The organism is Neochlamydia sp. AcF65, from assembly GCF_018342435.1.
Taxonomy (GTDB): domain Bacteria; phylum Chlamydiota; class Chlamydiia; order Chlamydiales; family Parachlamydiaceae; genus Neochlamydia.
The window spans coordinates 57,672-99,487 of sequence record NZ_JAEMUE010000044.1; the positions used below are offsets into that span (position 1 = coordinate 57,672).

Here is a 41,816-nt window from a genome sequence, read left to right on the forward strand (position 1 = left end):
TCTTTTAAATAGTTAATTATATTTTTTGGCCTTTAAATTGTTAAGCTGCTGCTTCATTAACGCTAGCAGCTCTGTATCATCCATTTTAAAAAAGTCTTTTAGTTTATCCATCAAAGCATTCTTATCCACTTGATCTGCCGTCTTTTTAAGGGCTTGATAATCTATTCCCATTTTTTCTTTTAGTATCTTTTGAGTTTCTTCGTCAAACTCGAAAGAAGAGTGGGGATCTAAAAATTTTTCCATAATAATTAAAGGCAGATTCATCGCTTTCTTTTCAGCTTGGGTAATTAAGCCATTGGCTATAGCAAAATCTGCACTACCAGCTTCCTTCAAACGATTCTGCAATTGCGTGATTTTTCCTTTTTTTCCTATCCAAGATTCCACCTTCTGGCTTAATCGTTCTTGTTTTTGGCTTTCTTTTTCTAGCATTTTAAGGTGCCTTTCATGCTTTCTATCCAATTCCTCCATCATTTTTTCCAGTTGTGTTTGCTCCCCATGGCTTTCTAGCTCATCGATTTTCTTTTTCGTTTCTTTGTGTAGTTTTTCAAGAGTTTTTCTTAACTCAATAGGATAAGCAGTAGCCTCCAATGTCTTTTGCTGCTCCAATAAACCTGCCAATTGCTCATATCTAGCACTTGTAATCTTTAGCGTACCTATCCGTTCTTCTTGCTTATTTAATTGCCAAGCACGGATTTTAGCAGGAAGCTGAAATAAGCTAAGACGCACCTCAACTCCCTGGAGCACACATTTCAAAAGATGAGGTTTATATCTATAAAAGAAATAGAGCCCTATCCCCATTACTGCTATTCCTAAAACAAAAAAGCCTAAGCCAGGCAGAGCCATACTCGAGGAAGCTAAAGCAATCACGCCGGTAAGGGCTAAAACTTGTAAAGTAATCGCTAGAGTAGTGGAAAGACAGGCAAGGATAAGTTCTATATTTGCGGATACAAGCCTAAAATTAAAAAACTTCTTTTCATTTCTGGCTTTTAATTCTGCTAGCGTTTGCAAGCTATTTCTTGTCATCACGTTGAGAGTATCCTCAGTTTGATCAATATCTTCTATAAAATTTTGGAGTAAGAAAGTTCTAAACGCAGGTTCGGTAATCTTTTTTTCAAAAGTTTCTTTATCTATAATCCCTTGCGCTTCGCACTCCATGCCCTTCTCTTCCAAATTATCTTTAATTTCTTCAAAAGAAAAAGCTTGAAATTTACGTAAAAGTAAACGCTCTTCACGTTTGGCTAAAAGATCTTGCGCTTGTTGAAAACTCCTAGGATCTTTGGTAAGCTCTAGCATCCAAATCTCATGAGTGGATCTAGCTTTTTGAGCTTGCCATACGCCAATCGTTTTCATTATTATATCTAAGAAAGATAGGGTCCAACCCAGGGCCGTTTTTCCAGCAGGGACTGCCAGCTTTAAGGCACTTAAAACCAAGCTAGTACTTTTAGCAGCTATGAAACTCGCTGAAATAGTAAAGTTAATGATTTTATTTTTTAATTCCAGTTTTTGGGCACTAATAAACTCGCGGAGAATCCTAATAGAGTCTTTAAGGTTTTCATCCTGCGGATGATGTTTAAATTCTTTCACTTTCTGTTTTAAGAGTTTTTTTGCCTGCTGATACTGAACGCCTTGTACAATCAAAACAGCGCCTTTTCCAATAATCTCCACGCCCCGCAAAACCGTTCGTATAATTGACACGGGCAAGATAACGTTTCCTACTATTTCTCCTAATTTTGGAGGAATGCTTATAACGGGTGCTATATAGCCATAGGGTTCAAGGGCTAATTTATGCAGTTTATCAGGTGCCCATTGAGTTGCTTTATATGCATTTCCTAAATGCCTTTCTATTTTTTTTCGCTTTTCAGTTTTCTTAATAAAATTATCTAAAGCATAAACATTTTTCTGCTCGGCAAGCGTTGTTATAGGCTCTGCTTCAAGCAATAAGAGGGTTTCTATATTCTCTAATTCTTGTTCGACTTTGGCTATTATTACTGCGGATTCTGCCTTAAAAGGCTCCTCTTCATTTAAAACCTCTACTCGATTGATCACTAGGGCACGGTCAGAAGGTTCTATTCTCTCGATAGAGTTAGAAGATATGATAGAATTATGCTTAGCTGTTCTAGAAACTTGAGGCTCATCTGCCAAAGGAACGGGAGGGGCTGGCAGGGAAGAAGATTTTAAAGCTTGCTGGGAACGTATAAGAGGAGGCTGCATGGTTAATCCTTATGCATAAAAGATTTTCTTACTAGGATGGAAAGTAGGCCGAAACTCTACCGCTGCTTTTTTATCCATATCTTGTGAAATAAAAGCTTTTAGTTTAGTTATCCAATAAAATAAATATTTTATAAATTTATTAAGCCTTTGAATAAATTGAAGATAATTCAACTCATTTTTATCAAAATATTCAAATAAAACTAGAGAGCGTGTTTGTTCTACATACCCTAAGCTTGCTCGTCCTGTTTCTCTGCCAAAAAGATTGCCTTTTAAAGCCATTAAGCTTATCCCCTCTTCTTTTTCTAAGGGAAGGCTGCCTACGCTAGAATAAAGATAAAACCCTTCCTGATCGAGAGATTTTTCAAAGGTGATAAGATAATGACCATTCATTAAAAGCGTGCAAAGTCCTGAGCTATCAAGCTGAAGTCTACCTAATTGTTTAGATCTCCCATATTCAAGCAGCAGATCTTCTAACTCCATACACTTCCTTAATAAAAAGGTTATTAATTTAAACTTTATTATAACAAATAATAATTATTAAATTCAATTAATTAAAATATTAATTAAAAAGCTGTTTACTTATTAAATCTTACATATATATAAGCAATATTGTTTTTTTAATAATTTCTAAGAAATAAAATATTTTTAATTACTCAAATCGTCGTTTGGTAGGCAAATAGAGCTTTGAGCAAATTATAGATTTGCTAAAGGTAATGATAGATGTAGAAATACAGGTGGCAAGCCTCGGAAGAATCCTGAATGCTACTTGCAGAATTTGCCAGCCTTGTTCTCTTGCTAAAGAGATATAGCCCAGATTCCGCAAGTTGTAACGATCCCAAAATATTATTTTTAAGTAATTTTGATAAATTGATTTTAGCCTATCTTACTCACTATTTTTTATGGTTTTCTGAAAACAAGAAAGCAGTAGAGTTTAAATTAAAAAATTAATTTTTCTTAAGGAGTGCACAATCAAGGGATCAAAATTAAAGAGAGGAACGTGAGCCTCCAGCTTTTTTTAGAAAAAACTATTCTTGTTTTTCCATAAGCAAAGAAAGCGAAAGCATGAAAGATGAAAAAGTATTGTAGCAAGGACTTTAATCCCTTTAGGATTGATTCTACACTATGCAATGAAATTGAAATAAAGGAATATGATAAATTAATTAATCCATCATAATCCAAAAGTTATTATGACTACAGGAGGATTAATTAACTATTTAATGAGTAGAAACTTATGTGTTGACTCCACCCTCATTTCAGAAATTATAGGCCAATGGAAATTAACCTGCGGAATGTGGGATATAGCACAAGTATTCGACAAGTAATAAACTCTCATTCAAAGTGAACTTAAGAGCATTTAGAGATTTTCCTGTTTGGCTTTTTCGCCCTCTTTAGATCTTATCTGACCTAGCTATGAACAAAAGGCACTTGCAAGTCGTACATCACAGCTAATACTGTATTCAGCTTATGGAGTCCTCTTCTCAAAAGACTGCAACCTGCTTTGCCAATTTTTTCTTTAAAGGTCCGCAGCTTGATTTCATGCTCATCGGCATTTCAAAAGTCTCAATAATAAACTTTTGAACAACTATTTATGTAATCATATACTTAATAAAAAGCTTGTTTTTATGGTGGAAGCCAGCTTGGAAAAAAGGTTAATTCCTTTTTTGGCTATGCAGATGTAGTTTCTTTAAAGGTATGATCTAAATCCTACTGTAGTGCTTATGCATTAGCTCTGCTGCTCATTTAGTTTTATCAGGAAGCATGGGGGCTGAAATGAAACCAGAAACAAGCAGTGCTCTTGCTTTCTTTGCATAGAAGCTATTTTTCCCTTTCAAAGCAGCATGCGCATTCAATAAGCTTCCTTTGCCTCCTACTTCCTGGCTTGGATTGTAAACACAATCCATAGGGGCTATAGGCTTAAGGCTAAAATTGGAGAGAAAAAACCACCAGATCTTCCACTCATGCAACTGTTTAGCACTGTAGTAATTGACTTGCCGCCTTTTGAAGGTTTTATCCACTTTTACCACCTCGCCAGCTTGTAGATGGATATGCCTTAAAGAAGACTCCTCAAAAAAAGCATCCTTATTGGGGATCAAAAACTCTAAAGTATATTCTCCTGGAGTAACGTCTTCTAGAACCACTATCCGCGATCTATTCTTACGATCTTCTACAAAAGCATTGCCTTTAGGATACATTTTTTGAGAATGGTTGCCATCTTTTAACCAAAACCGAATGCGGTCCAGTCGATCCCCTTCCAGATCGGTTTTATAATCAACAATTAATGTCCCTTTTTTAACGGCTATCGGTTCTGTCCCATGCAAATTAAATAAGCTTGTCCATCCTAGATAAAAGCATAAGAGGGATAACACTGCTCTTAACTTCTTTCGGTAAATTTTTTTTATAATAAAGAATTTATCTATCTTAAAATCCATGCCTTTATCGCTTTGATTAAAGTTTTTTAAAGCTTTACGCCACCCTAAAAAGAAAGAATTTCTCACGCCTCTACCTTTGTATATTAATCGTGCTTTTATGAGGACATTCGTCAATTGAAGCAGGTTTTATTCTTGATTTTGATAGGCCGCAACTCTAATAAATTTTCTCCTTTTCCTACACTTTCATAAATATTTTTACAGTTTTTTTAATAAGAAAATTTACATCGGGGCAGTACTTATGTAAACTATAAGGTGAATTTAAAGATATAGAGGCCGTTTAATCTCTAAAAACCCTTTGCAATTGAAAATCTTGGGTTCTTTTCTTTTTCCAATTGCGCTTATTTTCGTAAAAAGCGAACGAAAAAAAGCAAACTATTTATTAACGCCTTCTTGCACAACATCATCCACTATCATGCCAGCTGGTGTGAAAGCTTGTATACGACGATGGCTACCATCTATTGTCACCAGAATAAAAAACTGGGTAGCAGATGATTTAGCAATATACCAGGCTTGCCGCGGTGTTTTGGGGGTTCTTATATTGGCTACCGACCAGGCACCATCTCCTATATATAAAACTCCTTGCTTTTGAGGTCGTCCTTTGCAGATAGGATGGGTGCGCTTATAGGCATGATCATTATTTTCAAAAGCTACATGAAGGCCATACTGCTCGAATAAAGGGACCCACTGCCGGCGAACTGCTCGGCTAGTTTTATTATAGTAAGATCGATAAGAGGGATAGGCAGGAATATGATAAACTGCAAATTTATGGGGAACCTGCCGGCGTTGCCTTAGAACTTGCTTGAGCCATAGAGTCTGAGCTCCACGAACTGGATACGCATGGCCAGAATCAAGGATGATCAAGCTCATGTAAGAGCTGAAATCCAAAACTTTATAGCTTTTAAGGTTGAGAGTAGGAAAAAGAGCAAAAAAGAATTCTGCCTCCTGCGGTGTCTTACCGTTGCCTCCTCGCACTTCATGGTTACCAATGCAGGGAACAATAGGAATAAGATAGCCTTCAGAAGTTACCATGGTTTGCTTCCAAATGCGTAACCAATCTATCCATTTTTGCGGATCTTCAGGAATAGAACGATCACCCACAGCACTATAGGCTATATCTCCTCCAATCACTACAAACAGTGGATTGGTAGCGGCGGCTGCTCGATTGGTTTTCTCCATCATCTCCATAGAGCCATTATACATATCTCCACCTACTACAAAGCGGATAGGAAGGTTGGATTCTGCTGGCATCGTACGAAACTTGTAAATGTGTTTATCTGCACCTAGGCGAAAATGATAGCTAGTAGATGGCATTAGATCTACTAGCTCCACACGATGAATCAAATAAGGCAGCTGAGCGGGCATAGGTCTATGTTGGCTCTTCTCCCTATGCCATACCTCTTCTCCTTCCCTCTGGTATTCAATGAAATCCTGAGTCTGCGCTTGAGGAGTTATCCAGCAAACATTCATGGTCGACTGGGGATGATGTTGCCAAGTTAAATAAATACTCAAAATCTCCTCATCTGCCCACATTGAACATGGAAATAGAAAAATAAAGCAACAGCTCAAGACCAATAGGAACGTTTGCATATAGCTATTCCTGACCCACTTCCTGAGTCACTTCCTGCGCTAATTTTTCTAAAATATGTACTGTCCTTGAAATAAAGTCCTCTAGTAAAGAAGGATCCATCTCGCGCTGAGACAAAAGCGCCAACTCATAAGCTTCTTTAACTAATGCAGACGCAAGCTCAGAATTTTTAGGTTCTAGCTTGTAAATGGCATTTATTAAAACATTGTTGGTGTTTACTACGAAGGTTTTCTTACCTAAATGCGCGAACTGGGAGGCTCCTTCTTTAGGATTCATAGCTACCATATAATCACGCATACGACGTTGATTTTCATCCTGCAGAATAAAACCTGGTAAGGCATCGCTAGCTAAGCTTTTAGCTTCTACTTCGATTTTGTCATCCTTTAATTTGGCACGAATAAAATCGGCAAGCTTAGCGGCCTCAGTTTTTCCGCTAGCATCTAGAATGGTTTTTTCACGCTCTTTATCAACAATATGCTCAGCCAAAGCAGCATCTACCCGTTGGAAAACAACGGGAGTTAGCTGCCTTTCTAAATGTTGCATTACATAAACATCCACCGGATGATTGGCACATAGAATTCCTATTCCCTGATTTTTATACAAAGCCTGTAGGGAGCTCATATGCTGTTCATCTTTTGTATAATAGATCTTTTCTGCTGTTTTTTCGCGATAGCGATCTAAATATTCCTGGGCGGTAATCCACTCGCCCTCAACAGTTTTCCAGATAAGAAAATCTTTTACGCGCTCATATAGCTTATCGTCTTCTAATATCCCTAGCTTGACTACAATAGAGATATCTTCCCAGCTTGCTACAAAGCGCTCTCTTTCATTGCGATAAAGCGTGGCCAGGCTATCAAATACTTTTTTGGCAATATGTCCTGAGAGCTGGCGGACTGTACGATCAACCTGCAAGTAGCTACGTGAAACGTTTAAAGGAATGTCAGGGCTATCAATGATTCCTCGCAAGGCCATCAGATAGTTAGGAATTACATCTTTGCAATTGTCTGATACAAAAACCCGGCTACAGTATAATTTGACCGTATTTTTTTCATTGTCGTAATCTCTACGCACTTTGGGAAAGTAAAGGATTCCTTTAAGGTGAAAGGGATAATCGGCATTAAGATGCACCCAAAAAAGAGGATCTTCTTCCATAGGGTAAAGATGATGATAAAAATCTAGGTAATCTTTCTGCGTGCAATCAGCGGGATTTTTGATCCATAAAGGTTCTTGGGTATTAATATGGGTGGTGCCTAAATAGACGGGATAAGGTAAAAATGAACAGTAGTGAAGCATCACTTGCTTAAGGCGATAGTCGTCCAAATACTCTTCATTATCTTTATCCACAAAAAGCGTAATCTCTGTACCTCGGGTGGCGCGATTGCCTTTTTCTATCGTATACTCAGAAGAGCCATCACATGACCAAAAAACGGGCTCTGCGCCTTCTTTATAAGAAAGAGTATTGATCTCTACTTTACTTGCTACCATATAAGCTGAGTAAAATCCTAATCCAAAATGACCAATAAATTGATCTTTTTCTTCATTGGTTTTATATTTATGGACAAATTCTTCTGCTCCTGAAAAAGCAATCTGTGCGATATACTTTTGCACCTCTTCGGCATCCATTCCAATGCCATTATCGATAAATTTTATAGTCTTACTATCCTTATCAATTTGAATTTCTACTTTAAAGTCTTCGTCGTTAGCTTGTATCTGTTCTTGTTCACGTAAAACTTTAACTTTTCGAATAGCATCGCAAGCATTAGAAACAAGCTCGCGAACAAAAATATCTTTATCAGAGTAGAGCCATTTTTTGATGATAGGTAAAATATTTTCGCTATGAATTTCAAGATTCTTTTTGATCATGTCTAAATCCCTATGAAATTGTATGATTTAAAAAAGAAAAGCATAAAGAATTTCCTTTTTTAGGGGAAGAGTAGTTCTTTATTCTGCTTGAAGAGAGATGTTTTATTAGTTGCTGTTAAATGAGTATGCAAGCTATACCTAAAAATAGCCAAGCGAGTAAGCCTTATGGATTCATTATTTAACTTCACAATAGCTTCCCTAGGAGGCATCGACATTTTTCTTGTAACCTATGCCATTCTAGCTTTTGTCATAATCGGCACCGGTCTTGCGGGGATCATTTTATTTACCCGTGCTAAATTTGTTAGCAGTGAAGCTTGCACCATTAAAGTTAACGAAGATCCTTCTCTCACTAAAACAGTAGCCGGAGGAAGTACACTTTTATTAGCTTTAAGCTCCAATGGTATTCCGATTCCCTCTCCTTGCGGAGGCAAAGCAACCTGCAAGCAATGCCGGGTGCAAATTTTAGAAGGCGCTAATGAACCTTTAGAGACTGACAAAGGCACTTTTACTAAGAAGCAATTGAAAGAGGGTTGGCGCTTATCATGCCAAGCTAAAGTCAAAAACGATCTGCATCTGCATGTTGAGGCTGATGCACTTGGCGTCAAAGAATGGTCTGCCACGGTGATAAGCAATCAAAATGTGGCCACTTTTATTAAAGAATTAATCGTAGAGCTTCCTGAAGGAGAAGAAGTACCTTATCGCTCAGGAGGATATTTGCAATTTCATGTGCCTCCTTTCAAAGCGAACACAGAGAGCTGGAAAAACACCATGCATCCTCAATACCATGAAGACTGGGAAAAATTTGGGTTATTAGGACATTCTCTTGACTTTAGCTATCTACCTACAGGTTCTGAAGAGGTTATTCGCGCCTATTCTATGGCCTCCTACCCGGCAGAAGGCCGAACTTTACGATTTAATATTCGCATTGCCACTCCCCCTTTTATCGCTGGAAAGCTAGCAGAAAAAACTCCTTGGGGAATCTGCTCTAGCTATACGTTTAATTTAAAAGCAGGGGATAAAATCAAGCTTTCAGGACCTTATGGCGAATCCTTTATGATCCAAGATAACCGTGAACTTATATTTCTTATCGGGGGTGCTGGCTCATCATTTGGACGTAGTCACCTCATGCATTTATTCAAGACAGAACAGACGCACCGTAAGGTAACCCTATGGTATGGAGCGCGCTCTTTAAAAGAAAATATTTATCAAGCTGCCTATGAACAGCTAGAAAAAGAATTTTCCAACTTTCACTATCATTTAGTTCTTTCTGAACCTCTTCCTAGTGATCTTGAAGCTGGTTGGCCCGCTAATGATCCTGTAAAAACAAATTACCTCTTTAAGGCTTTTGAAATAGGCCAGTTAAAGTTTATGGAAGCGCCCGAAGAATGTTTGTTCTATATCTGTGGCCCTCCTTTGCATAATAAAAGTGTTCTTAAGCTTTTAGAGGATTATGGCGTTCCTCGTGAAAGCATTGTTCTCGATGATTTTGGAAGCTAACACCCTATTCTATTAAAATGAAAATACTTGCTGCGCAAATCAATCCTACCATCGGTGCTTTAAAAGAAAATACTGACAAAATTTTGCAGGCTATAGCCCATGGTAAAAGGATAGCGGCAGATCTTATCTTATTCCCTGAATTGACGCTAACTGGTTATCCACCTCAAGATTTGCTTTTACTCCCACATTTCATGGAACAAGTTTTGTTGCAGCTGGACAAAATCCGTAAAGCTTGTATAGACATTATCGCCATCGTAGGTCTTCCCCGACCTAATCCTGATCGTAGAGAAAAGCGCTTGTTTAATAGCGCAGCAATTATTCAAAATCAGGAAATTGTCGGATTTCAAGATAAATTTCTTCTACCCACCTACGATGTTTTTGATGAAAGACGCTATTTTGAACCTGCAACAAGCATAAAAATATGGAATTTAAAGGGTAAAAGGGTTGGCATTACTGTATGCGAAGATATTTGGCAGCATAGCGCTCTTGTTGCAGAAACTTCTTATCATAGGAATCCTATTGAAGAGCTCCTTCCTTTAAAGCCGGAACTTTTGCTCAATCTCTCTGCCTCCCCTTTTAGCCTCTCCAAATTTGCTAATCGCATGAAAGTCTGTTCTGAAGCGGCTAAAGCATTACGTTGCCCCCTTATTTTCTGTAATCAAGTAGGAGCCAATGATAGCTTAATTTTTGATGGCTACAGCCAACACCTAAATGCTAAGGGAGAACTCGTACATCTCGCCAAAGGGTTTGAAGAAGATTGGCTGCTAATAGATCTAAACGCTTCATCTCCCCCTGTTTATCCTAACAAAATAGCTACTGAAGAGCTTTATAGAGCTCTTATCCTAGGAGTAAAAGATTATTTTCACAAATCAGGCTTTCAGAAAGCATGCCTAGGACTATCCGGTGGTATTGATTCGGCTGTAGTGGCTTGTATTGCTGCAAAGGCATTGGGCGCTAAAAATGTGATGGGAGTCAGCATGCCCTCCCGTTATTCCTCTCCTGGCAGCAAAGATGATGCCCAAGCATTAGCACAGAACTTAGGCATCACTTATCGGCAAATCTGCATTGAAAAACCTTTTCAAAGCTATTTGGAATTATTAGAGCCCCAATTTAGAGCACTACCGATCGATCATACGGAAGAAAATTTACAAGCACGGATACGGGGGATGCTTCTCATGGCTCTTTCCAATAAACTTGGGTTTATGGTTTTGAACACAGGAAATAAAAGTGAACTGGCAATGGGCTATTCCACTCTTTATGGGGATATGTGTGGAGCTTTAGCAGTCCTTGGCGATGTCTTAAAAAGGGATGTGTATGCTCTAGCTCACTGGATTAATCGCCACCAGATTATCATTCCGCAAAGCACGCTTGATAAGCCCCCTTCTGCGGAGCTAAAGCCTAACCAGACCGATCAAGACTCCCTTCCTCCTTATGAAACAATCGATCATATTTTACAAGCTTACGTAGAAGAGGGCCAGTCCTCTGAAAGTATTGCTAAAAATTTTGATTATCCTTTGAAATTAATAGAAGAGCTTATCCGAAAAATTCACCAAAACGAATACAAGCGTCGTCAGTCACCTCCTGCCTTACGTGTTTCTGAGAAGGCCTTCTTAACAGGCCGCTGTTTTCCTATTGTAGAGCGTTGGATAAGCTAAGCTTTTGCTGCCTTAAAAAGCTCAATGTACCTGTTGCTTCTTAATTAAGAATATCTTCTATTCTCATTTTCTTAATGGTTCTATTTAAACATAAAGGGCATAAACGCTCTTCCTGATACTGTTGCAATATATCAACAGCTTTTTTGCAAATCGTGCAAACCTCTGTAGGTGATAAGCTGCTTACAGGGACTAGTTTTTTCTTACGAATTGCAATGCGAGCTTTTAAACGATCGATTAATTCAACATTTCTTGTAGATGGAGAGCTAACTTCTTTGCTATAAGCTTTTGTTTCTAAGGGAGGGGGATTTTTCCTTAAATGAGATAACGCTGTGGATAAAAAAAACATACTATCTTGAGATTCAAGAATATGCTTGATTAGGGGTGCATTGTGGTAGATATAATTCATAAGTTTTTCATAAAAAAATTATATCTTAGATTATGTCTAAACTTTTTTTTCCCGCAACATAAATTCCCTGCATAAAAAATGCAGCGTTTCATAAACAATATTTAATTAGTAAAATATTTTAACGCCAGAGCAAAATTAATGAGAAACATAAATCTTGGCGTAAATCTTCCCAGCTTTGCATAAACAGCTACCATGCTGGTTATAAATACATTAAATTCAGCTTAACTCTACAGGGGTGGCTGCCTGCATATGCTTAGGGGTATTTGTATTTGATAATAATAGTAACGGCCTTTCGCTTGAGGCTTTTACCGCCAGTAAGGTCTATTTTTGCCAACATTTCTAAAATGGCTTAATGGAGATATTCGTGCATCTATTATTAGAGGTCTAGCTTCTTGCAAAGCATACCTCCTTAAATAAATCCTCTCTTTAAAAATTCTGCCTCATCGATAGTTTAGTATACCATCTTCTTTATCTTTCGATGTTTCCATTTGTAAGCTGTTTCTTAGTGCATCGGCTTGCCTAAAAAGCTATAAGCCTATTAAATGCTGAAAAATGTAGAAGGGTGTTAAGTGCTGCGCTGATATAACCAAACATCCCACTTTTTTGCTGAAAAGTGACACGAAGTAATTCCTTAGCGCTTTTAAGCCTGTTGATAAAGCCTATAAGTACCCAGCCATTTTCGATTATCAGCGGCAAGCACGACTTCCCTAGCGTTGCGGAGCTGTTTGCTAGCATACTTAAGCGCCAAGTGACTACGCTGGACAGCGGCAAGCACGACTTCCTTGTCGTTTCGAAGCTGTTTGCTAGCATACTTAAGCGCCGAACCGTTTTCCTGAATAGCGGCAAGCACGGTTTCATTGTCGTTTCGAAGCTGTTTGCTAGCATACTTAAGCGCCGTACCGTTTTCCTGAATAGCGGCAAGCACGACTTTCTTATCGTTTTGAAGCTGTTTGCTAGCATACTTAAGTGCTAAACCGTTTTCCTGAACAGCAGCAAGAACGACATCTCTATCGCTTTTAAGCGTGTCACTACCATCCTTAAGAGCTAAGCCATTCTTTTGAACATTAGCTAACAAAGCTTTCTTTTCCTTATTGCGTACTACATCATAAATGCCTACAAGTATATTTCCTAGCACAGGAACTAACAAAATTAAGCACCGTCTAAAGCTTTTTTGATCAAGGTGAGTGTAATAGACGTTTTTGGATATATTCTCTTTTTGCTTAAAAGGTAAAACAACAACTTTTTGAAAGATATCGACTAAATTAGTCACCGTGCTGACGATAGGTATGTAGTCAGCGCCTCGATCAATAGATAAGCAAGCTCTAGATAAAGAATTTATTAGCATGAACCCTCTATTGTTGGTTAATTTTTTAATACCTCTATCATACAAAAATCTTCTTAAAAAGAAAACAATAACACCTTTTTGTAGAGATATCATCAAGTAGTTCTATAAATTAATATAATTTAATAGTTACTCAAGGGGGGCAATAGCATACATACCCTTTACTGTCTTAGCATACATACCCTTTACTGTCTTTAGGAATAAAGGTAAAAGACACTGACTTAATGCTTTAGCAACCACTAAGATCACTTGGGGCACTAGTTCTAACAAAGCTTACTAGACGTTTGTACATAAATTTATCTTCTTGTAAAGGCTATGCAATTAAATTAAATGCCGTGCTGGTAGAAATTTCTCTCCGTTAATTTCTTGTCAAAGCTCTTTAGCATTCCTTAACAGATCGGGGTATCACAAGCAACAGGCAGCCTTGAAAGCTAGCAGAGCAATCAGCAACAAAAAAATTCTTAGAAAAGCCCTTAAAGGCAAATGATAAATAGCTTTGATCATCAACACGCCTAGGATGGATTCAGCGGAGAAAATTCTTGAGCCCCCCTTCTTGCCCATGTTTTCCTTCATCCTTTGATGGCTTTATCCTTAGAATCATAAAGCTAGGCTTTCTCTCAACACCAAAGCTTGGTTATAAGCGGGCTAATTACGTAGGCGGTAAGTGAATTTTTTTCCCTAGCTTGCCCATATTTTTGTTTAAGTAGATTAAATTTTATAGTTTTTAAATGTGAAAGAACCCTCTTATCGCCTACTCTCCTATTACTTACAACACAACCCGGGTCAGATTGAGCAGAGCATTTTATTTTTTGATTGCATAATCATTAATGATAAACATAAGAACCTTTCTGAAAAAAGAAAAAGCTAAAAGCTTTATACACCACTATTCTAAAGTTAGAGCTGTTTACAAATTTTTTTATTTCAAAGGTTTGTAAACAGCTTTAGAAAACTTTAAAATTCAGCTTTACCAGGGTAACGAGGAAAAGGAATAACATCCCGTATATTATCCATGCCAGAGACAAACTGAATGAGACGCTCAAATCCTACGCCATACCCGGCATGGGGGACAGTACCATATTTACGTAGCTCAAGATACCACCAATAATCATCGGGCGATAAGCCACCTGCTTTAAGCTTGTGTTCTAGCACATCTAAACGCTCTTCTCTTTGGCTACCACCTATGATTTCCCCTATTTTAGGTACAAGAACATCCATAGCTGCCACTGTCTTATTATCGCTATTATCACGCATATAGAAAGCTTTAATCTGCTTAGGATAATCCGTGAGTATAACAGGCTTGGCGAAAAATTCTTCTGCCAAATAACGCTCATGCTCGGATTGCAAATCTAGACCCCATTTCACAGGATACTCAAAATTTTTGCCTGATTTCTCAAGGATGCGTACTGCATAGGAATAGGTGGCCCGTTCAAAAGGGGTATTAATGACATGCTGCATACGTTCAATTAATCCCGTAGAAACATGCTTGTCAAAAAACTCCATATCCTCTGCGCAATTATCTAAAGCATACTTAAGAACGAATTTAAGATACTCTTCTGCATTATCCATGTTGTCATTAATGTCGGCAAAAGCCATTTCTGGCTCAATCATCCAAAACTCTGCTAAATGACGGGAGGTATTAGAATTTTCAGCGCGAAAAGTGGGTCCAAAGGTATAAACATCCGATAAAGCGCAGGCGTAAATTTCGCCATTGAGCTGGCCAGAAACAGTGAGATAAGCAGGCTTACCAAAAAAGTCTTGGGAGTAGTCGATCTGCCCATTAGGAAGACGCGGATGAGCACTAGGCTCCATTGTTGTAACCCGAAACATTTTTCCCGCCCCCTCGCAATCAGAGGCGGTAATGATGGGTGTATGTAAATATAAAAAGCCTTTTTGCTGATAAAAAAGGTGGGTAGCAAAGGCTAAGCTATTTCTTAAGCGAGTGATAGCACCTAAAGTATTCGTGCGAGGACGAAGATGGGCAATCGATCGCAAAAATTCAAACGAATGGCGTTTTTTTTGTAAAGGGTAGGTTTCTGGATCGCATGCACCAATGATAGTTAAAGACTTAGCTTGCATTTCCCAGGCTTGATCTTTACCAGGATTTTCTACAATCTTGCCAGTTACAGCCACCGATACACCGGTAGATAGATGACCAAGAATCTTCTCATAGTCAGGTAAATCTGGATTCAAAATAACTTGAAAGTTTGAGAAGGTGGATCCATCGTTAACTTCAACGAAGGAAAAAGTTTTTTGATTGCGAACCGTTCGCACCCAACCTTTAATCGTCACCTCTTGTCCTAATAATGAAGGAACTCCAGAAGCCGGGTATTTGAGTTGTCTAATTTTTATGCGCATAATAATAGCCTCATGATTTTACAAAGTCTCGTAGCATTTGAATTTCAGTCTTCCATATAAGGGGGTCTTTGGGAGTTTCAAGGTATTTAGGCATCGCTTGAGTTGGAGGATGATTCATTAAAAATTTAAAGCAATCTATGCCAATCAGTCCCTTACCCAGATATTGATGCCGATCTACACGGGAGCCTAAACCTTTAAGTGAATCGTTAAGGTGAAAGGCATATAGATGTTTAAAACCCACCAATTGATCAAATTTTTTAAACGTTTCCTCACAAGCTAAAGCCGAACTCAAATCATAACCGGCAGCAAAAAGGTGGCAAGTATCTAGGCAGACACCTATAGGCAGGCGATTTTCTACTTTGTCTATAATATAGGCTAGCTCCTCAAAACGCCAGCCAACTGCCGACCCTTGCCCTGCAGTATTTTCTAAAAGTAAGCGAGTATCCCCCCCTTGGAGAAGAGGCTCATAAGTTAACAAGCTTTCCACAATTCTGTCTAAGCATTCTTGAGGGTCTCTATCAATCGCGGCACCGGGATGAAAATTTAAAAAAGAAATACTTAGCTTTAAACAACGCTCGATCTCAAGGCCAAAAGCTTCACGACTTTTTCTCAAATTTTCTGGATCCGGTGCCCCCAGGTTAATCATATAGCTAGCATGGCTCATAATTTTTTGCAAATGAGTTTCTTTAAGTGCCGCATACCAAGCATCGATCACCTCTGGCATTAAAGGTTTTGCATTCCATTGTCTTTGATTACTGGTAAAGAGCTGAATAGTAGTCGCTCCTATCTCTTGTCCCTCATATAAAGCATTCTGTACTCCCCCAGCTGCCGAAGTATGAGCTCCTATGAGAAGATTTTCAGCTTTTGTTGTCATCGACTCTCCCCTTCTTTCCAATTTTATAAGCACGCCATCATAGCAGCCCAGCTGGTTGTTGACAAGAAAAGTAGCAGCAACTGTAGGTTCTAAATTTAAAGAAAAGCTAGCTTGCTGTTTAAAATAGCTTGAGCTATTTTAACCCTATGAAAAAGAGCTCTAATTAAGAAACGCGCTTCTTTATGCATGCGTAACCCTCAATCTACCCTTGCTTTCTTTTGTTTATTTATCAATGATATTTTTCTTTAACCCAAACGAATAGGGCCATGACAGATTCTACCCATAGCATTATCCGTTCAGCAAAGCGTTTTTTTAGCGGAACGATGCTAAGCCGTATGACGGGTATGGTAAGAGATATAACTATGGCTTCTGCTTTTGGCACGCAACCATCCATAGCAGCTTTTTTAGTCGCTTTCCGCTTATCTCATCTGCTGCGTCGGCTTTTAGGCGAAGGAGCTTTGCAAAGTGCTTTTATTCCCCAATTTGAAAAACTACGCCATCAAGACCCTCAAAGAGCGGCTGCTTTTTTTCGCAGTTTAACGTTAGCTTTAAGTATCCTTCTCTCTATCCTTGTGATTCTAACCATGGTCCTGCTTTGGGGCGTTCTTATGTGGGCCAACCTGGAGGAAGGAAATGCTGAAATTGCTCAGCTAACCCTATTAATGATGCCAAGTCTCATTTTCATTTGCCTGTATGGTATGAATGCTTCCTTGTTACAGTGTGAGAAAAGCTTTTTTACGGCAAGTGTAGCGCCTGCAGCTTTTAATCTTTTATGGATTGTAGGGATTTTATGTCTAAAAAACCTACCTTCTAAAGAAGCTATGCGTTGGTTAACTCTCTTTGTGAATCTAGCCTGTCTAGCTCAATGGGCTGTTACGCTGCATCAGACTAAGCACTGCTTAAAAGCTCTAGGAAGAAATTTTGCAAGTCCCTTTAAAAATATTTTTTCCCAGGATATACTTTCCTTATTAAGTCCTTTAAGTCTGGGAATCATTGGTGTAGGCGCTGCGCAAATCAATAATGCTTTAGATGCTGTTTTTGCACGCTATGCAGATGCTGCAGGACCTGCTTACCTATGGTATGCTATGCGCCTTCAACAGCTTCCTCTAGCTCTATTTAGCCTAGCTATCGCGGCAGCTACCCTACCTCCTCTTGCTCGAGCCATTAAAAATGGCGATAAACAGCTGTTTAACAAATTTTTAGACTTTTCCCTACGCAAAAGTGTAGCGTTAATGCTACCCATTAGCACAGCTATTTTTGCCTTAGGCACGAGCAGCATTACCCTCATCTATGGACATGGAGGCTTTAATCAGCTAGCCGTTGCTAATACGGCTCTATGCTTAGGGGCTTATGGATTAGGCTTATTTCCTATGTCGCTCGTGCTTATTTTAGTCCCTGCTTTCTATGCGCAGGATAACTATAAAATCCCTACGCAAATCTCTATAGCTTCTATTTTGTTAAATTTGATACTCAATCTTTTGCTTGTTTTTGTTTTTGAAAGGGGTGCTGCTAGCGTAGCTTTAGCAACAAGCATTAGTGCATGGATGAATATGTTTCTGCTGCTATACAAGCTAGAAGAAAAAAGTGGTTATGTTTTCTCCCCTAAGCTAAAAACAAGTATTTGGAAAATCAGCTGCGTAAGCTTACTTGCCATGCTTGCAAGTTTGACTTTTTCTCATTATTGGTTAGCTGAAAGTTCATGGATGCTAGGAAAAGTAAGTGTATTCTTACAAACTAGAAGCTCGCTACAGCAGCTTAGTCTATTCGCTCTACAAGCGCTCACTTTCTTGTTCAGTCTGGTGGGAGCAAGCTACCTTTTGCAAGTTGACGATATTTTAAAGATCCATCGAAGCGAAAGTCCTCTTAATTCTTGATTACATTTTATGCAAAAATAAGACAGCTATAAGATAAAAAGGATGTCTTTAAAGGATAATCAACTAACAACCCTTCCTACTAAGATAGCTTTAAATGATCCAAAATATAGGCTGTGGAAGTTTTCCAGACTGCCCCTTAAATTTCTGTTCTTCGCCTCTCTTGTAGGCAATAGGCAGATGAAGCACATGCCTCATAAAAATTTTGACAAGTTATAATTGTTTTAATCACGGCTCTCCTTTATTATCCTAGGCATTCTCATTTATAATAATTACTTGGCAAATTTATATTTAAAAAAAGCATGAATTGCAACTGATTGAAAGATAAACAATAAATAAAGAATATTGCTTTTTTATCAATTTAATAATGCACCTACCATGTTTGTAAGAAAGCAATTATTACCTTCCCATTAGCTTAGGCTATCTAAAAATTGGGAGGGATTAAATGGAAGGCGTGTTACATGTTTTTGCTGAAAAGAGCATCAAAAAGTTTAGCTTAAGAATAAAGAATAGATCCCGAAGCTTGGAAGCAAAAAGGTTTGCTAGAACAAAAAGAAATAATAAAAAAGCCCTAGCCTAAGACAACTTAAACCAGGGCTTATTACTCTATATTCCAACTCTTTTAGGTAGAATGCGCTAAAAAGTCACAGATTTCATGCAATTTGATTTCAATGGGCCAAGGCATCTGCTCGGGTGTAGGCATCGCTAGCAGCTGTCCACCAAAGTTTTCTTTATCAAAAGAAAGATAATCAGGGACAGAGCGAGAAGGATTATCTAAAGACTGTTGAATCGCTTTCATGGACCGAGACTTTTCTCTTACAGTAATCACCATACCAGGTCGTACTTGGAAAGAGCGACGGTCAACTTTTTTGCCATCCACGAGAATATGACCATGAGAGACAAGCTGATGGGCAGCGAAAATAGTGGAAGCAAGTTTAAGGCGATAAACAATCGTATCCAAGCGACACTCTAGCAGTTCTGCAAAGTGCTGGGCAGTGTTACCAGCCATGTTAAAAGCATGCTTGTAATAAGCAACGAGCTGCTTTTCACTAAGCATACCGTAGATAGCTTTAAGTTTTTGCTTCTCTTCGAGTTGTAAGCCATAATCTGATTTTTTACGGCGGCGCGCTCCGTGCATACCAGGGGGATTGGGTTTATGCAGCAAAGGGTTGCGTGTGCGGCCGAAAATATTTGCACCGAAACGTCGGGCAACGCGGTTTTTATTACCTGTGTAACGAGCCATTGGTTCTCCTAAAACGATTTGCAGGTACGATTATCCTTATGATAAATCGCAAGTCGAAATTATTACACATTCCTTGACTTTTCTGCAAACATTCTCTGATTTTAAGCTTCTTTGAATGCTTTTTTCTTTTGCTATTTATAGCATAATTTATAAAGATAGCCCTAGGGGAGGAGATTTTAAATAAAAAAAATTAAAGAGCATCATCTTGGATAAATTGGATAGCTAATTTATAGGCAGTCTCACATTCTTCGATGTTAGGATGGTAACGCTCGAATTTGACTCTATCAGCCTGCTGAAGAAAGAGTGCCAGCTGCTGACGAAAGGAGCTGGAAAAAGACCGACTTTGGGCCATCTCTGCTAAAAATTCGGGAGTTGTGCGCGTGGCTGCGGGAATATGATATTTTTTTTGAATATAAGCTCTTAAAGTATCAGTTAAATGCACATAAAAATTGTCAAAAAGCCCTTTAGCGGGTAATTGTCTACTTCGCAGCTGCCTAAGTTCTGCTAAAGCTAATTTCTTTGCAATCTTTGCTAATTGTTTAGATGTTAAAGGCTTTTTAATAGAAAAAGATTCTAGGAAAAAGCAAAGATAGAAGCTGATGAGGACAAAGCATCCTATTTGTATCCATGGTAGCTGCTTCTCATGCATTTGCTTTACATTCCTTTCGACCTCTTGCTTTTGCAAGGAAGGATTATTCCATAAAAGCTTTTGATTTTCCTCACTTAGTTCCATAGGAAGTTTCTTTTCAAAAGTCAGCAAAGATGCAAAATCTTCGGGGTTTTGGGAAGCTATTTCTGGGGCGGTGACCTTAATAAGATAAAGCTCGCTTACAATCTTTTTTAAAGGAGCCTTCTTTTTTTCTGCTATAAAATCGATAGCGTAAAAAGTAAGGAATAGCTCTCCCAAGCGTAGCGGCTGTAATACAAACACAATTCCTTGAGAAAATATTCCTTTAGCATGTTCTTGAGGATTTTCTGTTTTCATCTCCACGAGAGCAAAAGGATGCTCATAAAAGCTGCTGCTTCTAAGAAGATTCTGCTGCAGTTTTTTTAAATCGAGCTGATATCCAGCCGGAAAAGTTAATTCTAGATTGACTGTAAGAAAATCATTAATAGAAAGGGTTGAAGCCGAAGGCGTGATCACTACCTTAAATCCGCTTTCGTCAGCTCTGCCTTGAACAAAGGGAGAGAAAAGGCTTAGCAGCACCCACAAAAAAAACCAGCCGTTCATCGCCTTTTCCTCGCGCGCATTCTAAAAAATTTACGTAAAAGAGATGCATAAGGTTGATCGGTATATAGTTCTACTAAACCTACACCGTTTTTTATTAACAGAGCACGATAAGATTCTACTCGAGCCTTAGCCTGATAAGCAAATTGTTTCTGGAAAAGTTTACTAGAGCTATCTACTGTAAAGCTAGTGCCTGTTTCTAAATCAGTTAAGTGGATTAATCCAAAAGAAGGGAAAGAAATTTCATAAGCATCTATTAGAGCTAGAGCAATTAAGTCGTGCCGCCTAGCTGCTAGAGCCAACTCATGGGCATAAGGCTTAGGACATATAAAGTCGGTGAGCAAAAAGCAGACAGCTGGCCGCCTTTGAATCTTCCCTAAATAGGCCAGGGCAGCAGCCAAATCAGTTCCATGTTCTTTAGGTTTGAAAGCTAAAATTTCACGGATTAGGCGTAAAACATGCCGCGTTCCCTTAGCGGGAGGCAGATATCTCTCTACTCCATTGGAGAAAAGAATAAGCCCTATTTTATCATTATTTTTAATAGCTGAGAAGGCTAGCAAAGCACTAATTTCTGCGATTAAATCATTTTTAAAAGAAGAAGTGCTACCATAGCGCGTAGAAGCCGATATATCCACCAAGAGCATGACAGTCAGCTCTCGCTCTTCGCGAAAGCTTTTAACAAAAGGACAATTCATGCGGGCGGTAACATTCCAATCGATCGAACGAACATCATCCTCTGCCTGATACTCGCGCACTTCTTCAAATTCCATACCTTGCCCTTTGAAAGCCGAGCGATAGGCTCCTGCCAGCAGATCATTAGCTAGCTGAGTCGTTTGGATTTGAAGACGATGAATTTTCTTATAAAGAGCTACGTTAAACTTAACCATGGGCTACTAACAAGCTTAAGGTACAGGAACAGTTTTTAGAATGCGCTCAATCATTTCATCAGTGGACACATCCTCGGCTTCTGCCTCATAAGAACGGCGTAAACGGTGTCGTAAGACTGCAGGGGCAATTTTTTTAATATCCTGAGGCACCACATAAGCGCGGCCTTCAAGGAAAGCATTAGCCTTGCAAGCAATGCAAAGAGCAATACTTGCCCGTGGCGAAGCGCCGTTGAGCAATAAAGATTGAAGATCAAGACCATATTGGCTAGGGTAGCGGGTAGCAAAAATTAGATCTAAGATATAGTTGGTAATCTTATCATCCATATAAACTTCATTAATTATTTTACGAGCGTTAAGAATTTCTTCTATCGTTAATATGGGCTTAACTTTTATGGAAGAACCTAAATTCGCCATGCGTTTTAAAATTTCTTTTTCCTCTTCTTTGGAGGGATAATCCATGGTAACTTTTAACATAAATCTATCCGTTTGCGCTTCAGGTAAAGGATAAGTCCCTTCTTGTTCAATAGGATTTTCTGTAGCCAGCACCAGATAAGGCTCTGGCAAATGAAAAGTTTGACCGTTAAGAGTGATTTGACGCTCTTGCATCACCTCTAAAAGAGCCGATTGCACTTTTGCTGGCGCACGGTTAATCTCATCTGCCAATAAGATATGCGTAAAGGCTGGGCCTTTGCTAACGGAGAAAGATTCTTCCTTAAAGTTGTAGATTGAAGTACCCACTAAATCGGCAGGTAAAAGGTCTGGGGTAAATTGTATGCGTTTATATTCACAATTAACTACTTTCGCTAAAGTAGTGACAGCTAAAGTCTTTGCTAAGCCAGGCAGGCCTTCTAAGAGCACGTGGCCATTAGCTAAAAGAGCTATCAGCAAGTAGTTAACCATTTCGTGTTGCCCCACGATAGCTTTGCCCATCTCTTGGCGGGCAAGCATAAACTTTTCATTAGCTTTACCTATAGTAGCGGCTAAAGCTGAAATATCTGTCAACAGCATTGTTTGTCTTTTGTTAAAAGTGTTGTTAATACATATAAGGGATTGTAAAAAAAGGGTAAAGAGAGAAGGTCGTTAACAGATATAAATTCGCTTTAATAAAATACCAAAACAGGTTTGTTTTAACTACCCATGCTTTAAAGAGGATAGTAGGTGCCGATTAATAGGCAACTTAACGGTAAAAACCGTTCCTACGCCGATTTCTGACTGAACAGCAATATGGCCAAAATGCTTTTCTACAATGGTTTCTACGATAGATAACCCTAAGCCAGAGCCTCCCATTTTTCTAGAATGAGCCTTATCCACTGTATAAAAACGTTGAAAGATATGTTCCAGATCGGTAGCAGGAATCCCGATGCCCTTATCGGCAACTTTTACTATAATTTTGTCTTCCTCGGCTTGAAGATAAATGGTGATTTGGGGAGGGGCAACCGAATATTTAGCAGCATTATCGATAAGATTAATAAAGGCATGTTCTAATAGATGAGGATCTGCTTCAAGAGTCATCTCTTGATCACTAGGCCTTTCAATCATAATTTGAGCATGGCGATGCACCTCTTTAACCGATTCGCAGCAATTTTTAATAATTTCATGCACATCACACTGAATGAGACGCGATTCGGGTAAATTTTCCACATCTGTCAAGGTTAAAAGATCTTTAATAAGATTATTCATTCTTAAACAGTTGCTTACAATCTTGGAGGTGACTTCTTTAAAAGTTTCGGGTGGCAAACCGGGATTATCATGTAAAGTTTCAGCAAAACCCCGAATAATGGTAATAGGGGTCTTTAACTCATGAGAAGCGTTAGCAATAAAGTCTTTACGCATATCTAAAAGTTTGTAGTGGGCAGTCATATCCTGAAGTACGACAATAGCGCCACTATTCTCCTTTTTAGGAGCAGCTACTAGATCTAAATATAATCGTTGGGAAGCATGCTTAATTTGCACAGCATCTGTGAGCACTTTATTTTGAGCTTGGCAATTGAGCAAAAGAGCTTGGAATGTTTGAGCATGTTGAATTTCATCAGAAAGATCGCTAAAAGACCTACCTACTAGGCGATTATTTTCTAACAATTTACAAGCCATATTATTTGCATAAGTGATCACCCTATGGACATCGACTGCTATCACCCCCTCTCCTAACGATTCAAGAATAGCCTCTTTTTCATTTCGCTCCTGTATAAGATTAGCGATATGGCTTTGAACCCTTATGGAAAGAGAGTTTAAAGTGCCGGCCAACTTGATAAACTCATCTGTTTTGCTAAGGCTATTTAATTCAATTAAAGGCACCACATGGGTTTCTCCCTGCTGGTAAGGATTGATTGCTTTGATAATTTGGTGAATAGGACTGGTTAAATGATTAATAATAAACCAGGTCATCAAGCTAAAAAGCATAAGAATGGCTGCAGCCAAAGCAATTACGCCTCTTTCAAAATCATGCGTTAGCTCCGTCACATACTTATAAGGAAAAGCTGTACGTAAGACATATGGCTTACCATGGAAATCAAAAGTAATCGCTAGATAGGCAAATTTTTGCCCTAATAGCTCCGAATAATCCTCATGATATCCACGCCCGATTCTAAAAGCCTCTAAAACTTCAGGATGTTCCACAATATATTCTTGGTTAAAGCGCAGGCCTAAAATTCTTTTGGTATGAGAATCATACAAGACCTTGCGCTCATTATTGACGACACTAATACGAAAAAAAAATAAAGCTTTTTGCTCTTTTAAACGGCGTATTAAAGCTTCATCATTAGGAGCTGTCTGAATTTTTTCAATTAAAGCTTGAGAGCTATCATACATAGCCTGGGTAGCAATCTTCTGAACTGTACGGGTAGCAAAAGGATATAAACCCGCAAGAAAAGTTAGAAATACAACGAGATAGGAAAAAAATATCTTTTGTCTAAAGCTTAGCATGAAAATTTGAAATTTAAAATCCCTGTTGTTAAGGGGATAAGATTAATATAAGGGCAGCTTTTTATTGATAATATATTTTATCGTAAAATTTTTGAAGGGACCTTTGGATGCTAACTTGTTCAGTTTAGGCCTACTCCGGTTTAAAATTCGCCCCTTTTTTTCCCTTTTAACAAGCTTAAGCTGCTCATCAAACATATTTACCCTTTTAAAGATTTAGATAAAATGTAAATTTTTAATTTTTTAAGAGAATAAAAAAATAAGCTTAAGGTTAAGAACTTGCAGCTTGCCATCGTTAATTAACACCTTGCTTTACAAGAGGTAGTTACATTTATAATTAAATAATAATTAATAATTATATTATAATAACTATTAGTAGGATTTTAATTATGAGGTATGCAAATGTCTTCTATAGCTAACAAGCCTTTCTCTCCTTCCGATTTCACAACAGCTCCCTCAGCGACTAGGCCCTTACCTCCTAATAAGCCCTTGCCAGCTATTCCTGGCCAGCCAAAAGTTTCTCCTACTGGACATATATATAGCCAAAAGAATTCCTTAGAGTCTATTTCGTTAGGAAAAACTTTTTCTCAATCAACAGAAGCAACTCCTCCCGAACTTAAATCCCATCGAATTACTTCTTTTACTTTAGATAAAGCTAGCTCCCTTGTTCAAGCCGCAACCTCCAAAGTAAGTTCTATAGCTAAGAAAACCTTTGAAGAAAGTAAGAGATTAACAAACAAAGAACAAAGACAAGAAGCTTTTTTTAATGGGCGAGAAGGTATTCAAAAAGCTAAAGAAAAAGCTAGAGACTATAAAGATAGATCAGCAGAAAAATTAGGCGAAATTAAATCGCTGCTAAACCACAAAGTGACAACGTTTAAAGAAACTTCTGCTCGCTCTATAAAAACGACAGCCCTTAAGGTCAAACATTCTACTCTCTCCTCGTTTAGAGAGGTAACCTCCTCAGAAAGAAGAGAAGAATTTTCTAAAAATTTCAAGGTAGCTTCTGAGCGTTTAAAAGATAAAAATGTGCAATATTTTAAAAAAGCGCAAAGTAAGGCAAGCGAAGTAAAAAGTAGCCTGCAAGCCAAGATTGATAATAGTGCTACCTTAAAGAACATCCGCCATACAATCTCTGCCCCCTTTAAAAGCACTGAAGCCAACCGCATGATGGTGGAGGAAAGGGCTGCACAAACTAAAGAGTTGTTTGCAGATATTTTTAAAAATATAACAAAAGAAGAACTTTTAAAAAATGAGAGTGCAAGAGAAAAATCAGAATATGCCGAGATTTGCCCTCATATAGATCAGTGGGTTAAGTTGTCAAATATGATCAGCAATTCTACCACCTCAAAAATTGTTAACACAGACAATTTAGGGGAGCGTGTTAAAGCGGTTGATTTGTATGTTCGCATTGCCGATCAAGCTTTTAAAAATGGCGATTTTGCCACCGCCCAGGCAATTTTTTTAGGATTAAATCAAGGAAGTGTGCAGCGGCTGCATAAAACTTTTGCCGCCCTTCCACGGCAAACAAAGAATATATATGCAAATTTGGAAAAAAGCTTCTCCAATCCTAATTACTTTTCTTTAAATAAAATTATGGAATTTGCTGAGGAAAACCCTAGTTTATCCATCGTTCCCATGATACATACGGTCTTATCAAGAATTGTTTTAGATGGAGAGAAATATATGAAGTCTAAAGCAGATTTAAATGAAACACGCCAAATTGATAAATACATTTCTTCATTTAAAGAAGCCCCAGAAGGATTAACCGCCGAAATTAATAGTTTAAACAAACAGATAGAAAGCATTAGCAAAGAAATTAATGAGGCTAAATTGAATAACGTTTCTTCTTTAAAGCTTTCTTATAAAAAGAGTGACGCAAGTTTAGAACTTTCCTATGCATTAAAAGTAGAAAAATTTGGTGATTACATTCAGTTGCAAAAAGCAGGCATTTCTTATGAAACTCATAAAGCTTATTTAAACCAACAACTACAAGATATAAACGAAAGAATCCAGCAAGCTGAAAAAGCAGGCCAAGCTATTGCTTCTGAAGAACAATTTGGTAAAGAAAACTTAGAAAAAGAAATTGAGATTGCAGAGTGGCTTTATCATGTGGCCAAAGAAATTTACTCGAAAAATTCCTCCCTGGATTTAGAGGGAATGCTGGAGAAATTCAAGCTAAAAAATGATAGAAACAGCAAAGTTGCTGAAGAGAATGTAAAAACGGACGAAAAAAAGTTAGATTCTTTAATCAATGATCTTACGAAATTACAGACTTCTCATCCCTCAAGCAAAGATAAATCAGCAGGGGTAAAGGAAAGCGATTGGTACTTCCAACCCCCAACAGATAAAAACCAATTCGAGAAGGATATATATGCCCAATCTTTAAGAATCGAACCCCGTGCCTCCTCACGAGCCTAGGACTTGATAGCCGGTAGAAGTAATTAGGAGGGTGTCTTCAATACGCACACCTCCTACACCAGGAAGATAGATGCCAGGTTCAATGGTGATGACCATCCCTTCTTGCAGCGGTAGCTGCTGATAAGGTTCTTTATCACGGATCGAAGGCCACTCATGGATTTCTAATCCTACCCCGTGGCCTAAGCTATGTAAAAAATGCTCTCCATAACCGCACGCTGAGATGTAATCCCTAGCTGCCCGATCTAATTCTCCTAAAGTTATTCCAGGCTTACAAAGCGCCATAGCTCGTTGCTGAGCTTTTTCTACAATTGCATAAACTTTCCGCATGATAGCAGGCGGCTCACCCCAAAAAAGTGTACGAGATAAATCCGAGTGGTAACCTTTCCATTTCACGCCTACATCAAACAGCACCGTCATGCCTTCCCTTAACTCGGTCTCTGCTGGGCGATAATGAGGTAAAGCACTATTAGCTCCGAAAGCGATAATAGGATCAAAAGCTACTCCCTGAGCTCTCTTTTTTTTCCAAAAAATCTCTAATTCGGCAGCCAATTGGTCTTCTCTTACCCCCTCTTTTAGAAGGCTTTTAATATATTCATATCCTTGCATTCCCAGTTGGGCGGCCTCTTGAAGAATAGCTATTTCCTGCGCATCTTTTAGAGCACGAATTTTTTGAAGGGAGTGACTTAAAGAAACCAATTTAAGATTTTTAAACTTCTCTTGCATGCTTACATAGGTTTGATAGGAGATCGTCTCGCCATCAAAGGCTAGCGTACTAATTCCTTCTAGCACGCTTTCTAAAGAAGTTTTATCATTTAAATAAACAGGCACAGGTGCTTGATTTTTACAATATTCATAGTAACGATTATCCACAAAAAGAGCAGAATGGCTTTTAGTTTTAATAAGCAGCTTTCCCGCAGATAAGACTAACCCTGTCAAATAGTAAAGGTTGGTAGGATCCTCGACAAGAAAAGCTTCAAGGTTAGAATCATGAAGAATTTTTTTAACTTTTGCTAGACGATTTTGGAAATTCATAGACTACCCTTTAAAATTTCTAAATATCTCTTCGGTGCTTATAAAAGCAAGAGTAGACTTTCCTTGAGGGCAAAAAAAAGGCATAGAGGTTGCAAACAATTGATTGACTAGCGATTGAGCTTCTTCTGTTTGCAAGCGCTTGCGGTAATGGACGGCAGCATGGCTTGCTGCTACGGATAAGCGTTTTTCCATTTCTTTATCCCTCATTTTACCTTCCGGAAAGTTGTGCATCATATCTAACAGGTCTACTACCCATTTGGAAAGATCTATATTTCCGAATGTAGCTGGGATAGCATCTATCATAAAGCTATGAGGCCCACTTTCATGGATATGCACTCCCATCCGCGCAAAATCATCTAGGTTCGTAGATAGCGCAGCTGCTTCCGAGGAAGGCAAATTGATATGATGAGGAATTAATAAAGATTGAACAGCTGCACTTCCAGTGCGTGCCTGCAGCAAATTTTCAAAAATCACTCGAGCATGTGCTGTCTTCTGATCCACTAAGCAAAGTGTATCAGAGGATACCTGTTTCCATGCTTCTAATGAGTAAGCATCCAAAATAATATAACCTGGTATCGTTGCCAAAACACGAGGAAAAGAACGTTTTTCTTGGGTAAGAGGAACATGGAAAGAAGGCTGAGGTTCCTCTTTAAAGGGAACCTTAGCCATAGGGGGCAGCGGCTGATACTCTTTAGCTAAATCTCTCTCTTGTACAGGATGCAAGGAAAAAGCCGGTTTAACGGCAGGCATTATAAAGGTGGAGGTAGATGGCGGAGAACTAAAATCTTCATGAATAGGCTGATGATCTCGGCAAAAATTTGCATTACCTTTATGAATAGCTTGCTGGATTCCTTTAAGGACTAATTCTCTTAATATATTTTCTTGACGAAGTCGGACCTCTTTTTTTTGCGGGTGGACATTTACATCCACGGTCTCACCGGGCACATTCAAATGTAACACAAAAATAGGATGCCGATTAGTCGGCAAACTTGTGCCATAGGCATCCCGCACAACTGCAGATATCAAGGGAGAAAAAACAGCGCGCTTGTTAATAAAAAGATATTGACCGGTACGATTTTGACGAGAATAATGAGGAGCTCCTACATATCCATGCAAGCTATAATCACCATTTGTAATCTCTACCTCACAACAGCTCGTCACAAACTCGGCTCCCATTAATGCAGCAATTCTCTCCTTCAATTGATGGGAAAAAGCTTTGCCCGGAGAGCCTCCCGTTTGGATTTCATTAATCTGATTGTTGATCAATTGAAATTTAACATGGGGATGTCCAAGAGCAAGTAGGGTAATGATTTTGTGAATTTCCTGAGCTTCATAGGCAGGAGATTTTTGAAATTTTCTTCTTACAGGGACATTAAAAAAAAGAGACTTCACTTCAATCGTCGTCCCAGGAGCACGGGCAGCGGTGCCACAGTGCATGAGCTTTCCTCCTTCCACAATCACAAGGGTGCCTTCCCCTCCCTCTTGTGGAGCAGTCAAGAGAGTGAATTTGGAAATAGAAGCAATTGAAGGAATAGCTTCTCCTCGAAATCCCATAGAGAAAATTGACTGGATATCTTCTACTTCTTTAATTTTAGAAGTAGCATGGCGTTCCAGGCAAAGTACGGCATCATCCTGCTGCATTCCTGCACCATTGTCAGTCACGCGGATAAGCTGGCGTCCCCCTCCTTTAATCTCTACGCAAATCTCTGTAGCGCCTGCATCTAAAGAATTTTCCATTAATTCTTTTACTACAGAAGCTGGGCTTTCAATGACTTCGCCTGCTGCGATCTTATTAATAGTATGTTCATCAAGAACACGAATTTTTGAAGGCATAATACTTATTACTCGCTTAAATTTCTCAAGTATAAAGGATGACTCATAAGCAAGCAAGGAGAAGGATATCAAAAGATAAAAGCATTCTTGAAGTAGCTTGAAGAAAGAAAACAAAATAAAGATGATCGTTAGTTTTATAGATTGCAAGAATGCCTTGCTATCTCTTGCCTCCTTATAGCTTTTTTTAGTAACATGATTCTATGCAGATTAAAAAATTAGCTACAGATATTGTAAAAAAGTTAAACCAAGCGGGGTACAAAGCTTATTTTGCCGGCGGTTGGGTACGCGACTATTTGATGAACCAACCTTCAGCTGATATAGATATTGCTACAGATGCACCCCCTGAGGTGATTTTAAAACTTTTCCCTCATACCTTTTTAGTAGGCTTAGCTTTTGGAGTGGTCATCGTCATATTAGAGGGATATCAATTTGAAGTGTCTACTTTCAGAAAAGACTTAGAATATGTCGACGGTAGAAAGCCAAAAAGCATTGAGCTATCCAATGAAGAAGAAGATGTAAAACGTCGAGACTTTACTATCAATAGCATGTTCTATGACCCTTTGGAAGAAAAGATTTATGATTACGTGGAAGGAAGAAAAGATTTAGAATTAGGTCTTATCCGCACAGTAGGAAACCCTTTTGAGCGTTTTTCCGAAGATCGTTTACGTATGCTAAGAGCTATACGTTTTTCTGCCCGCTTTAATTTTCGGTTAGATGAAGCCATCCAACAGGCTATTCAAGAAAAGGCTAGCACTCTTTTTCCAGCTGTTGCTATAGAAAGAGTATGGAAAGAATTTGTAAAAATGGCTGGTTACCCTCATTTTGCAAATGCTTTGATGGAAATGCACCGCTTGGGTCTATTAGGAGTTATTTTTCCTTCACTTGCTCTCTTAAATCTAAAAGATTTAAGTCAATATCTTAGTCCTTTTTCAAGGTTTCCTACCTATACTCCTACTATTTTATATATCCTTGAGCTATTCCCCTCTTTTGATACCCAACAGCTGCAAAACCTTTGCAGTTACTTGCGCCTCAGCAAGGAAGAGACTAAGCTTGCTATTTTTGTGCAGACTGGAAAGCAACTTTTATCCGTAGCTCAAAGGCTTCCTGATCCTGAATGGGTCCACTTTTACGCTCATTCATACTCTCAAGTATGTCTAGAGATCTTCGCAGCCCGCCTATCTGAAGATAGTGAAGAAGCTTTTTATCAAGAGCATGAACAGAAGAAGGAACGCTTGAAACCTCATATTGAACGCGCGAGAAAAAAACAGCCTTTAGTGACTTCCAGTATGCTTAAATCTTTAGGAGTTTTGCCTGGTAAAAGCATGGGCCTTTTATTGCAAGAAGCAGAAAAGAACGCTATTTTGCATAATCTGCAAGCCCCTGAGGAAAGCATAAAAATGCTTCAGCAGTCCAAACATTGGCCGAATTTGAACTAAAGGCTTTTGCAAGGGTCTTTTAAAGCTAGAAAAAAACTATACAAAATATAGGAGTCAGCTATAATAACTTTACAGCTTGAAATAGTAGAATGGATTACGCAAAAAGCTTTTTTATCAGTCATACAAAATTAGCTAATTTTTAAATTATTTACCTCAGGAGAATTTATGCGTATATTAGGTTTGGTTAGCTTAGCAGTTGGAATTGCTCTTCTATTATTTGGCATCAATTCTTCTCAAGCTTTCACAGAGAAGGTCGTAGAAGATGTTACGGGCCGCTATACAGACAATACAATGTGGTATATTATTGGCGGGATAGCCATGATTGTAGGAGGAGGAGCCCTCACTCTTTTTGGCAGAGCTAAATAAAGAAAATTAAAGGGTAGAGGAGTCGATTCACCGGGGTTTTATACCAGATATAGCAACTTTTAGAGCTCAAAGGAGCATTTTTATTTTGATCATAGCCCCCTTGACAGCAAGCAGAAATTTGTTTGATTGTTAGTATCGGTAATATAAACATTTCAAGCCACCGGCATTCAGTATAAAGGGGGCTTTTTCTTTTGCTTTATTTGGTGAAACACCCAAGGTAGAGTCGTATTCCTCTTTGATTTTTTAAAACCATCCATTGGCTTTGCTAAAATATTTCAACCTAGATCGCCTATCTGTAGTTTAAGCTTATAATGATTCAATTTTCACGCTTTATCTCCGTGCTGCCTACCTTTTTCTAAAGCCTGCTTGTGCAGAAGGCATGAAATGGCTTAAACCATTAAGCCCTCAGCAGTAGGGCTAGAAAAATTAAATCATAAATTTCTCAAGTATAGAGTCCATCAATTAAGAGTTGTGATAGTTATTTAGCAACATAACAAGCTGGCCTTGTCGAAGTAATATAAGGTTAGATGCCTTGGAAGGATGCCCAGTTAGAGCTTGAAGTAAAGCTAGTTCTGTTGAGCGTATGGCTATAACTTTCTGGAGTTGTCAAGCGCTATGTATGTTAACTTGGGTTAATAATTTTTCTTCATGAGCTTATCTAAAAATTCTATAAAGGTGGTTTTATTCAAGAGATAAAACTGAGCATCTAAAAATATTTTTTACCTCAAATCTCAGTAATAAAAGACAGCCTCCAATTAAGCAGAACAAAAAAAATTACTTTTTTTGTTGGATTTAAATCAAACTGAAATTAAATTTGGTTCACATCTAAATGAGATCAAGGAGATACAAAATGGGAATAAGCAATTTATCTCAGGCATGCAGTAGGATAGATAATATCAGTGACTATATCCCTGTTGTCAGCACGGTCACTAATTTAGTCGATCTCTTCCAGAAATGTATTATTGCGACCTTCATATCAAAAGAAAGCTTAATAAAGAGCCATTACTATAGCCACCTTAGCCGTAAAAGCTTTGGAAGGTGCATAACCTTGCTGATTCCTGTTTTGGGTAATCTCACCATTGGTATCATCGACTTCCTGCATCGAAATGATGCTAATAAAAAGCAACAAGATAAGAATTTTTCTCCTAATCATACAGCTCTTCAAAAAGATAAAGAAGCTTTATTTGCTCTTGTTAAGAAAGATGGCCTTGCTCTTAAGAGCGCTCGCTTAGAACTCCAAAAAGATAAAGATATCGTGCTGGCAGCCGTTAAGCAAAATGGCGAAGCACTTCAATATGCTAGCCGCGAACTTAAGGACGATAAAAACATTGTACTTGCTGCAGCCGAGCAAAATGGCTGGGCCCTTGAGTTTGCTAGCCCTAGGCTGCAGAATGATAGGGATGTCGTACTTACGGCTCTTCGCCAAAATGGCGGAGCCCTTCAATACGCCAGCTCCAGGCTTAAAGATGATCCCAAGATTGTGCTTGCTGCTATTGAAGAAAACGGCTGGACCCTTCAATACGCCAGCTCCAGGCTAAAGAAAAATAAAAAGATGATCATTGCTGCCATTCAAAACGAGGGCTGGACCCTTGAAGAGGCTAGCGAAGAGCTTAGGAACGATAAAGACATTGTGCTGGCTGCTGTTAAAAAAAGGCCCCTAAGGCTTCGCTATGCGAGCGAAAAGCTTAAAAACGATAAGGATGTGGTGCTTGCCGCAGTTAAGCAAGATGGCTACGCTCTTGAATTTGCTAGCCCACAACTGCAAAATGATAAGGATGTCGTGCTTGCTGCCATCCAACAAAATGGCTGGGCCCTTCAATATGCTAGTCCCGCACTTAAAGACAATCTAGATATTGTGCAGGCTGCTGTCCAACAGAATGGTTGGGCCCTTCAATATGCTAGCCCAAAGTTGCGCAATAGCGAGGAGCTTATTAAAGTAGCCAAGCTGACTAGGAAATAAACACCTTTAGTACTTATTTAAAAAGGCATATTTATCAAAGTTCGGCCGCCTAAAATCTCTTAAAACCATGGGGACAAGCAGGCCTACTTTCCCTTGCTTCACAAGCTTTCCTTAAAGGGAAATAAAATAAATTCTATAGGTTTTAAATAATTTTTTATTTAAAATTAATTTCTTTGTTAGACAACCAATTGATATGGAAGCTCCCATGAAAATCTATGATTTATCTCAAGCTTACCGTTCGATTGATAATGTTGCAGACTATATTCCTCTAGTTAGCACAGTGACTAATTTAGTTGATATTTTCCAAAAATGTATCCTTTTATCTTTTAAGCAAGAGCAAAAGTTTCCTAAGAACCCTTATCATGCTCACCTCAGACTTAAAAGTTTTAAACGATGTATAATTTTATTGATCCCTATCCTAGGGAATATAAGCGTAGGAATTTGGGATTTTACTTGCTCTAGAAGCAGTAACAAAAAGTCTATAACAACGAATGTTGAACGAAAGAGTTCAGCTCCCCAAAGCAGCAATAAAAAGGCGAAGAACAATAAAAAGCTTCTCCTTGCTATTGTCAAGCAAAATGGTTGGGCGCTCGAATATGTCAACAAACAGTTTAAAGATGATAAAGATATTGTACTCGCAGCTGTCAAGCAAAAAGGCATGGCCCTTCAATATGCTAGTGAAAACCTCAAAAACAATAAAAGCGTGGTGCTTGCCGCCGTTCAGCAAGATGGCTGGGCACTTGAGCATGCTAGCAAAGAGCTTCAACATGATAAGCAAGTGGTCTTGGCTGCCGTCCGGCAACATGGCTCGACGCTCCAAGAAGTTAGCGAGGAGTTTAAAAATAATAAGGAGATCGTGATTGCCGCCGTTCAGCAGAACGGCTGGGCCCTGCAGTATGCTAGTGAAAAACTTAAAGATAATAAAGAAATTGTACTTGAAGCTGTGCGCCAGAATGGCTGGGCCCTACAGTACGCTAGCGAAAAGCTTAAAAACAATGAGGATGTCGTGCTTGCTGCCCTTGAGCAAAATGGCTTAGCCCTTGAGTATATTGGCCCCCTTTTAAAGGAGAATGAGAATGTTGTGCTTGTTGCTCTTAAGCAAAATGGTTTGGCCCTTGAGTATGCTAGCCAAATTTTTAAGAGTGCTGAGCATATTGTGCTTACAGCGGTTCAGCAAAATGGTAAAGCACTCCGGTATGCCAGTTATGAACTTCAAAAAAACAAGAAGCTTATCAATCTTGCTAAAAGCAGAAGCTCTCCTCTGATCCCTTAGCTTCCTTTTAAAATCCTTTAGAACTTTCAATGGAAATAGAAGATATTTAAACAAGATATTTATCGCTTTGGAAAAGCTTCTGCAACCTTAAAATAAACAACTTGGAAGCTTTAATCTCTATTTTTAGCTCTTATCATTGAGTGTAAATTAAAAGATTGCTTAAGGCAACGAATAAAAGTAGGCAGGGTAATCCAAATAAAGAACTTAAGAGAAGGGAGAGGAGGCGCGATTCATCTATTGCAAGATGGAGTAAAAAAAGTTATAGTTAGCTATCGCAAGGTAATAAATCTTTATTTTTATGAAAGAACTTTCTAGCCCTCAGCATCCTTTAGTTAAACATTTAGTCAAGCTACGTCAAAATCATGATTATCGCTGGCATCATCAAGCCTTTGTGCTTGAAGGGATCAAATTAATCGCTGAGGCCAATTCTTTGCTTACTTTCAAAACTATCTTAGCTTCTTCTCTCCATCTTTTACCTAAAAATGTGCAAGCCGAAAAAATTATTTTAGCGACTCCTGCGCTTATTCAAAAAGTATCAGGCCTTCAATCTTCTGAAGGCATTTTAGCTGAAGCTCCTATGCCTAAATTCTCTAATCTTTATGGAAAAAAATACCTCTTGGCTTTGGATCGTGTCAATGATCCGGGCAATCTAGGTACCATTATTCGCTCGGCCCTAGCTTTAGGATGGGAAGGCATTTTTTTACTTGAGGGAACTTGCGATCCTTTTAATGAAAAAGCCCTGCGTGCTTCTCGCGGAGCTGTATTTAAAATTCCTATGCGTCAAGGTACTTGGAAAGACTTACAAGAGATTATTAAAGTAAACAACCTACAAGGTTTAGTTGCCGATATTAATGGAGTTCCTTTTGAGCAGGTAAAGCCTTCGGCAGGAGTCCTTTTAGTTTTAAGCAATGAAGCTCAAGGACCTTCTCAGGAAGCTTTTTCTATAGGTTCATCGATCACTATTCCTATGTCTGGAGAAATGGAATCTCTTAATGTTTCAGTAGCAGCAGGGCTCTTACTTTATAATTTGCGCCAAAAGAGGGAGCCTTTATGAAACATCCTAAAAAAGATCAGCTACCGCGTATGCCTCAAAAATGGGTGGGCTGTGATCTTGAAGCCGATTATTATAAAGATGATCGTAAAAATTCACGGAAAGAGCGTAAGCTAGCCTCTGCAAAAGATCGCTCTAAATATAAAAAAACTGATAGAGATAAATGGCAAAAAAATAAGGAACTCCATCAAAATATCAAACTTGCCAAAGAAGATTTACTACGGGGTAGGGTTCTATCTATTACTCCCCAAGGAATTATGGTAGAGCATGAGCATGCAATCTATGCCTGTTCTATGCGTGGGCTGTTGAAAAAAGAAAAAACACAATTTAAAAATCTTGTTACCGTAGGAGACTTGGTATTATTTCAAAAAACAGATGCTCAAGAAGGCCTTATCGCGCATGTTGAAGAACGTTATTCTGTTCTATCACGCGCTGACAATCTTTCAAGGCGCCAAGAGCAATTAATCGCTGCTAACATAGATCAGGTATTAATTACTGTTTCCGTTGTCAATCCACCTCTTAAGCCTTTTCTTGTCGATCGTTACATTATAGCCGCACGTAAAGGTGGTATGGAACCTATAATAGTCGTCAACAAGATTGATTTACTCGATCATCCAGCTACACCCCTGGCTGAACAAGAGCTTTATAAAGATTTTCTGCATGCTTATAAAGTCGCGCAGATTCATGTCATACCTGTTAGTATTGTTACCGAGCAAGGATTAGATCAACTAAAAAGCATAATGAAAAATAAAGCCTCAGTTTTTTCAGGGCAATCAGGAGTAGGTAAATCCTCTCTTATTAATGCCATTACAGGCCTCAATTTTAAAGTAGGAAAAGTAGTTGAAAAGACTAAGAAAGGTTCTCATACTACTACTATGGCAAAGCTTATTTCCTTAGAATTTGGTGGCTGGTGTATAGATACTCCGGGAATTAAAAGTTTTGGTTTATGGGATCTTAATAAAGAAGAAGTCGAGCAATACTTTCCTGAAATTGAAGAAATTGGACAACAGTGCAAGTTTCCCAATTGTTCTCATACCCATGAAAAAGAATGTGCTGTAATTGCAGCCGTAGAAAACGAAAAACTTTCCCCCTTGCGGTTTGCTTCTTATCAGTATTTGCTAGAAGCTCTATCGCAAGAGCACTTGCGCCGTTAGCTTTTCCTTGTTTTCGCATGCAAATAAATTCTAAAAGATTTACCAGTAATTGCAGGCCTTTCTTTTCTTACGGTCATCACCCTGCCTTCTTGCCGATGGTAAAGAAATTCTGCCCCGACCTTCGTAGCTGCCTCTTAGCTGTTCTTGATTTAAAAGCCCTTTTTTTGATAGATACGGTTTAGGAAGAGTCTGCTTAGCAGCGTATAATTAGGCATTTGAGAGCAAGCAATTTTAAAATTTTATCCCTCAAGAAGAGTTACTTGATAAGAAACCGCCTAGATTATATCTTAAAAAAAATTAACTCGAAGGTAAAAGCATGTCCTATATTCGCTCAGTAAAAGCTATAGAAATTTTAGATTCGCGCGGTAATCCTACCCTTAAAGTCATGATTACTACCGATCGCGATATTAGCGCCGAAGCTTCAGTACCTTCAGGAGCATCGACAGGTCAGCATGAAGCCTTAGAGCTTAGAGATGGGGATAACAGACGTTTTGCAGGTAAAGGTGTGCAAAAAGCCATCACGCATGTTAATGGGCCTCTCGCTCAAATTCTAGTAGGAGAACATGTCTTTGATCAGGCTCGTCTAGATCGCCTGATGATCACCAGTGATGGTTGTGAGAATAAAAGCCGTTTTGGAGCCAATGCAATTTTAGGAACATCTTTAGCCTTAGCGCGAGCAGGAGCCCTTAATGCTAAACTTCCCTTATATCGCTACATCGGTGGAGCTCATACCCATATTCTTCCTTGCCCCATGATTAACATTCTCAATGGCGGAGCTCATGCTGATAATCTGCTTGATTTTCAAGAATTTATGATTCGACCTACCGGAGCTCCTTCCTTTCATGAAGCTGTACGGTGGGGAGCAGAAATTTTTCATACTTTAAAAGGGATACTTAAAGAAGAAGGCCATGTTACAGCGGTAGGTGATGAGGGAGGCTTTGCTCCTAATCTAGAATCCAATGAGATTGCTTTAGAACTGATAGTCTCAGCCATCGAAAAAGCAGGATACCGTCCTGGCATCGATGTATCGTTAGCCTTAGATTGTGCAGCTTCTGAGTTCTATGATGAATCTACGGGTCTTTATAAAGAGAAAAAGAAACAAAAAAGAAAAAGACCCTTTGTGGAACGAACTGCCGAAGAAGTCGTAGATTATTTAGAAAACTTGGTGAAGAAGTTCCCTATCGATTCAATTGAAGATGGACTGGCCGAAAATGATTGGCTTGGTTGGCAGCATCTTACTAAAAAATTAGGACATCAAGTCCAGCTAGTAGGAGATGACATTTTTGTGACTAATCCTAAATTTCTGTCGCGGGGTTTTGACTTAAACGTTGCTAACTCCATTTTGATTAAACCCAACCAGATTGGCACATTAACTGAGACGCTAGAAACTATTCGCTTAGCGCAGAGCCATAGCTATGCTGCTATTATTTCTCATCGTTCGGGTGAAACTGAAGACAGCATAATAGCCGATATAGCCGTGGCTACAAATGCGGGGCAAATTAAAACAGGCTCTCTTTCTCGTACAGACCGGGTCGCCAAATATAATCGTTTACTCAATATTGAAGATGCTCTTAAAAGTGTCTGCCGCTATTGGGATAGTAACCTTTATAAATGTGGGACAGGTTTTTCCTCTTCCTCATTTTCCTAAGAAAGGGGCCTTGAAGTTAAACAAGGATTAACCCCTTGATAAATTATTTCCTAAACAAGCTAGTTAAGTATCTTTTCTTAAAACATGCAAGAGCACCTAGAGGCTTTTGCATAAATCAATGCTTGCTATGGATATTAATACTAAAAGCTACTTATGCCACCAAGCGTTCGAGAATTAAAGAGCAACATTGAAGCGTTAGGGCCAGTAGGTTTATCCATAATACAGGTCAGAGATCAAAGAATTTGGCAAAATTTTTCCTTGTCCCCTGCTTAATATTTTCATCCTCCACCCATCTTTAGCCCACAAGTTAGCTATTCTAGCTTTATAATTTTTTATCGGTAGGGTTTAAAAATTTGAAGCAAAATTTTATAGAAAAAACAATAAATTATGAATTATCTTAAATTATCTACCATTAGATTAGCTTCTTCTTCATCGATCAAAACAAATTGATGGAGATCTTGCTTATAATAGTAGACATCCGCTTGTGCGATATCAAACCACCATCCATGCACTCGAAGCTGCTTTTTTTCCAGGCGTTCTTGAATGAAAGGATAGCTGATAACATGTTGCATTTGTTGAAGCACATTAATTTGAGAGATTTGGTTATGCTCGGATAAAGAAGGGTTAAGGCTAATTCCTTCTCTCACTTTATTTAAAGCTTCTTCTCCATGCTTTAGCCAGGAACCAAGATGGGGGCAAGTATGGCCATCGACTCCTCGGGCTAGAGCTTGCATAGCTCCACATTCAGAATGACCACAAACAATAATATCAGAAACGTTAAGAGAAAATGTAGAAAACTCTAATACTGCCGAAGCACTGCTATCGCAAAGTGAGGAAGAAGCCGGGGGTATTAAATTTCCAATATTTCTTAACACAAATATATTTCCCGGATGAGTAGAAGCAAAAAGACTGGGCATTAGGCGACTATCAGAGCATGCAATAAAAAGTGCTTCTGGCTTTTGCCCGAGGGCCAACCGAGCAAAAAGAGCGCGCCCCTCCTCGCTAAGGTTCTTTTTAAAATGCGCAATTTCTTGAATGAGTTTTTTCATATTTTGTAAACACTTGTTAATTAAGTTAAATGTATATTGTATATGCTGCCATTCGATCTATCCTCTCACAATGCCCGACCATGCTAGCTGGCAATCAAACTTTTAAGCGTGGCCCCTACTTAATTTTTGCTAGGTCTTTAGCATTTCCCCTTCTTTTTTCTTATATATTGCATAAAAGAACATATGGTGAAAGGATTTTTGCATGCTGTCGTTGATTGATTTCTTAGAGAAAAGAAGAATAAAATAAATTTTAATTATTCACTATTTATTTACAAATGTTTACAGGCATTTTGCAGGAAAGCACATCTAAAAAACTTTATTTATCCTCAGAAAAATTTTCAAAAAAAGTGTTTGGTAATCCATTAAAGGGAAGGGTAAAAAAAACACCCCCCCATAAGAAAAAAACCCAAAAGATAAAAGATCAAGAGCTTACAAAGGTTAAATGGCTAGATATGAACCTTAAAAATATTAAATGAAAACCTAAAAATCTGTTGACTAGGAGCTCAAGCAAATTATTAAGCTTCATATCCCAGGTAAGGAATAATTAGGTTTATGGCCTTCAATTATAACATTAAAAACTAAAGCCAGCGGTACACTTGCTAGTTAAATATGTATCATGCGCTGTAATTTTAAACGGGGGTAAAGTAGTGCTCGAGGCCTTCGCTAGTAGGCTTCATCGTCCTACTACCTTTTTGCCAATTAGCAGGACAAACTTCGCCATTCTCTTCGATAAAGACTAAGGCATCTAGCATCCGCAGAACTTCTTCGACATTACGGCCTAGTGGCAAATCATTGACAACCTGATGACGTACAATACCTTTTTTATCTATAATAAAAAGCCCTCGATAAGCAATACCTTCATGCTGAATAAGCACGTCATAATCGCAGGCAATGCAACGGTTCATATCAGACACAATGGGATAAGTTAGGCCCTGAATGCCTCCTTTTGATTTAGGAGTATTTAGCCAAGCCGCATGGCAATAGGGACTATCTACCGAGCAAGCAACCAACTGAGTATCCCTTTTTTCAAACTCTTTTATTTTTTCTTGAAAGGCATGTAATTCTGTAGGACACACAAAAGTAAAGTCTAAAGGATAGAAGAAAAAAACGACATTTTTACCTAAAAAATCAACCAATGAGAAATTGTTGATAATTCGCCCTTCTACAACCGCTTTTGCCCTAAATTCGGGGGCTTGCTTACCCACTAACACACCCATCGTAAACTCCTTTTTTTATCTTTATCCTTAATTTCCAAAAAACTCTTCGGCCTTCTCTAGCCATTCTTCTGCACCTATCGTCGTGGCCTCTCCATGGCCTGGAAATACACGTGTATCCGGTGGTAGCTTGGCAAGCTTTGACAAGGAATCCCACATAAGGGAAGGTCGTGCCGTGGGAAAAGATAAATTGCCAATCGTACCTTTAAATAAAGTATCCCCTGAGAATAACAGCTGCTCTTCTTGACTATAAAAACAAACACCACCAGGAGTATGACCAGGAGTTTCGATGACTTCAAAAGTAACATTCCCTACAGCAACCTTCTCACCTGCTTTCACATAATGCTCAGGTTCAGTCCCCTCTATATCAATCCAACATGGCAAGCCATCACTTCCAGGATTTTCTACATTCTTTGCATCCAATAAATGGACATAAACAGGAATCTTATATTTATTTTTAAGGGGCGCCACATCAGCAATATGATCCCAGTGTGAATGAGTTAAAAGGATTTTGGAAGTAAGTAAGTGATTTTTAGTGAGATAATCTATAATTGCCGATGCGCTTCCTGGAGCAGGATCGATGATTGCTGCTTGCAAAGTGGCAGGGCAGCTAATGACATAAGCATTCGTTTGAAAAGGACCTGATACAATTGTATGGATAATCATTGCACCGGAGAGGATTTGAACCTCTAACCGCCCGGTTCGTAGCCGGGTACTCTATCCGATTGAGCTACCGGTGCAGAATGTAGCGCTATATTGCCTTACTCTCTGTATTTTAAGCAAGCTTAAAAAGATCAAGAAAGCTTAAAACTTATTTGGTAATCTCTGTTTCTTTTTCTTTGCCTATTAATCTCAGTCTTTAACGATCCAAGCAGTTAATGCAAAATAACTTATTTACTATGTGAGCGTAGATTTTGATCGAAGTCCAGTCAGCCACTTTCTTGCAGAAATTAAGCCAAAAGATTGGCAGAGTTTATCGGCAGGAAAAGGAGCGAAAGGCGAACGCTATTATCA

General features: G+C 38.7%; 30 protein-coding genes and 1 tRNA gene. 11 read left to right on the top strand and 20 right to left on the bottom strand.

Annotated elements, in window-relative coordinates:
* Positions 1-12 precede the first annotated feature (12 nt).
* From NEOC65_RS05355 to htpG, 5 genes are all read right to left on the bottom strand, one after another.
* Positions 13-2,211 carry a hypothetical protein gene (locus NEOC65_RS05355; protein WP_213155992.1) on the bottom strand — a complete coding sequence of 733 codons (2,199 nt, stop codon included), beginning with the start codon at positions 2,209-2,211 and terminating at the stop codon, positions 13-15.
* A 9-nt stretch (positions 2,212-2,220) separates the two neighbouring features.
* Positions 2,221-2,691 (bottom strand): type III secretion system chaperone, encoded by a 471-nt coding sequence (locus NEOC65_RS05360; RefSeq protein ID WP_213151527.1) that lies wholly within the window; start codon positions 2,689-2,691, stop codon positions 2,221-2,223.
* 1,256 nt (positions 2,692-3,947) lie between these two features.
* Positions 3,948-4,706 carry a hypothetical protein gene (locus tag NEOC65_RS05365; protein ID WP_213152591.1) on the bottom strand — a complete coding sequence of 253 codons (759 nt, stop codon included), beginning with the start codon at positions 4,704-4,706 and terminating at the stop codon, positions 3,948-3,950.
* 306 nt (positions 4,707-5,012) lie between these two features.
* Positions 5,013-6,149, bottom strand: a complete 1,137-nt coding sequence (locus NEOC65_RS05370) for a purple acid phosphatase family protein (protein ID WP_213152592.1) — start codon at positions 6,147-6,149, stop codon at positions 5,013-5,015.
* 82 nt (positions 6,150-6,231) lie between these two features.
* Positions 6,232-8,088 (bottom strand): molecular chaperone HtpG, encoded by a 1,857-nt coding sequence (gene htpG, locus NEOC65_RS05375; RefSeq protein WP_213152593.1) that lies wholly within the window; start codon positions 8,086-8,088, stop codon positions 6,232-6,234.
* A gap of 165 nt (positions 8,089-8,253) precedes the next feature.
* Here htpG and nqrF point away from each other — a divergent pair, with 165 nt between their 5' ends.
* Together nqrF and NEOC65_RS05385 are read left to right on the top strand one after the other, a co-directional pair.
* Entirely contained in the window at positions 8,254-9,585 is a 1,332-nt protein-coding gene (gene nqrF / locus NEOC65_RS05380) for an NADH:ubiquinone reductase (Na(+)-transporting) subunit F (protein WP_213155993.1), read from the top strand.
* Between the two features lie 17 nt (positions 9,586-9,602).
* Positions 9,603-11,240 (top strand): NAD+ synthase, encoded by a 1,638-nt coding sequence (locus NEOC65_RS05385; protein ID WP_213155994.1) that lies wholly within the window; start codon positions 9,603-9,605, stop codon positions 11,238-11,240.
* Between the two features lie 40 nt (positions 11,241-11,280).
* On the opposite strand, the gene NEOC65_RS05390 is transcribed toward NEOC65_RS05385, so the two are convergent.
* The 4 genes from NEOC65_RS05390 to NEOC65_RS05410 form a co-directional block, all read right to left on the bottom strand.
* Positions 11,281-11,646 carry a hypothetical protein gene (locus NEOC65_RS05390; RefSeq protein WP_213155995.1) on the bottom strand — a complete coding sequence of 122 codons (366 nt, stop codon included), beginning with the start codon at positions 11,644-11,646 and terminating at the stop codon, positions 11,281-11,283.
* 640 nt (positions 11,647-12,286) lie between these two features.
* The gene (locus NEOC65_RS05395) at positions 12,287-12,991 is read right to left on the bottom strand and encodes a DUF4116 domain-containing protein (protein ID WP_166157831.1); all 705 of its coding nucleotides are present in this window, start codon (positions 12,989-12,991) and stop codon (positions 12,287-12,289) included.
* A 948-nt stretch (positions 12,992-13,939) separates the two neighbouring features.
* Complete coding sequence (gene asnS / locus NEOC65_RS05405; RefSeq protein ID WP_213155996.1) at positions 13,940-15,343, bottom strand: asparagine--tRNA ligase; 1,404 nt, start codon at positions 15,341-15,343, stop codon at positions 13,940-13,942.
* A gap of 10 nt (positions 15,344-15,353) precedes the next feature.
* Positions 15,354-16,217, bottom strand: a complete 864-nt coding sequence (locus NEOC65_RS05410; RefSeq protein WP_213155997.1) for a deoxyribonuclease IV — start codon at positions 16,215-16,217, stop codon at positions 15,354-15,356.
* Positions 16,218-16,483: 266 nt separating this feature from the next.
* Between NEOC65_RS05410 and murJ the strand changes: the two genes are divergently transcribed.
* Positions 16,484-18,091, top strand: coding sequence for a murein biosynthesis integral membrane protein MurJ (gene murJ / locus NEOC65_RS05415; RefSeq protein WP_213155998.1), 1,608 nt, complete (start codon positions 16,484-16,486; stop codon positions 18,089-18,091).
* Between the two features lie 619 nt (positions 18,092-18,710).
* Here murJ and rpsD read toward each other — a convergent pair.
* The 5 genes from rpsD to NEOC65_RS05440 form a co-directional block, all read right to left on the bottom strand.
* A complete protein-coding gene (rpsD, locus tag NEOC65_RS05420; protein WP_044881288.1) occupies positions 18,711-19,331 on the bottom strand; it encodes a 30S ribosomal protein S4 in 621 nt (206 codons plus the stop codon).
* A gap of 190 nt (positions 19,332-19,521) precedes the next feature.
* Positions 19,522-20,562 carry a hypothetical protein gene (locus NEOC65_RS05425; RefSeq protein ID WP_213155999.1) on the bottom strand — a complete coding sequence of 347 codons (1,041 nt, stop codon included), beginning with the start codon at positions 20,560-20,562 and terminating at the stop codon, positions 19,522-19,524.
* Positions 20,559-21,446, bottom strand: a complete 888-nt coding sequence (locus tag NEOC65_RS05430) for a DUF58 domain-containing protein (protein ID WP_213156000.1) — start codon at positions 21,444-21,446, stop codon at positions 20,559-20,561. The genes NEOC65_RS05425 and NEOC65_RS05430 overlap by 4 nt, the downstream gene beginning before the upstream one ends.
* 15 nt (positions 21,447-21,461) lie before the next feature.
* Positions 21,462-22,454 carry an AAA family ATPase gene (locus tag NEOC65_RS05435; RefSeq protein ID WP_213152601.1) on the bottom strand — a complete coding sequence of 331 codons (993 nt, stop codon included), beginning with the start codon at positions 22,452-22,454 and terminating at the stop codon, positions 21,462-21,464.
* A gap of 123 nt (positions 22,455-22,577) precedes the next feature.
* On the bottom strand, positions 22,578-24,254 hold the full coding sequence (locus NEOC65_RS05440) for a sensor histidine kinase (protein WP_249299081.1): 1,677 nt from the start codon (positions 24,252-24,254) through the stop codon (positions 22,578-22,580).
* Between the two features lie 513 nt (positions 24,255-24,767).
* On the opposite strand from NEOC65_RS05440, the gene NEOC65_RS05445 reads away from it, so the two are divergent.
* Complete coding sequence (locus tag NEOC65_RS05445; protein ID WP_213152603.1) at positions 24,768-26,786, top strand: RasGEF domain-containing protein; 2,019 nt, start codon at positions 24,768-24,770, stop codon at positions 26,784-26,786.
* Here the strand turns inward: NEOC65_RS05445 and NEOC65_RS05450 are convergent.
* Together NEOC65_RS05450 and mutL are read right to left on the bottom strand one after the other, a co-directional pair.
* Entirely contained in the window at positions 26,775-27,818 is a 1,044-nt protein-coding gene (locus tag NEOC65_RS05450) for a M24 family metallopeptidase (RefSeq protein ID WP_213156001.1), read from the bottom strand. The two genes, NEOC65_RS05445 and NEOC65_RS05450, sit on opposite strands and share 12 nt — an antisense overlap.
* Positions 27,819-27,821: 3 nt before the next feature.
* Positions 27,822-29,651: a DNA mismatch repair endonuclease MutL gene (gene mutL / locus NEOC65_RS05455; protein ID WP_213152605.1), complete on the bottom strand. Its 1,830-nt coding sequence runs from the start codon at positions 29,649-29,651 to the stop codon at positions 27,822-27,824.
* A 200-nt stretch (positions 29,652-29,851) separates the two neighbouring features.
* Here mutL and NEOC65_RS05460 point away from each other — a divergent pair, with 200 nt between their 5' ends.
* The 7 genes from NEOC65_RS05460 to eno all read left to right on the top strand — a co-directional run bounded on the left by NEOC65_RS05460 (position 29,852) and on the right by eno (position 38,539).
* Positions 29,852-31,087 (top strand): CCA tRNA nucleotidyltransferase, encoded by a 1,236-nt coding sequence (locus NEOC65_RS05460; RefSeq protein ID WP_213156002.1) that lies wholly within the window; start codon positions 29,852-29,854, stop codon positions 31,085-31,087.
* A gap of 165 nt (positions 31,088-31,252) precedes the next feature.
* Positions 31,253-31,453 carry a DUF3185 family protein gene (locus NEOC65_RS05465; protein WP_039383053.1) on the top strand — a complete coding sequence of 67 codons (201 nt, stop codon included), beginning with the start codon at positions 31,253-31,255 and terminating at the stop codon, positions 31,451-31,453.
* Between the two features lie 850 nt (positions 31,454-32,303).
* On the top strand, positions 32,304-33,413 hold the full coding sequence (locus NEOC65_RS05470; RefSeq protein WP_213156003.1) for a DUF4116 domain-containing protein: 1,110 nt from the start codon (positions 32,304-32,306) through the stop codon (positions 33,411-33,413).
* Between the two features lie 205 nt (positions 33,414-33,618).
* On the top strand, positions 33,619-34,686 hold the full coding sequence (locus NEOC65_RS05475; RefSeq protein WP_213156004.1) for a DUF4116 domain-containing protein: 1,068 nt from the start codon (positions 33,619-33,621) through the stop codon (positions 34,684-34,686).
* Between the two features lie 298 nt (positions 34,687-34,984).
* On the top strand, positions 34,985-35,740 hold the full coding sequence (locus tag NEOC65_RS05480; protein WP_166157876.1) for a TrmH family RNA methyltransferase: 756 nt from the start codon (positions 34,985-34,987) through the stop codon (positions 35,738-35,740).
* Positions 35,737-36,891 carry a ribosome small subunit-dependent GTPase A gene (gene rsgA, locus NEOC65_RS05485; RefSeq protein ID WP_242678239.1) on the top strand — a complete coding sequence of 385 codons (1,155 nt, stop codon included), beginning with the start codon at positions 35,737-35,739 and terminating at the stop codon, positions 36,889-36,891. The genes NEOC65_RS05480 and rsgA overlap by 4 nt, the downstream gene beginning before the upstream one ends.
* 316 nt (positions 36,892-37,207) lie before the next feature.
* Positions 37,208-38,539, top strand: a complete 1,332-nt coding sequence (eno, locus tag NEOC65_RS05490; RefSeq protein WP_213156005.1) for a phosphopyruvate hydratase — start codon at positions 37,208-37,210, stop codon at positions 38,537-38,539.
* Between the two features lie 392 nt (positions 38,540-38,931).
* On the opposite strand, the gene NEOC65_RS05495 is transcribed toward eno, so the two are convergent.
* From NEOC65_RS05495 to NEOC65_RS05510, 4 genes are all read right to left on the bottom strand, one after another.
* Positions 38,932-39,588, bottom strand: a complete 657-nt coding sequence (locus NEOC65_RS05495) for a carbonic anhydrase (protein ID WP_166157882.1) — start codon at positions 39,586-39,588, stop codon at positions 38,932-38,934.
* 629 nt (positions 39,589-40,217) lie between these two features.
* Positions 40,218-40,805 (bottom strand): peroxiredoxin, encoded by a 588-nt coding sequence (locus tag NEOC65_RS05500; protein ID WP_213152610.1) that lies wholly within the window; start codon positions 40,803-40,805, stop codon positions 40,218-40,220.
* 27 nt (positions 40,806-40,832) lie between these two features.
* A complete protein-coding gene (locus tag NEOC65_RS05505; RefSeq protein WP_166157888.1) occupies positions 40,833-41,468 on the bottom strand; it encodes an MBL fold metallo-hydrolase in 636 nt (211 codons plus the stop codon).
* Positions 41,469-41,542, bottom strand: a tRNA-Arg gene (locus NEOC65_RS05510).
* Between the last annotated feature and the right edge of the window lie 274 nt (positions 41,543-41,816).

Bases quoted from the DNA above. Each gene is read 5' to 3' on its own strand.
- NEOC65_RS05395 (WP_166157831.1), bottom strand. From the start codon at position 12,991: ATGCTAATAAATTCTTTATCTAGAGCTTGCTTATCTATTGATCGAGGC.
- mutL (WP_213152605.1), bottom strand. From the start codon at position 29,651: ATGCCTTCAAAAATTCGTGTTCTTGATGAACATACTATTAATAAGATC.
- rsgA (WP_242678239.1), top strand. From the start codon at position 35,737: ATGAAACATCCTAAAAAAGATCAGCTACCGCGTATGCCTCAAAAATGG.
- NEOC65_RS05430 (WP_213156000.1), bottom strand. From the start codon at position 21,446: ATGGTTAAGTTTAACGTAGCTCTTTATAAGAAAATTCATCGTCTTCAA.
- NEOC65_RS05500 (WP_213152610.1), bottom strand. From the start codon at position 40,805: ATGGGTGTGTTAGTGGGTAAGCAAGCCCCCGAATTTAGGGCAAAAGCG.
- eno (WP_213156005.1), top strand. From the start codon at position 37,208: ATGTCCTATATTCGCTCAGTAAAAGCTATAGAAATTTTAGATTCGCGC.
- NEOC65_RS05360 (WP_213151527.1), bottom strand. From the start codon at position 2,691: ATGGAGTTAGAAGATCTGCTGCTTGAATATGGGAGATCTAAACAATTA.
- murJ (WP_213155998.1), top strand. From the start codon at position 16,484: ATGACAGATTCTACCCATAGCATTATCCGTTCAGCAAAGCGTTTTTTT.
- NEOC65_RS05460 (WP_213156002.1), top strand. From the start codon at position 29,852: ATGCAGATTAAAAAATTAGCTACAGATATTGTAAAAAAGTTAAACCAA.
- htpG (WP_213152593.1), bottom strand. From the start codon at position 8,088: ATGATCAAAAAGAATCTTGAAATTCATAGCGAAAATATTTTACCTATC.
- rpsD (WP_044881288.1), bottom strand. From the start codon at position 19,331: ATGGCTCGTTACACAGGTAATAAAAACCGCGTTGCCCGACGTTTCGGT.
- NEOC65_RS05390 (WP_213155995.1), bottom strand. From the start codon at position 11,646: ATGAATTATATCTACCACAATGCACCCCTAATCAAGCATATTCTTGAA.
- NEOC65_RS05480 (WP_166157876.1), top strand. From the start codon at position 34,985: ATGAAAGAACTTTCTAGCCCTCAGCATCCTTTAGTTAAACATTTAGTC.
- NEOC65_RS05445 (WP_213152603.1), top strand. From the start codon at position 24,768: ATGTCTTCTATAGCTAACAAGCCTTTCTCTCCTTCCGATTTCACAACA.
- NEOC65_RS05385 (WP_213155994.1), top strand. From the start codon at position 9,603: ATGAAAATACTTGCTGCGCAAATCAATCCTACCATCGGTGCTTTAAAA.
- NEOC65_RS05450 (WP_213156001.1), bottom strand. From the start codon at position 27,818: ATGAATTTCCAAAATCGTCTAGCAAAAGTTAAAAAAATTCTTCATGAT.
- NEOC65_RS05435 (WP_213152601.1), bottom strand. From the start codon at position 22,454: ATGCTGTTGACAGATATTTCAGCTTTAGCCGCTACTATAGGTAAAGCT.
- NEOC65_RS05355 (WP_213155992.1), bottom strand. From the start codon at position 2,211: ATGCAGCCTCCTCTTATACGTTCCCAGCAAGCTTTAAAATCTTCTTCC.
- NEOC65_RS05440 (WP_249299081.1), bottom strand. From the start codon at position 24,254: ATGTATGATAGCTCTCAAGCTTTAATTGAAAAAATTCAGACAGCTCCT.
- NEOC65_RS05425 (WP_213155999.1), bottom strand. From the start codon at position 20,562: ATGAACGGCTGGTTTTTTTTGTGGGTGCTGCTAAGCCTTTTCTCTCCC.
- nqrF (WP_213155993.1), top strand. From the start codon at position 8,254: ATGGATTCATTATTTAACTTCACAATAGCTTCCCTAGGAGGCATCGAC.
- NEOC65_RS05470 (WP_213156003.1), top strand. From the start codon at position 32,304: ATGGGAATAAGCAATTTATCTCAGGCATGCAGTAGGATAGATAATATC.
- NEOC65_RS05505 (WP_166157888.1), bottom strand. From the start codon at position 41,468: ATGATTATCCATACAATTGTATCAGGTCCTTTTCAAACGAATGCTTAT.
- asnS (WP_213155996.1), bottom strand. From the start codon at position 15,343: ATGCGCATAAAAATTAGACAACTCAAATACCCGGCTTCTGGAGTTCCT.
- NEOC65_RS05495 (WP_166157882.1), bottom strand. From the start codon at position 39,588: ATGAAAAAACTCATTCAAGAAATTGCGCATTTTAAAAAGAACCTTAGC.
- NEOC65_RS05465 (WP_039383053.1), top strand. From the start codon at position 31,253: ATGCGTATATTAGGTTTGGTTAGCTTAGCAGTTGGAATTGCTCTTCTA.
- NEOC65_RS05475 (WP_213156004.1), top strand. From the start codon at position 33,619: ATGAAAATCTATGATTTATCTCAAGCTTACCGTTCGATTGATAATGTT.
- NEOC65_RS05410 (WP_213155997.1), bottom strand. From the start codon at position 16,217: ATGACAACAAAAGCTGAAAATCTTCTCATAGGAGCTCATACTTCGGCA.